The following is a 55,102-nucleotide window of genomic DNA, read 5'->3' as shown; positions in this document are numbered from 1 at the left end:
TTGCACGCGCCCCTCTCTACAGTCCTCCCCCCTCCCCCCCTTCCCCTCGCCCCGCGCCGCGGCACGTCCGGAAAGCGGGCCGGCCGTCGGCCGACCCACGACCGGCACCTCACACCAGGCCGCCTCACCGCAGGCCGACAGGGGGAGAAACCCATGACGAGCTCCACACTGGAGCGGGACCACAAAGAGGGGAACGAGGCGGCGGACGTCCTCGCCCGGGCCCGCAACCTGGTCGACCCGGTCCTGCGGGCCGCCGTCGACTCACTGCCGGGCGCGATGCGCAAGGTCGCCGGCTACCACTTCGGCTGGTGGGAGGCGGACGGCTCGCCCGCCGACGCCCCCTCCGGCAAGGCGATCCGGCCCGCCATGGTCCTCGCCGCCACCCAGGCACTCGGCGGCACGACCGCCGAGGCCACCGCCGCAGCCGCCGCCGTCGAGCTGGTGCACAACTTCACGCTGCTCCACGACGACGTCATCGACCGGGACGAGACGCGCCGCCACCGGCCCACCGCCTGGCGGGTGTTCGGCACCACCGAGGCCATCCTGGCCGGGGACGCCATGCACTCGCTGGCGCTGCGCCTGCTCGCCGAGGACGCCCACCCGGCCGCCCGGAGCTCGGTCCGCCGGCTCACCGACTGCGTGGTCGAGCTGTGCGAGGGCCAGCAGATCGACTGCGCCTTCGAGCAGCGCAGCGACGTCTCGCTCGCCGAGTGCCTGGCGATGGCGGAGGCCAAGACCGGCGCCCTGCTCGGCGCCGCCTGCGCGATGGGCGCCCTGTACGGCGGCGGGTCGGAGGAGGCCGCGCAGGCGATGGACGGCTTCGGCCGGGAGATCGGCCTGGCGTTCCAGCTGATCGACGACCTGATCGGCATCTGGGGCGATCCGGCGGTGACCGGCAAGCCGGTGGGCGCGGACCTGGTCGCCCGGAAGAAGTCGCTGCCGGTGGTCGCGGCGCTGGGCTCCGGCACCCCCGAGGGGGCCCGGCTCGCCGGGCTGTACGCCCTCGAACGCCAGCTCAGCCCTGAGGAGTTGGCGCAGTGCGCGGCGTCCGTCGAAGGCGCCGGCGGCCGCGGCTGGGCGCAGGGCGAGTCCTGCGAGCGGATGGCGGCGGCGATGGCGCAGCTGGCCACGGCCGTCCCGGAGCCGTCGGCGGCCGACGAACTGCTGGTGCTGGCCGAACTGGTCACCCGCCGCAGCCACTGACCGGGCTCGTCCGACCGGGCTGGTCCGACCGGACTCGGCTGACCGGACTCGTCGGGAGTGGGAAGTCGGCCGGTCCGACTTCCCACTCCGGGCCCGGCGCCCGCACCCACACCCGTACCCGTGTCAGCGCCGGTAGCTGGTAGCTGGTAGCTGGTAGCCGGTGGCCGACGGGAGCCCGGGAAGCATCGGGCCACCCGACATGCTGACCCGCCCCACCCCGCATAGCATCCCCTATGTACTCGTATGTCCCGAATTCCGGTGCGCGCCTGCGCCGCCGGCCTTCCGTGCACTGGGGAGAGCGACGAGCATGGCCAACCCGGCACTCGTGGACCCGGCCACGATCCGCGCGACCGCCGCCGAGGCCTGGATCCGTGCGTACCCGATCCTGCAGAACTACCGCACCCTGTACGCGCAGGCACTGGACGACGCGGATCCGGGGTACGTCGGCGGCTTCGGCGTCTTCCGCCACCGCTCGCAGCCGTTCACCCCGGCCGACACCGACGTCGCCTCCCCCGACAACGACACCCCGCACTCCTGGGCCTGGCTCGACCTGCGCGCCGAACCGTGGGTGGTGTCCGTCCCGGCCGCGGACCGCTACTACGTCCTCCCGCTGCACGAACTCGACACCGTGTACGCCGGGTTCGTCGGCGCCCGGAGCACCGGCCAGGAGGCCGGCGACTACCTGGTGGCCGGCCCCGACTGGCAGGGCGAGCCCCCGCCCGGCATCCGGGGCGTGCTCCGCACCGCCACCCGCCTGGTCGGCATCCTCGGGCGCACCCACCTCACCGGCGACACCCCCGCGGACATCGCCGAACTGAAGACCGTCCAGCAGCAGTACCGGCTGCGCCCGCTGCACGAGTATGCCGGCACCCCGGCGCCCGCCCCCGCGCCGGAGCCGGTCTGGCCGGTCTGGCGCGAGGAGGTGCTGGACACCGTCGAGTTCCTCAGCTTCCTCGACTTCCTGCTCGGCTTCTTCCCGCTCCGCGGGCCCGTCGAGCTGCCGCCCGCCGAGCTCGACCTGCGCGGCCGCCTCACCGACCTCGGCGTCGACGGGCGCGGCGAGTTCGAGCCCGCCACGCTGCCGATCGAGGTCCGGGCCGAGATCGAGCGCGGTATCGCGGACGGCCGCGCACGGCTGGAGCGCGCCGCCGCCGAATCCGAACCCACCACGCCGGCCGCACTCTTCGGCACCCGTGAGCGGATCGGCGGGGACTTCCTCCGCCAGGCCCTCGGCGCCAGGCTCGGCCGCTACGGGCTGCCCACCGAGGAAGCCTGGTACGGCGGTTGGGCAGCGGACAGCGCGGGCAACCGGCCGCCGAACGCCAGCGACCGCGACTACGCCGTCCGCTTCGGCCCGGACGACCTGCCGCCGGCCCGGTACTTCTGGTCCGCCACCATGTACGCGCTCCCGGACCGCCTGCTGGTCGACAACACCCTGGACCGCTACGCGATCGGCGACCGCACCCCCGGCCTGGTCCGCGACCCGGACGGCGGGCTCACCCTCCACCTCCGGCACAAGCGGCCCGCCGACGCCCAGCACTCCGCCAACTGGCTGCCCGCCCCGGACGGCCCGTTCACGGTCGTCGTCCGGCTCCACGGCCCGGACCGGTCCGTCCTCGACGGCCGCTGGCACCTCCCGCCGCTCGACCCGAGCTGACCCGAGCTGACCCGCACCGCAGAGATCCGCACCGCAGAGACCGCGCCGACCGGACGAAGGACACCCCGATGAACCACCCCGAGCTGGAGGCCCTGGCCGCCGACGCCTACGTCTACGGCTACCCGCTCGTCGCCGACCTCACCATGGTCGAGCGCTTCTCCCGGGGCGGCCTGGGCACCCTGCCGGCGGCGTCGTTCAACCACTTCAGCCACGCCACCCGGCTGGCCGGGCCCAAGGACCACTTCGTCTCGGTCAACAACGACACCCTCTACTCGATCGCCCAGCTCGACCTCTCCGAGGGCCCGCAGGTGCTGCGCGTCCCGGACACCGCGGGCGCCTACTACGTGCTGCAGGTCGTCGGCGCGTGGACGGACAACGTCGCCTACGTCGGCAGCCGTGCCACCGGCACCGGCGAGCAGACCTGGCTGATCGTCCCGCCCGGCTGGCACGGCACCCCGTCCGACCCGGCCCGGGTGATCGAGGCGCCGACCACGGTGGCGACCATCGTCGGCCGCTTCGCCTGCACCGGGCCGGACGACCTCCGCCGGGTCAAGGCCCTCCAGAAGGCCCTCACCCTGGAGCCGCTGGAGCCCGGCGGGCTGGTCGCCGGACTGCCCGAGCCCGATCCGGAGGTGCCCGAGCGGCTGGCCTTCTTCGAACGGCTTAGGGTCTGGATGCAGGCCTTCCCGCCGGCCGGTCCGGACGTCGAGTACCAGCAGCGCTTCGCCCCGCTCGGCCTGCTCGACGAGGGCACCTCGCCGTACCGTGCGGCCGCCGCGGACTGGACCCTCGCGCTGGCCAAGGGCCTGGCCGCCGGCCGCGAACGGGTCGAGGACGCCACCCGTCCGCCCGAGGACCACCCGCCCGGCGAGTGGCGCTCGGCGCTCCACCTGTTCGATTACAACATCGACCACCTGGGCCCCGGCACCCTCGACGACCCCGAGTGGCGCATCCCCGACCGCCGCGCCGGCTACCTCAGCCGGGCCGCCGCCGCCCGGGCCGGTCTCTGGGGCAACCACGCCTACGAGGCCTCGTTCGCGATGACCTACGACGACTCCGGCGGCCGCCCGCTCAGCGGTGCGCACCGCTACACGCTGCGGTTCGACCAGCCGCCGCCCGCCGAGGCGTTCTGGTCCGTCACGATGTACGCGCTGCCGGACTACTACCTGGTGGACAACCCGATCGAGCGCTACACGATCGGCGACCGCACCCCGGGCCTGGTGTACGGCGCGGACAGCTCGCTCACCCTGACGCTCCAGCACGAGCAGCCCGAGGACGAGGTGGAGGCGGCCAACTGGCTGCCCGCCCCGGTCGGCGAGTTCCGGCCGATCATCCGGCTCTACCAGCCGAAGCCGGCCGTGCTGGACGGCAGTTACCGGGTGCCGCCGATCGACCGGAGCTGACCGCCGTCGCCACCGGGCGCGGACGTCGAGGGGGACACCGGACGCTCAGTGCGGAGCCGGGGTCGCGGTGCCCGTCGGGGTGCCCGAGGGCGGTGGCGAGGACGGGTGCGCGGACGCCGATGCCGATGCCGATGCCGACGACGAAGGCGAAGGCGAGGACGACGCCGAGGAGGACGGCGACGGCGAGGGAGCGGAGGACGACGGCGACCCCGACGGGGACGGAGCCGCCGTGGCCGTCACCGACGGCTGCGGGGAACTGCTCGGCTGCGGGTCCGTCGTGGCCGACGCCGACGCTGGCGCCGACGCCGACGCCGACGTCCCCGGAGCGGCGGGGGAGGAGGCCGAGCCGCCCCGGTTGTGCGGTCCGCCCTCCAGGGTGACCACCGCCTGCGAGGGCGGCAGTGCGATCCGGGCGGTCCAGTGCGCTGTGGGCGCGAGGTCCTCGTCCACGGTGACGGTCACGGTGATCCGCTGGCCCGGTGCGAGGGTGCCGGAGTCGCGGCTGAGCCGCAGCCAGCCGGCGTCCGTCACGGCGTGCCAATGGATCTCGGTGGTGCCGGAGTCGGTGAGGGTGAGGACGGTCCGGCTGCCGTACTCGGCGGCCTCGACGGTGAGCAGCCCGGCCGGGGCCGGTTCGGCGCCGCCCGGGCCGCCGCCGGGCGCGGGTGCCTGGCCGACGGCGGGGGCGGGGGCGGCGACCAGGGTCGGACTGCCGATCGGGGTCGCCCCGTGGGCCGGTACCGGGACCGCCGGGCCCTGGAGGGTCAGCCGTGGAAAGCCGAGGGGCAACGTTTCTGCACCCCCCGCCCCCGCACCCGCCAACTCCATCCCCGGCACCCCCGGCAGCCCCGTGCCCGCCGTCGTGCCCGCCGCCGGCCACGGCTTCGACGGCTGCTGCCCGCCCGTCCGCCCGGCCTCCTCCACCCGCACCGTGGACACCGCGGCCGCCGTCCCCTCCCCGCTGCTCCGGTGCCCAGCCCACAGGGCGACCACCGGCGCCGCCAGGACGGCCGCGAGCACCCCGGTGGTCACCACCCGCCGACGCACCGCCAGTGCCCGGCCCGCGTCCGGCGCCCGGTGCCGGGGGAAGCCGCCCTGGTCGAACCGCAGCCCCGACTCGGCCGCCGGCACCGCCCCCGCCCGCCGCACCGCACCGGCCGCCGACGGCAGGTACGCCGCTCCCTCGCCTCCCTCGCCCGAGGGCGTCGGGGCTGGCGCCGGGGCCGGGGCGGGCGCCGCCAGCAACGGCAGCCCGGACAGCTCCGCCGCGCCCTCCGGCACCTCGCCGGCCACCCGCTCCGCCGTCCCCCGGCAGGTCGGGCAGTCCACCACGTGCTGCACCAGCTCCCGGCGCAGCGCCGGGCCGAGCACCCAGTCCCGCCAGGACTCCGCCCCGGCCCCGCCGAGCCGGTCCAGCTCCGGGCAGCTGCCCACCCCGAGCACCAGCAGCGCCGCCCTGGTCCGGGCCACCTCCGCCTCGGCGGAGGCGAGCAGCGCGCGGGTCCGCTCGAACGGCAGGCCCAGCACCGCCGCCACCTCGTGCGGGGTCAGCCGGTGCCGGACGGACAGCTCCAGCGCCTCGCGCTGCTCCGGGTCGGTGCCGGCCGCCTCCGGCCAGGCGAGCGAGGCCAGTTCGCGCCGCCGCCGGGCCGCCTCGGCCTCGGTCGGCTCCGCCGTGGCGTCCCGCCCGGCGCCGTCCGCGAGCCGCCGCAGGCAGCAGTACCGGGCCAGTGAGAACAGCCAGGCCCGGACCAGCCCGGGCTCGGTCAGCCGGGCGCCGTGCCGCCGTGCCAGCTCGCGGGCCTCGCGCAGGGCGCCGGTGGCCGCGTCGTGCTCGCACAGCACCGAGAGACAGTAGGTGAACAGGCCGTCCACCTGCCGGTCGTACGCTGCCAGCACGGCGGCCGGCGGCCCTTCAGTACGCGTTGTCACCCGTCCGACGGTAGAGACGGCGGGCGGCGTACCTCGGCCATTCGCCGTGTATGTACTTCTTTCGGGTAACAACATCGCCCATCTGTGTGGGTTTGGGCCCGGTTCCGGCGGAGTTCGGGCCCGGTTCCGGCGGAGCAGGGCGTTGTCGGACCCAGGCGCTACGGTGGGTCGCATGGCTGCCCGTACCAAGACCACCGCCAAGCCGCGCCCGGCGTACCGCTGCACCGAGTGCGGCAACCAGCTGCCCAAGTGGGTCGGCCGCTGCCCGGAGTGCAACGCCTGGGGCACGGTCGAGGAGTACGGCGCGGTGCCGATCCGGACGACCGCCGCGGGCCCGGTCAGCTCGCCGGCCCGTCCGATCGGCCAGGTGGACGGCCAGGTCGCGACGGCCCGCTCGACGGGCGTGCCGGAGCTGGACAGGGTGCTCGGGGGCGGGCTGGTCCCCGGCGCGGTCGTCCTGCTGGCCGGCGAGCCCGGCGTCGGCAAGTCCACCCTGCTGCTGGACGTCGCGGCCAAGGCCGCCACCGACCGGCACCGCACGCTCTACGTCACCGGCGAGGAGTCGGCCGGTCAGGTCCGGCTGCGCGCCGACCGGATCAACGCGCTCTCCGAGCACCTCTACCTCGCCGCCGAGTCCGACCTCGGCGCGGTGCTCGGGCACATCGACGCGGTCAACCCCGGTCTGCTGATCCTGGACTCGGTGCAGACCATCGCCTCCGCCGAGCTGGACGGCGCCCCCGGCGGTCCGGCCCAGGTCCGCGAGGTGGCGGGCGCGCTGATCCGGGTGTCCAAGGAGCGCGGCATGGCGACGCTGCTGGTCGGCCACGTCACCAAGGACGGCCAGATCGCCGGCCCGCGCCTGCTGGAGCATCTGGTGGACGTGGTGCTCAGTTTCGAGGGGGACCGGCACGCCCGGCTGCGGCTCATCCGCGGGATCAAGAACCGCTACGGCGCCACCGACGAGGTGGGCTGCTTCGAGCTGCACGACGAGGGCATCGTCGGCCTGGCCGATCCGTCCGGCCTCTTCCTGACCAGGCGTGACAAGCCCGTCCCGGGCACCTGCCTCACCGTCACCCTGGAGGGCAAGCGCCCGCTGGTGGCGGAGGTGCAGGCGCTGATGGTGGATTCGCAGATCCCGTCCCCGCGGCGCACCACCTCGGGCCTGGAGTCGCCCCGGATCGCGATGATCCTGGCCGTGGTGGAGCGGCACGGCGGGGTGAAGCTCGGCAAGCAGGACATCTACACCGCGACGGTGGGCGGGGTGAAGCTGAGCGAGCCGTCCGCCGACCTCGCGATCGCGCTCGCGGTGGCGAGCTCCTCCTCGGACACCCCGTTGCCCAGCAACCTGGTGGCGATCGGCGAGGTCGGCCTGGCGGGCGAGGTACGGCGGGTGACGGGGGTGCAGCGGCGGCTCGCCGAGGCGCACCGGCTGGGCTTCACGCACGCCCTCGTCCCGCCGGATCCGGGCAAGGTGCCGCCGGGCATGAAGGTGGTCGAGGTGGCCGACATCGGCGAGGCGCTGCGGGCCATCCCGGGCCGCCGCCGGGCCGCCGCCAAGCCGCGCGCCGAGGCGCGTGCTGAGGCGCCGTCGGCGCCGCCGGCCCCGCGCACGGCCCGGGTCGTCGCGCACCCGGAGGAGCTGATGGAGGGCTGGGAGCCGGTCGACTCCGACGAACTGCGCTGACCCAAGCCCTGTCGATGCCGCACGCAGTTAGACTTTCCCCAGTCTCATTGGCCAGAAGGCAGTACCGAGCGGTACTGAGCGACAGAGCAACAGACCGCGGACCGGCGCACGGCGCGAGGCGCGCGGCACGGGGTCGACCGGAGGAGTCACGTGGCAGCCAGCGACCGGGGGGCGGACAAGGCCTCCCGTGAGGAGGCCCTGCTGCGGGCCTCCCTCAGTGCCATCGCACCCGGCACGGGGCTGCGCGACGGCCTGGAGCGGGTGCTCCGGGCCAACACCGGCGGCCTGATCGTGCTCGGTTTCGACAAGACGGTCGAGTCGATCTGCACCGGCGGCTTCGTCCTGGACGTCGAGTTCACCGCGACCCGGCTGCGCGAGCTGTGCAAGCTGGACGGCGCGGTGGTGCTGGACAAGGACATCACCAAGATCGTCCGGGCCGGCGTGCACCTGATGCCGGATTCCACGATCCCCACCGACGAGACCGGCACCCGCCACCGCACCGCGGAGCGGGTCAACCGGCAGACCGGCTTCCCGGTGGTGGCGGTCTCGCACTCGATGCGGCTGATCGCGATGTACGTCAACGGCACCCGCCGGGTGCTGGAGGACTCCACCACCGTCCTGTCCCGCGCCAACCAGGCGCTGGCCACCCTGGAGCGCTACAAGCTGCGCCTGGACGAGGTGGCCGGCACGCTGTCGGCGCTGGAGATCGAGGACCTGGTGACGGTCCGGGACGTCACCGCCGTCGCCCAGCGGCTGGAGATGGTCCGCCTGATCGCCACCGAGATCGCCGGCTACGTGCTGGAACTCGGTATCGACGGCCGGCTGCTCTCGCTCCAGCTGGACGAGCTGATCGCGGGCGTGGAGCCGGAGCGCGAACTGGTCGCCCGGGACTACTTCCCGGAGCGGGCCGCCAAGAAGGGCCGGACGGTCAACGAGGTGCTGGCCGACCTGGAGGCGCTCACCCACGCCGAGCTGCTGGACCTTCAGACGGTCGCCAAGGCGCTCGGCTACTCGGGCTCCCCGGAGTCGCTGGACTCCGCGGTCTCACCGCGCGGCTACCGGCTGCTGGCGAAGATCCCGCGCCTGCCCAACACGGTGATAGAGCGCCTGGTCGAGCACTTCGGCGGCTTGCAGAAGCTGCTCGCCGCCAGCATCGACGACCTGCAGACGGTCGAGGGCGTCGGTGAGACCCGGGCCCGCTCGGTCCGCGAGGGCCTGTCCCGGCTGGCCGAATCGTCCATCCTGGAGCGCTACGTCTGACCAGGCGCCACGTCCGACCTGACGCACCGCCGCGCACGGCCCCCGGGGAACGCCCCGGGGGCCGTCGCGCACCCCGCCGAGGCCCCCCGTCGAGTCCCCCCTCGCCGAGCCACCCCGACCGGCACCCCCCGACCGGCCCGTGAGGCGCCGAAGCCCCCGGCCGCGGCCGGGGGCTTCGAGTCGAGTTGAGGGGGGTTCAGCTGTCCAGGCGGATCGAGGAGCGCGCCGAGACCTGGCCGCCGGAGAGCCCGGTGAGGTCGGCGACCACCAGGTAGGTGCCCGCCGCGGGGGGCGCCGGGTCGGCGGTGGCGCACTGCGGCTTGCTGCGGCTGCGGTCCCAGGTGAACGTCTCGGTCAGGCCGTTGTTGGCCGGGATCTGCACCCAGCTGCTGCCGCGGTCGGACGGGCAGTCGCCGGAGGACCAGACCCGGTCGCCGTTGCTGGCGGTCACGGTGATCGCGGAGGCCGCCCGGCCCAGGTCCACCCGGCAGTTGGCGCCGGAGGCGTTCTTCACGGTGAGCGAGAGCCGCGGCTTGTCCTTGGGCTGGTACGAGTTCTGCGCGCTGGCCAGCTCCAGGGTGACCTGCGAGGAGGCGCAGACCGGAAGCGCCATAACCTCGGGCGTGTTCACCACCGGGGCGCCCCCGCCCGTGCCGCCCGTGCCGCCGGAACCGCCGGCTGCACCGCCGCCCGCCGCCGCACCGCCACCCGTGCTCCCGCCGGTGGCAGGAGCCGGGTTGGCACCGCCGCCGGTACCGCCGGTGCTGAGGCTGACCTCGCCGCCGCCGGAGCCGGCCACCGGGCCGCCGCTCGCGTTGCCGCCGCTGCCGCCGCCGGGGCGCGCCGCAGGGCCGCTCGGGGACGCGCCGGGCGTGATGGACTGGGCGGGGGTCTGGCTCTGGGACGGAACGGCCTGTGCGGCCTTGCTCGATGAGCCGCCGTCACCGCCCCCGTCCTGATCGATCATCAGCCAGGCGATCAGGGCGGCGACCGCCGCGACGGCGACGAGCACGACGACGCGCCGACGCCAGTAGATCGAGGCCGGCAGCGGTCCCACGGGTTGACGCAGAGAGGGCACGCCCAAACTCTACGAGACTGTGTGTGCCGCTTGACGCACCAACACCGCACAGTCGCCCCTTCCTTCACATGATCCGCCATTTGCGCCGTTCGAGGGAGCTCGGAAGCGGTAAGTTTCCGGGAGATCCACGGGGGTATCCGGAGCGCTTTTCTCCGCTTCGGTCGCGCCCGTCGACATGGGAGGATCGAAGGGCCATGGCTGCCATCACCGTCACCCCCGCCCCCGTCCCCCCGGCAGGCGCCGCGCCGGACGCCGTCCGGCCGCCGATGCCGCTGCCGCTGCTGCACGCGACCGTCCTCGACTGGTACGAGGCCGACAAGCGCGACCTCCCCTGGCGGACGCCCGAGGCGACGCCCTGGGCGATCATGGTGAGCGAGTTCATGCTCCAGCAGACTCCGGTGAAGCGGGTGCTGCCCGCCTGGGAGGCGTGGCTGACCCGCTGGCCCACCCCGGCGGACCTCGCGGCCGATGCGCCCGGCGAGGCGGTCCGGATGTGGGGCCGGCTCGGCTACCCGCGCCGCGCGCTGCGGCTGCACGGGGCCGCGGTGGCGATCACCGAGGAGCACGGCGGCGAGGTGCCGGACGACCACGCCACCCTGCTCTCACTGCCCGGGGTCGGGGAGTACACGGCCGCCGCGGTCGCCTCCTTCGCCTTCCGTCAGCGGCACGTGGTGCTGGACACCAACGTCCGCCGGGTGTTCGCCCGTGCGGTGTCCGGCGTCGAGTACCCGGCCCAGGCCACCACGGCCGCCGAGCGCCGCACGGCGACGGCGCTGCTGCCCGACGACGCCGAGACCGCGGCCACCTGGGCGGTCGGCGTGATGGAGCTGGGCGCGCTGGTCTGCACCGCGCGCGGCCCGGAGTGCGGGGGCTGCCCGCTGTTCGCCCACTGTGCCTGGCAGCGGGCCGGCCGCCCGCCGTACGAGGGCCCGGCCCGGCGCGGCCAGACCTACGAGGGGACGGACCGGCAGGTGCGCGGCAAGCTGCTCGCGGTGCTGCGGGAGTCGCACGGCTCGGTGCCGCAGGCCCGGCTGGACGCGGTCTGGCCGGACGCGGTGCAGCGGGCCCGGGCGCTGGACGGACTGGTCGCGGACGGCCTGGTGGAGCCCGTCGAGCAGGGCGTCTACCGGCTTCCCCAGTAGTCGGCCACGAACGCGGGACGGCGCCCCCGGAGGATTCCTCCGGGGGCGCCGTCGTGTCGGCGGGAGGGCGGTCAGACGGCCGCCGCCTCCAGCGAGGCCTCGGCGGACTTGTCCGCCTTGCCCGTGCCGGTACCGCGCAGCGGCACCTCGCGCATGAACACCGCGGCGGCGATCGCGACCACGGCCAACCCGGCGCCCCACAGGAAGACGGTGTGAGTGCCGTTGGACACCGCGTGGTGGAAGGCGTCCTGGACGTGCTCCGGCAGCTTGCGCAGTTCGGCCGGGCTCATCTCGCCCGGGTCCTTGGCCCCGCCGCCGGCCGAGGCCTGCTCGCCCAGCCGCGCGGTCATGGTGTCCTTCACCCGGTTGTTGAACAGCGCGCCGAACAGCGCGACACCGAAGGAGCCGCCGATGGTGCGGAACAGGGTGGCGGTGGAGCTGGCCACGCCCATGTCCTTGAGCTCGACGCTGTTCTGGGCGACCAGCATGGTGATCTGCATCAGGAAGCCCATGCCGGCGCCGAGCACGACCATCCAGCAGGCCGAGGTGAAGCTGCTGGTCCCGACGCCCATGGTGGAGAGCAGGATCATGCCACCGGTCATCACGATGGTGCCGATGATCGGGTAGATCCGGTACTTCCCGGTCCTGGTGACGGCCTGGCCGACCACCAGCGAGACCACCAGCATGCCGAACATCAACGGCATCAGCAGCAGACCGGAGTTGGTCGCCGAGGCACCCTGGACGATCTGCTGGTAGAACGGCAGGAAGAAGGTCGAGCCGAACATCACGAAGCCGACGATGAAGCCGATGATCGAGACCAGGGTGAAGTTCAGGTTCTTGAACAGGGCCAGCGGCAGCATCGGCTCCTCGACACGCTGCTCCACGTAGCAGAAGCCGATCAGCGAGGCGACGGAGAGCGCGATCAGGCCGAGGATCTCATTGGAGCCCCAGGCGTACTGCTGGCCGCCCCAGGTGGTCATCAGCACCAGCGAGGTGATGCCGGTGGTGAGCAATATCGCGCCCAGGTAGTCGATCCGGGCCGTGTTGCGGACCTTCGGCAGCTTCAGGGTGACGATGACCACGGCGAGCGCGACCACGCCGAGCGGCAGGTTGATGTAGAAGGTCCAGTGCCAGCTCAGGTGGTCGGTGATGAAGCCGCCGACCAGCGGGCCGCCGACGGTGGCGAGGGCCATCACCGCGGCGAACATGCCCTGGTACTTGCCGCGGTCGCGCGGCGGGACGAGTGCGCCCATGATCGACATGACGCCGACCATCAGACCGCCGGCACCCAGGCCCTGTACGGCGCGGAAGCCGATCAGCTCGGTCATGTTCTGCGACAGACCGGACAGTGCCGAGCCCACCAGGAAGATCACGATCGAGGTGAGGAAGCTGCCCTTGCGGCCGTACATGTCGCCGAGCTTGCCCCAGATCGGGGTGGAGGCGGCGGTGGTCAGGGTGTAGGCGGTGACCACCCAGGACCGGTGCTCGGCGCCGCCGAGGTCGCCGACGATGGTCGGCATCGCGGTGCCGACGATCAGGTTGTCGAGCATGGCCAGCAGCATGGTGACGACCAGGCCGACCATGACGAGGCGGATCTCGCGGGGTGACCGCGGCTGCTCCTCCTCGGCTGACTTCTCCTCCGGTACCGGGCCGGTGGTCTTGGACTGTGACATGAGGTGGTGTCTCCCGGAGGGGTGTTTCGGACGGGCGGAGGCCGCGCAGTGATTCACTTACTTGACGCCCGGCTAGTTTGTGGACCGTCGGCACGGTAAGTTGTTTACTAGCCGGTCGTCAAGCCAGTTTCCCGCCCGGCTGCCTGGGCAGGGAGAATAGGCCCGGGGCGGACGCCACCGGGGTCCGCAGCAGTCACCGACGCACTCATGAGGCAGGCCATGGGCACTCCGCACAGCCCCCGCAGCGACACGCGGTCCCGCATCATCGAGGTGTCCCTGGAGCTCTTCTCCGAGCAGGGCTACGAGCAGACCTCGCTGCGCGAGATCGCCGACCGCCTCGGCGTCACCAAGGCCGCGCTCTACTACCACTTCAAGACCAAGGACGACATCGTCCTGGGCATCGTGGAGCGGATGGCCGCGCCGATCGACGAGACCATCGCGTGGGGCCGGCAGCAGTCCTGGAGCCCGGAGATGCGCGACGAGCTGATCCGCCGCTTCGCGGACGGGATGGCCGAGCGGGCGCCGCTGCTGCGCTTCTTCCACGAGAACCAGCCCGCGCTGCGCGAGTCCGCGGCCGGGCTGGCGTTCAAGGACCGCATGATCACGATGATCCAGCTGGTGCACGGGCCGGACGCCGACTTCCGGGAGCGGCTGCGCGCCACGATGTCGCTGTTCACCGTCCACTCGGCGATGTTCCTGCTCAAGCAGGACACCGCGGACTGCGACCACGGCGACAACGTGTGGGGCGAGCCCTGGCCGCCGGCGGCCACCCTGGAGGACGCGATCGGGGCGGCCCGGGAGGTCGCGCTGGAGATCGGCGGCCGGATCGGCCACCCGGCCCCCGCCCACTCCTGAGCGGACGGGCAGGCAGTCGGGCAGTCGGGCAGTCGGGCAGGCGGGCGGACCGGTAGCCGGGGCCGGACTCAGAAGTCGGTGACGCCGTGCCCCGCGAGGAACGCGATCGGGTTCACCACCGCGCCGTAGCGGTTGCTGGTGCGGATCTCGAAGTGCAGATGGGGCCCGGTCGAGTTGCCGGTGCTCCCGGACCGCCCGATCTGCTCGCCGGCCGACACCTGGTCCCCGGCCGCGACCCCGAGCGAGGACAGGTGCGCGTACTGCGCGTAGTGCCCGTCCGCCAGCCGCAGCACGACCTCCTTGCCGTACGAGCCGTCCCAGCCGGCCGACACCACGGTCGCGTTCCCGACCGCCAGCAGCGGAGTGCCCGGGTCGACCGCGAAGTCCACCCCGGTGTGGTATCCGGCGGCGTACTCGGAGTTGGCCGCCCCGTACGGATTGCTGGTCGGCGCGTCCGGCACCGGGGCCGACCACTCCGGAGCCGGAGCCGGAGCCGGCTCCGGTGCGGGCGCGGCCTCGGGCCCCGGCGCGGGGGCCTCGGCCGGCGCGCCGGCGACGGGCGGCTCCACCGGCAGCAGGTTGGCGGCCACCGCCACGAACTCCTGCGCCGAGTCGCCGTCGTTCGGCAGCCGGTACGGGCTCGGCCCGGCCACCTGGACCAGCCCCGGGCTGGGCACGGCGGCCTGCGGCGCGGTGAAGGCCGAGCTGCCGGGCGTGGTGGGCCGGACGGTCTGCGCCGAGGCGCTGCCGGGCGCGGCCACCAGCAGCGCGCCGGCGAGCAGTACCGCGGCCGCCCCGGCGGCGACCACCGCGCGCTCCCGTTCGGCCTGCGGGTGCCCGCCGGGCAGCGGGTGCCGGGGCGCGGCGAGCGCGCGCAGCGGCGCGGCATGGGTGCGGGCGGCATGGCCGAGCCGGGGCTGCCAGGCCGCCGCCTGGGCCGCCGTACGGGCGGCGAGCCGGCGCAGGACCGGCCCCACGGGCGGGACAGAGGACATCGGTAGCCGTACCTCACGGTGGACGAGGGCAGCACGAAGTGCCCGTTCGGGCGCGTGCTGAGCGGGGGACCACTCAGGTGTAACGGTCACCGAGCGGAGTCCCAAACGGCGTGACGTACTACGGCGTGTAGTCGGCGTTGCGCCGGAGATTCAAGCTGACGGAGTAATGATCATGAGATTCGATCGTCTGTCACCGGTCCGCGGCAGGCCGCCCGCGCCCGCGGCCGGGCTACTACCGCCGGTCGTACCGCGCCCGGCGGGAGCCCGGCCGGTGTGACCAGCGCCACGCCCATCCAGGGTTTGGGTCGGCCGCACACCCCTTTCCGCCGTCCGCTCCGCTGACCTGGCGGGCCCGCTGGGGGACCATCGACGCATGTATGGCAACAGGAGCGAAGACCTCGACGGCAATGACCGCCCGAGCCTGCCGGACCGCCGCTTCGCCGCCCTGCGCGGCTGCGAGCGGATCCTGTCCGGCGACCGGCCGCAGAGCATGCGCGAACGCCTCGCAGCCCTCGCGGGGGAGGGCGGCGGCCACGACCTGGACCACCGCCCGGACCAGTACGGCGACGGCGTGGTCCGCACCCTGGAACGCACGGTCGCCGACCTGCTCGGCACCGAGGACGCGGCCTTCTTCCCCACCGGCACCATGGCCCAGCAGGTCGCCCTGCGGATCCACGCCGAGGCGGCCGGGCTGCGCACCGTCGCGACCCACCCGCTGGCCCACACCGACCAGCACGAGCGGCACGCGCTCGGCGTGCTGACCGGCCTGCGCAGCGTCTGGCCGACCATGGCCCCGCGCCAGCCCACCGTCGCGGAGCTGCGCTCCTTCGACGAGCCGTACGCCGCGCTCAGCCTGGAGCTGCCGCTGCGCGAGGCCGGCTTCGTGCTGCCCGACTGGGCGGAGCTGGCGGCGCTGGCCGGGGTCGTCCGGGAGGAGTGCGGCGCGGCCCTGCACCTGGACGGTGCCCGGATCTGGGAGTCGGTGTTCCACCTCGGGCACCCGCTGCCGGAGATCGTCGCGCTGGCCGACTCGGTCTACGTGTCCTTCTACAAGACGCTCGGCGGCATCAGCGGCGCCGCGCTGGCCGGTTCGCGGGGCTTCGTCCGCACCGCCAAGGCCTGGCGGCACCGGTACGGCGGCCAGCTCTACCAGCAGTGGCCGGCGGCGCTCGCCGCGCTGGCCGGGCTGGATGCCCGACTCCCGCTGCTGGAGCGGTACGTGACGCACGCCAAGGTGGTCGCCGAGGCGCTGGACGCGGCCTTCGCGGCGGTCCCCGGCGCCCGGGTGCACCCGGCCCCGCCGCACACCCACCAGTTCCAGCTCTGGCTGCCGTACGCCGCCGGGGAGTTGGACGAGGCCGGGCTGGGGCTGGCCGAGGAGACCGGGGTCGCCCTGTTCGGCGGCTGGCGCGAGCGGGACCTGCCGGGCCTGGCGATGACGGAGGTCACGGTGTCGGCGTCCGCGCTCGACTGGACGCCGGCGGACGTCGCCGAGGCGGCCGCCGCCTTCCTGGACCGGCTGCCGGCCCGGGGCGCCGGGGCCGGCGGGAGCCGCGGCGGGGCCTGACCGGAAAGCGTCCGGCCCGCCCCCGCGCGATGCGGGGACGGGCCGGACGTGGTGGGTCAGAACCGCCTGGTCACAGGCTGATCGCTACTGCTCGACCGATCAGTTGTCGACCGGGCGGACCCGGATCCAGGTCTCCAGGTAGTTCGAGGACTCGTTCTCGACCTCGATGCTGGTACCGGTCTTCGGGACGTCCACGCCGCTGTACGGGTTGTCCTTGGACCACCACGACTTCAGGTCCGAGAACTCGTCGACACCCTTGGCCTTCGGGACGACCGTCTCGACGCCGTTCTTGTGCAGGGTCAGCTGGCTGGTCTTGCGCGAGCCGAAGGTCGAGTCGTAACCCTGCATGCGCGGACGCAGCAGGGCGCCGTCGCTCCACTTGAGCGGGGTCGGGTGCGAGTCGATCGGCAGGATCAGACCGTGGCCCGGGTGGGCGCTGACGTTGTTGTTGGGCTGCGACTCGTCCCAGAACCAGATCAGCAGACCGGGCTGGTACGGGTAGTACTCGACCCACTTCGGCCGGCTGTTGCCCCAACCGAAGTTGTACGGGCCGGTCTTCAGGGTCTGGTCGAAGGAGACGTACTGGCGGTTCTCCGCGATGTAGTACTGCCCGTAGTCCTTGGTGTAGCTGCCGGCGAAGCGGGTGAAGCCCTTGGCCACCCAGCCGTTGTCACCGTTCTCGACGTCGTCGCTGAAGATCGTCGAACCGTCGGCGGTCACCGAGATGTCGTCGACGGCGAAGCCGCGGTAGTGCAGGCCACCGTCGGTGGTGTTGTGGAAGCGGACCTTGACGGCCTTGCCGGCGTAGGCGTCCAGCGAGAAGGACACGTCGCCCCAGGCGGCGGTGAGGCCGGTCAGGGCCGCGCGGCCGCCGGCGTCCTTCGTGATCGGCTTGCCGTTCCAGGTGCCGTCCAGGGCGGTCCAGTTGGTGCCGCCGTCGGTGGAGACCTCGGCGAAGGCGTAGTCGAAGTTCGCCTCCAGCTCGTACCAGGCCTTGGCGTTCAGGCTGGCCTTGGTCTTGCCGGTCAGGTCGATGTCACGGGTGAGCGTGACGTTCAAGTTGTCGGCGCTGCCGCTCCACCACTCGCTCTTGCCCGAAGCGGGCTTGTTGATGTCGGTGGGGATGGTCTTCTTCGGCAGCTCGACGACCAGGGCCTGCGGGAGGCTGCTGTTGTACTCGACCGGGCCGATGTGGTGGGTCGACTCGGTGCCGGCCTTGGCCTTGTCGAACTTCAGCCAGCCGAGCTTGAGCTTGCTCCAGGCGTCGAGGTCGTTCGGCATGTCGCCGATGGCGCCCTTGCCCTCGCCGAGCCAGGAACCGGAGGACATCAGCGACCAGAAGCCGACCGAGTTGTCGATGCCGGTGCCGGCGGTGTCGTAGAGGTCCGGCAGACCGAGGTCGTGGCCGTACTCGTGGGCGAAGACGCCGAGGCCGCCGTTCTCCGGCTGCATCGTGTAGTCGCCGATCCAGAAGCCGGAGTCGCCGACCTGGACGCCGCCGAGCTTGTTGTCGGCCGGGCCCGCCTGGCCGTTCAGGTTGCCGTAGGCGTAGGCGCGGTGGGCCCACAGGGCCTTGCTGCCCTGCTTGCCGCCGCCGGCCGACTTGTCCTCACCGGCGTGCACGATCTGGAAGTGGTCGATGTACCCGTCGGGCTGGTTGAAGTTCCCGTCGTTGTGGGAACCGTAGCGGTCCCACTGGTCGTACGACGCCAGGGTGGCCTTGAGCTGCTCCTTGGTCTGCCCCTTGGCCAGCTGGTCCTTGTACCAGATGTCCACGGCGTCGCGGATCAGGTCCTGGGCGCTGTCGCAGACGTTGGAGCCGCAGTAGTCCGAGCCGTACCGGGCCTCGTTCCACGGCACCCGCACCCAGTCCGAGACCACGCCGTCGACCGAGTAGCGGCCCGAGGACTGCTTCTCGTAGAAGGTCTTCAGCGAGGGCTTGTCCTTGGAGAAGTACAGCTCCTGGAAGTGCTGCTGGTTGTAGTCGGCCTGCCAGGCGGTCGAGTTGTCGTTGGCGCGGTCCGGCTTCTCGATCTCGTTGTGCTTCGGGCCGGCCTCACCGCCGTACATGACCTTGCCGTCTGCGGTCTTGGTGGTGTTGTCCACCTGGTCGCCGAAGTCGACGAGGATGGTGAAGATCTTGTCCGTGCGCTCGCGACCGAGCTCCACGTACTTGTCCTTGCCCAGCTTGATGCTGCTGCTGCCGTTGTGCTGCTCGACCTGGGCGGTGCCCGCGATCAGCTGCTCGGTGGCGGCCTTCTGCTCGGCCTCGACCTTCTCGGTCAGCGGGCCCGGCAGGTTGTGCTCGATGTTGGCGGACTGGACGGCGTCGGCCGGGTCCCTGGGTGCGGGAGCCGAGCCCGCGGCGACGGCGGTGGCCGGGAACAGGCCCGCGCCGAGCGCGACTATGACCGCTGCGGCCGTGGCAGCCGCAGCGGATCTCCTGATGTTCTTCAAAGTTGTGACGTCCTCCCCGACCGGGGCCAGCTCTTGGCCAAAGCCCGGCAAACCAAAATGAAAGACAGGTGGACGTCATTTGATACAAGCGTGGACAAAAAAGATAGCCCTTGACCATGACATGGCCACGGCGCTATCCTGCGCAACTTCCCATCAGCTGACCATATGTCAACCGTATGTCCGTTAAAGCTTACTGAGAAATCGGACGCACCCGCACCAGCCCGCCGCGAGGCCATCCGCCCTCGCCCACGGGCACCCCCGGTCCGGCCGACCGGAACGCACCGAGCCCCCGGCGCGGACGCCGGGGGCTCGGTAGCTGTGAAGTTGTCTGTTAAATGTTGCTACTTCGTCAGGTCCGGACCGGACGAGGCGACCTCGGCCGGGGTGTCCGCGACGGCCGACTTCTCCTCACCGCGGAAGGTGAACTTGGCCTCCTTGCCCTCACCCTCGACACCGACGACCACGATGTGGCCGGCCCGCAGCTCGCCGAAGAGGATCTTCTCGGAGAGGTGGTCCTCGATCTCGCGCTGGATGGTGCGACGCAGCGGCCGGGCACCCAGGATCGGGTCGTAGCCGCGCTTGGCCAGCAGCTTCTTGGCCTCGACGCTGAGCTCCAGGCCCATGTCCTTGTCCTTGAGGCGGCCGTCCACCTTGTCGATCATCAGGTCGACGATCTGGATGATGTCTTCCTCGGACAGCTGGTGGAACACCACGATGTCGTCGACGCGGTTCAGGAACTCGGGGCGGAAGTGCTGCTTGAGCTCCTCGCCGACCTTCGCCTTCATCCGCTCGTACCCGGTCGTGGAGTCACCCGTGGCCGCGAAGCCCAGGTTGAAGCCCTTGGAGATGTCCCGGGTGCCGAGGTTGGTCGTCATGATGATGACGGTGTTCTTGAAGTCGACCACGCGGCCCTGGGAGTCGGTCAGGCGACCGTCCTCCAGGATCTGCAGCAGCGAGTTGAAGATGTCCGGGTGGGCCTTCTCGACCTCGTCGAAGAGGACGACGGAGAACGGCTTGCGGCGGACCTTCTCGGTCAGCTGGCCGCCCTCCTCGTAGCCCACGTATCCGGGGGGCGAACCGAAGAGCCGGGAGACGGTGTGCTTCTCGGAGAACTCGGACATGTCGAGCGCGATCAGCGCGTCCTCGTCGCCGAAGAGGAACTCGGCGAGCGTCTTGGACAGCTCGGTCTTACCGACGCCGGACGGGCCGGCGAAGATGAACGAGCCGCCGGGGCGCTTCGGGTCCTTGAGGCCCGCACGGGTGCGCCGGATGGCCTGGGAGAGCGCCTTGATGGCGTCCTTCTGGCCGATGACGCGCTTGTGCAGCTCGTCCTCCATGCGCAGCAGCCGCGAGGTCTCCTCCTCGGTCAGCTTGAAGACCGGGATGCCGGTGGCGGTGGCCAGGACCTCGGCGATGAGCTCCTCGTTGACCTCCGCGACGACGTCCATGTCGCCGGCCTTCCACTCCTTCTCGCGCTTGGCCTTGGCCTGGAGGAGCTGCTTCTCGTCGTCGCGCAGGGACGCGGCCTTCTCGAAGTCCTGCGCGTCGATCGCGCTCTCCTTCTCGCGGCGCACGTCGGCGATCTTCTCGTCGAACTCGCGCAGGTCCGGCGGCGCGGTCATCCGGCGGATGCGCATTCGGGAGCCGGCCTCGTCGATCAGGTCGATCGCCTTGTCCGGCAGGAAGCGGTCCGAGATGTAGCGGTCGGCCAGGGTGGCGGCGGCGACCAGCGCGGAGTCCGTGATGGAGACCCGGTGGTGGGCCTCGTAGCGGTCGCGCAGACCCTTGAGGATCTCGATGGTGTGCGGCAGCGACGGCTCGGCGACCTGGATCGGCTGGAAGCGGCGCTCCAGCGCGGCGTCCTTCTCCAGGTGCTTGCGGTACTCGTCCAGGGTGGTGGCACCGATGGTCTGCAGCTCGCCGCGGGCCAGCATCGGCTTGAGGATGCTGGCGGCGTCGATGGCGCCCTCGGCGGCGCCCGCGCCGACCAGGGTGTGCAGCTCGTCGATGAACAGGATGATGTCGCCGCGGGTGCGGATCTCCTTGAGCACCTTCTTCAGGCGCTCCTCGAAGTCACCGCGGTAGCGCGAGCCGGCCACCAGGGCGCCCAGGTCCAGCGTGTAGAGCTGCTTGTCCTTGAGCGTCTCCGGGACCTCGCCCTTGACGATCGCCTGCGCCAGGCCCTCGACCACGGCGGTCTTGCCCACGCCGGGCTCGCCGATCAGGACCGGGTTGTTCTTGGTGCGGCGGGACAGCACCTGCATGACCCGCTCGATCTCCTTCTCGCGCCCGATGACCGGGTCGAGCTTGGCCTCGCGGGCGGCCTGGGTGAGGTTGCGGCCGAACTGGTCCAGGACCAGCGAGGTCGACGGGGTGCCCTCGGCGGGCCCGCCGGCCGTGGCCGACTCCTTGCCGCCGCCGGTCTGGTAGCCGGAGAGCAGCTGGATGACCTGCTGGCGCACCCGGTTGAGGTCGGCGCCCAGCTTGACCAGGACCTGGGCGGCGACGCCCTCGCCCTCGCGGATCAGACCGAGCAGGATGTGCTCGGTGCCGATGTAGTTGTGGCCGAGCTGCAGCGCCTCCCGGAGCGACAGCTCCAGGACCTTCTTCGCCCGCGGGGTGAAGGGGATGTGGCCGGACGGGGCCTGCTGCCCCTGGCCGATGATCTCCTCGACCTGCTGGCGCACGGCCTCAAGGGAAATCCCGAGGCTCTCCAGGGCCTTGGCGGCGACGCCCTCGCCCTCGTGGATCAGACCCAGGAGGATGTGCTCGGTGCCGATGTAGTTGTGGTTGAGCATCCGGGCTTCTTCCTGAGCCAGGACGACAACCCGCCGCGCGCGGTCGGTGAACCTCTCGAACATCGTTTATCGCTCCTCAGAGCGGTCGGGCAGTTCGGGGTCGGTCCCCGCCCTGTCCTTCCGCATGCTAGTCCCGCTCAGCGGCGCGGCCCACGGATTCACTCCCCGGTACGGGAGCGAGATGCTGCGCGACCATCCGACACCAATCCCAACCTGATGCTGGGAAACGGTGTTCCCACAGGTGGCCCGGATGCACCGGATACCGCTACGCCATCGGCGAACAAGAACCGCCGGGGCGGAGCCGGGCCGTCTCCGGCCGGTCACGCATGCTGCCCCTGGACGGGTCCGAGAACCCGTCCACCTGCATTCATACCCGGTATCGGGGCGCTTCTCGCGCAGTTTCCGCGGTGGCGGTGTTCGCCTGGCGAGAAGTCGCGTCGCGGCGACGGCGGTTCGGCACGGCCGGTGCGGCAGGTACGCCGCCCGGTGGTGCCGGCGTTACCGCTTCGCCCTTACAGCGTTGCACAGCTCGTGATTGTTCCGCCGCCCGAGCCCGCGCCCCGGACGCCCCCCGGTACCGGTGCTGCTGCGGCCCCCGGGGTGCGCGCCGCGGGGCGCGGAGGAGAGTCCTCCGCGCCCCGCGCGTGTGTCGTCGGCGCCGTGTGCGGCCGCCGGGGCCCCGCATCCGCTCCGGCGTTCCGGCGGCGCCGGGGTCAGGACGCGTTGGCCTTGTCGTAGGCCTCGCGGACGGTGCTCGGCACCCGGCCGCGGTCGTTGACCTCCATGCCCTGCTCCTTGGCCCACGCGCGGATCTTCGCGGTGTCCGGCGCGCTGCCGGAGGGGCGCGGCGCGGTGCCGCGACCCGGGCGCCGCGGGCCGGCGAGCCGGCCGCTCTGCTTGCGGCCCTTCTCCACGTACGGCGCCAGCAGACCGCGCAGCTTGTCCGCGTTGGCGCTCTTCAGGTCGATCTCGTAGGCAACGCCGTCGAGCGCGAACGTCACCGTCTCGTCCGCCGAACCACCGTCGAGATCGTCTTCAAGAATGACCTGCACCCTCTGTGCCACGGGCTTCCCTTTCCGCTAAACGACCCATTGCCTAAGGAAAGGAAAGCGCCTTTCTCCGGAAAACACAAACCCTTGACCGGCGCGGAGCCGCTCAGAGGTGCAGCAGCATGCGCGAGTTGCCCAGTGTGTTGGGCTTCACCCGCTCCAGGTCAAGGAACTCCGCGACACCTTCATCGTACGAGCGGAGAAGTTCTTCATAGACATCCGTAGCGATCGCCGCCGGGTCTGTCGTACCATCATCGGTTTCCTGAAGCTCACCGATCTCGACGAAACCGTGTTTCGCGAAGAACGGAACCTCGAACGTCAAGCAGAAAATCCGACGGACGCCGAGCCAGCGTGCGGTCTGCAGCAGCTTCTCCAGCAGCAGATGTCCGACCCCGAAGCCCCGGCAGGACGGATCGACGGCGAGCGTGCGGACTTCGGCCAGGTCCTCCCACATCACGTGCAGGGCGCCGCAGGCCACCACCGCACCGGTGTCGTCGCGTTCGGCGACCCAGAACTCCTGGACGGATTCGAACAGTGTGACTGTGGGCTTGTCGAGCAGAATGCCGTCGCGTGAGTAGGCGTCGATGAGCCCGCGTACGGTCCGCACGTCCGTGGTCCGCGCACGGCGGATGGTGACCTCCATGGCCGGGACGTTATCGTGTCGCGCCCGGCGGGGTCTCCCCGGTATCCGGTCCCGGCTCCGCGGATTCGGCGGGGGCCGGATCCGACGGGAACAGAGCGGCGACCCGCAAGGCGTCCCGCAGTGCCTCGCGCTGGCCGGGCGACATCAGGCCGAAGAAGTGCACCAGGGCCGCGGCCGGATTGTCACTGGTGGCCCACGCGTCGTTCATCAGCGCCGCGGTGTACGCCTCGCGGGACGAGACCGGTTCATATCGATAGGCCCGGCCGACCCGCTCGCGGCGCAGCCAGCCCTTTCTGTGGAGCTTGTCCAGGACGGTCATCACCGTGGTGTACGCGATTTCGCGTTCCGACTGCAGATCCAGGAGAACCTCGCGAACCGTCACCGGTCGGTTCCACCGCCACACCCGGGTCATGATGGCGTTCTCAAGTTCACCGAGTTGCCGGACCATAGTGCGGCCAGGATAGGGAGTGAATGGGGCAAATCTTGTGAAGTGCGCCAAACCGGCGCGCCGCCACCCCCGGAATCGGGAATGGCGGCGCGTCGGTGGTTCGGCGGCTGACGGTGTCAGTCGCGGGTTCGCTCGCGGGTCAGTCGAGGTCTTCCTTGGCCTTCTGGGCTCCGCCCTGGCTGCGGATGATGGCCCGCACCAGGAATCCGAAGCCGATCGCCATGACCAGCGGCGGCACGATCGCGCTGACGTAGTCCATCAGTCACTCCTCCTCGGTCTTCTCCGCCGTCGCGGCGGAAGCCTTCGCCTCCGGCTTCACCAGCGGGAAGAGCACGGTCTCCCGGATGTTCTTGCCGGTCAGCAGCATGATCAGGCGGTCCACCCCGAGGCCGAGGCCGCCGGTCGGCGGCATCGCGTACTCCAGGGCCCGCAGGAAGTCCTCGTCGATCTGCATCGCCTCGACGTCGCCGCCGGCCGCCAGCAGGGACTGCGCGGTCAGGCGGGCGCGCTGCTCGACCGGGTCGACCAGCTCGGAGTAGGCGGTGCCGATCTCGGTACCGAAGATCACCAGGTCCCACTTCTCGGCCACGCCCGGCACCGAGCGGTGCTGGCGGGTCAGCGGGGAGACCTCGGTCGGGTAGTCCTTGATGAAGGTCGGCCGGACGGCGTTCTCCTCCAGCAGGCGCTCGACCATCTCCAGCACGATCTGACCGTGGCCCCAGTCCTTGTCGAACGGGATGCCGTGGTCGAAGGCCAGCTTGCGCAGCTCCTCGACGCCGGTCTCCGGGGTGACCTCGACGCCCAGGCGGGCGGAGATGCCCGGGTAGACGGAGACCTCCTCCCACGGCTCGGCCAGGTCGATCTCGTGCTCCACGCCGTGCGCGTCCAGGCCCTTGATCACCGTGGTGCCCAGCGCGTCCCGGGCCGCGTTGACGATCGTCTCGCGGATCAGCTCGGCCTGGGTGTCGTAGTCGCCGTACGCCTCGTACGACTCCAGCGAGGTGAACTCCGGGTTGTGGGTGGAGTCCGCGCCCTCGTTGCGGAAGTTGCGGTTGATCTCGAAGACCTTCTCGGCGCCGCCGACCACCAGCCGCTTGAGGTACAGCTCGGGGGCGATGCGCATGTAGAGGTCGATGTCGTACGCGTTGATGTGCGTCTTGAACGGGCGGGCGTTGGCGCCGCCGTGCACCGGCTGCAGCATCGGGGTCTCGACCTCGATGTAGCCGCGGTCCTCGTAGGTGCGGCGGATCGAGCGGACCACCTTGCTGCGCAGGTGCAGGATCTCGCGGGCCTCGGGGTTGACGATCAGGTCGACGTACCGCTGGCGGACCCGGGCCTCCGGGTCGGTCAGGCCCTTGTGCTTGTCCGGCAGCGGGCGCAGGCACTTGGCGGTGAGCTCCCAGCGGTCCACCATCACGGACAGCTCGCCGCGCTTGGAGGTGATCACCTCGCCCTCGACGCCGACCTGGTCGCCCAGGTCGATGTCCGTCTTCCAGGCCGCCAGCCGCTCCGCTCCCAGCTTGTCCAGGGAGAACATCACCTGGAGGTCGCCGGTGCCGTCGCGCAGCGTGGCGAAGCAGAGCTTGCCGCCGGTGCGGGAGAGGATCACCCGGCCGGTGACGCCGGCCCGCTCACCGGTCGCGGTGTCGGGCTCCAGGTCGGGGTGCTTGGCGCGCAGGTCCGCGATGGTGCTGGTGCGGGGGAAGCCGACCGGGTAGGGGTCGACACCGGCCGCCCGGAGCCGGTCCAGCTTCTCGCGCCGGACGCGCATCTGCTCGGGAAGGTCGTCGGTCGCGGGGATGGGGCTCTGATCGCTCACCCCACAAGGGTAGCCAGCCACACACCGTGCTCCGCCACGGGATAACGACAAGAGGGGGACCGCGTCGGCGGTCCCCCTCCTCGGGCGCGGGCGGCTCAGCCGGTGCCGGTGGCGAGTTCGATCTCGTCGGGATCCGGGGCGGCCGGGGGCGCGGGGTGGGCGGGGGGCTTGGGGCGGCGCCCGAAGAGTTCGGCCGGGGTGGGCATCCGGTGCGGGCGGGGCGGGTTCTGGGGGGCGGTGGGCCGCTCGGCGGGGGAGTCGGTGCTGCTCATCGTGATCCGTCCTCCAACAGGGGTGGGGAGACTGCTCGGGGGTGCGGCGGGGCTCGGTACGACGACGAGGTGGCGGTGCTGCCCGGTGGTGAGGGCGAGCCGTTCGCGGACGGCGGCCTCGGCCAGCGCGTGGCAGCGGCCGGCCAGCCGGGAGCGGCGGGCGCGTTCGCCGTGGCCGCACGGCTGGCGGGTCAGCCCGCGCAGCGCGGTGAGGTCCTCCGGGCCGGGCAGGTAGCCGTCGGTCACGGCCTCCTCCAGGCGTTCCAGGTAGCCGGGGGCACTGCCGGGCAGGGCTGCCCGGTAGCGCCCGAGGTCGGCGAGCAGGAAGGCGCGCAGCCGGCCGCCCTCCTGGACGGCCTCGTCGATCGCCTCGGTCAGACGCAGCGCGTCCTGGACGTCCTCCGCCCACAGCTCGGCGCCCGGCCCGGCGAACACCGGACGGTCGGGGAGCTGGAGGTGGACGGGGACGGCGGGGTGCAGGGCTTGGGCGAGGGCGCGGCGCAGCACGCGGACTTCGTCGGCGCTGAAGGCCATGCCGCCGCGCGATCCGTGTGGCGTAGGCATGGGCTGACACTACGTGAGGAATATCCGATTTGTCGGTAGCGTCGCGCCGACGCCCCACGTTCGGCCCGGCGGAATCGGCCGCGGGGGTGGGGGAGGACGCGCGTCGGCGCCCCCCGGACGGACCGGGGGGCGCCGACGGTGGGTCCTGGGGGCCGGTCAGGCCGGGCGGTTGCGCTCGAAGACCAGGCGCAGGCCGATCAGGGTGAGCCAGGGCTCGTGCACGTCGATGGTGGAGGCCTCGCCGAGGACGAGGGGGGCCAGTCCGCCGGTGGCGATCACCTGGACGTCGTCCGGGTCCTTGGACAGCTCCTTGGCCATCCGGTCGACCAGGCCGTCGACCTGGCCCGCGAAGCCGTACAGGATGCCGGACTGCATGCCCTCGACGGTGTTCTTGCCGATCACGTTGCGGGGCTTGGCCAGCTCGATCTTGCGCAGTTGGGCGCCGCGGAGGCCGAGCGCCTCGACCGAGATCTCGATGCCGGGGGCGATCGCGCCGCCCACGTAGTCGCCGCGGGCGTTGACGGCGTCGAAGGTGGTGGCGGTGCCGAAGTCGACCACGATGCACGGGCCGCCGTACAGGTGGTTGGCGGCCAGGGCGTTGACGATCCGGTCGGCGCCGACCTCCTTGGGGTTGTCCATCAGGACGTGCACCCCGGTCTTCACGCCGGGCTCCACGATCACCGCGGGGACGTCGCCGTAGTAGCGGCGGGTCACCTCGCGCAGCTCGTGGAGCACGGCGGGAACGGACGAGCAGATCGCCAGGCCCTCCACCGCGGCCTCCCGGACCGCGGTGTGGTTGCCCATCAACCCCTGTAGCAGCACTGCCAGTTCATCGGCCGTGCGGCGCGAATCAGTCGAGATCCGCCAATGTTCCACCACGTCCTCGCCGTCGAACAGGCCGAGCGTGGTCTGGGTGTTGCCGACGTCGATGGTGAGGAGCATGGGGCGCTTTCTGCGAGTCGGGACGAGGGTCAGGCGCGCAGGTCGAGGCCGATGTCCAGGATCGGCGAGGAGTGGGTGAGCGCGCCCACCGCCAGGTAGTCGACACCAGTCTGGGCGACCTCGCGCGCGGTGGCCAGGGTCAGGCCGCCGGAGGCCTCCAGCTTCGCCCGGCCGGCCACCAGCTCGACGGCCTCCTTCAGCTGCGGGACGGTGAAGTTGTCCAGCAGGATCAGGTCGGCCCCGGCCGCCAGCACCGGCGGGATCTGCTCCAGGGTGTCGACCTCGATCTCGACCGGCAGGTCGGGGTAGGCGGCCTTGACGGCCCGGAAGGCCTCGGCGACGCCGCCGGCCGCGACCACGTGGTTGTCCTTGACCAGGGCGGCGTCGGACAGGGCCATCCGGTGGTTGGCGCCGCCGCCGCAGCGCACCGCGAACTTCTCCAGCGCGCGCAGGCCCGGGGTCGTCTTGCGGGTGTCCCGGACGACGGCGCCGGTGCCCTCCAGGGCGTCGGCCCAGGCGCGGGTCGCGGTGGCGATGCCGGACAGGTGGCAGAGCAGGTTGAGCGCGCTGCGCTCGGCGGTGAGCAGGTCGCGGGTGCGGGAGCGGACCGACAGCAGCACCTGGCCGGCCTCGACCCGGTCGCCGTCCTGGACGTGCCGCTCGACCTCGAACTCCTCCTCGCAGATCAGCGAGACGACCGCCTCGGCGATCCGCAGGCCGGCCACCACGCCGGCCTGGCGGGCGGTGAAGTCGGCGGTGGCGACGGCCTCGGCGGGCACGGTGGCCACCGAGGTGACGTCCTCGCCGCCGGCCAGGTCCTCGGCCAGCGCCAGGGTGGCGATGTCCTCGACCTCGATCGGGTCCAGTCCGGCCTGCTCCAGCAGCTCGGCCAACTGCGGGTCCAGGCCGGTCTCGTAGCCCTCGCCGTCCCCGCAGGCGCAGCCGTCGCCGCAGCCGCCCTGGGCGTCGGCCAGGGGGAGTTCCTCGTGGGAGTGGGTCATGGTTCTACTGCTCCTCAGGGGTGCTGACGGGGTCGCCGGAGGCGGTGAGGGTGGTGATCAGGTGGCGCCGCCAGTGGGCGTCGTCGCGCTCGGGGAAGTCCTCGCGCCAGTGGCAGCCGCGGGTCTCCTCGCGCTGCGCGGCGGCCGCGACCAGCGCGGTGGAGACCAGCAGCAGGTTGGCGGCCTCCCAGGTCTCCACCCGCGGGTCGGCGGGCTTCTCCTCGGCGACGTGCGCGTGGGCCTGCTCGGCGAGCAGGGCCAGCCCGGCGGCGGCGCCGGCCATCGAGGCGGCCGAGCGCAGCACGCCGGCGCCGCGCGACATCAGCCGCTGGATCTCGGCGCGCGACTCGGGGGCGGGCAGCGGCACCGGCCGTGCGGCGCGGGCGGCGGCGACGTCCACGGCGCGCTCGGGCAGCGCGCCGTGGCGGTGCCGGTCGGCGAGGTCGGCGGCGATCCGCTCGGCGAAGACCAGGCCCTCCAGCAGCGAGTTGGAGGCCAGCCGGTTGGCGCCGTGCACCCCGGTGCAGGCGACCTCGCCGCAGGCGTACAGGCCGGGGACGCTGGTGCGGCCGTGCCGGTCGGTGCGGATGCCGCCGGAGGCGTAGTGCGCGGCCGGGGCGACCGGGATCGGCTCGGTGACCGGGTCGATGCCGTGCGCGCGGCAGGAGGCGAGGATGGTCGGGAAGCGCTGCTCCCACATCTCGGCGCCGAAGTGCCGCCCGTCCAGGTACATGTGTTCGGCGCCCTGCTCCTGCATGCGCCGGGTGATCGCCTTGGCGACGATGTCGCGCGGGGCCAGTTCGGCCAGCTCGTGCTGCCCGAGCATGAAGCGGGTGCCCTGCGCGTCCACCAGGTGGGCGCCCTCGCCGCGGACCGCCTCGGAGACCAGCGGCTGCTGGCCCTCGGCCTCCGGGCCGAGCCAGAGCACGGTCGGGTGGAACTGGACGAACTCCAGGTCGGTGACGGCGGCGCCGGCCCGCAGGGCGAGCGCCACGCCGTCGCCGGTGGAGACCGCCGGGTTGGTGGTGGCGGAGAAGACCTGGCCCATGCCGCCGGTGGCGAGCACCACCGCGCGGGCCCGGACGGCGCCGACGCCGTCGCGCTGGCCCTCGCCCATCACGTGCAGGGTGAGGCCGGCGGCGTGCCCGTCGGCGTCGGTGAGCAGGTCGAGGACGAGGGCGTGCTCGATCAGCTCGACGCCGGGGTCGCTGCGGACGGCTTCCACCAGGGCTCGCGATATCTCGGCGCCGGTGGCGTCCCCGCCGGCGTGCGCGATCCGGCGGCGGTGGTGGCCGCCCTCGCGGGTGAGCAGGATCTCGCCGTCGGTGCCGCGGTCGAAGGCGGCGCCGACGGCGATCAGCCGGCGGACGGCGTCCGGGCCCTCGGTGACCAGGGTGCGCACGGCCTCCTCGTCACAGATCCCGGCGCCGGCCACCAGGGTGTCGTCCAGGTGCTGCGCGGGGGTGTCGCCCTCGCCCAGGGCGGCCGCGATGCCGCCCTGGGCCCAGCGGGTGGAGCCGTCGTCCAGCATCGCCTTGGTGACCACCATGGTCCGCAGACCGGCCTTGCGGGCGTTGAGGGCGACGGTGAGGCCGGCCACCCCGGAGCCGACCACGACCACGTCGGTGGTGGCGGTCCAGCCGGGGGCCGGGGCGGTGAGGCGGTGCGTGGCGGACATGGCGTCAGTGGCTCCTTCAGCGCGCGGCGGTCGGGGCCGCGCCGTTGCCGTCACCGTACGCCTCGTCGCCGCGGAGCAGTCCGGTGCCCTCCGGGGCCTCGGCGGGGTCGCCGCCCAGGCCGGTGATCCGGTTCCGCTCGTCCACGAAGACGATGCTCGGTGCGTAGCCCTTGGCCTCGGCCGTGTCCATCTGCCCGTAGGCGATGAGTATGACCAGGTCGCCGGGGTGGACCAGGCGGGCGGCGGCGCCGTTGATGCCGATCACGCCGGAGCCGCGCGGGCCGGCGATGGTGTAGGTCTCCAGCCGGGCGCCGTTGTTGATGTCGACGATGTGGACCAGCTCGCCGGGGAGCAGGTCGGCGGCGTCGAGCAGGTCCTCGTCCACCGTGACGGAGCCGACGTAGTGCAGGTCGGCCTGGGTCACGGTGGCCCGGTGGATCTTGGACTTGAGCATGGTGCGGAGCATTGCGGGTCACGCCTCCTGTGAGTGCATGCCTAAAGGGGAGCTCTTACCGAACGGTTCCGTGCTGGGTGGCCGGCTGCCCAGGTCCTGTCCGGCCGGACAGGACCTAGCGGCAGATGACGTGGACGTTGTCGATCAGGCGGGTGGAACCCACCGTCGCGGCGACGGCCAGCACCGCCGCGCCCTGGAAGTCGTCCGCCGCTTCGCTGAAGTCGTGCGGGTCGACCAGGGCGAGGTAGTCGAGGGTGATGCCTTCGGCCGCGTCCAGGACCGCCGAGGCGGCCTCGCGGACGGCCTTCGGGCCCTGGGCGGCGGCGTCCCGGCCGGCGAACAGCGCCTTGGAGAGGGCGAGGGCCTGCTCGCGCTCGTCGGCGGAGAGGTAGCGGTTGCGCGAGGAGCGCGCCAGCCCGTCCTCCTCGCGGGCGGTCGGCACCCCGACCACCTCGACGTCGAAGTCCAGGTCGGCGACCATCCGCTGGATGATCGCGAGCTGCTGCGCGTCCTTCTCGCCGAAGAACGCGAAGTCCGGGTCGGTGATGTGCAGCAGCTTGGCGACGACGGTCAGCACGCCGTCGAAGTGGCCGGGGCGGGTGGCGCCCTCGAAGCGCTCGCCCATCGGGCCGGCCGACAGGCGCACCTGCGGGCGGCCGTTCGGGTACACCTCGTCGACGGAGGGCGCGAACACCACGTCGGCGCCGTTCTCCTCGGCCAGCTTCACGTCCTCGTCCAGGCTGCGCGGGTAGCGCTCCAGGTCCTCGGCCGGGCCGAACTGCAGCGGGTTGACGAAGACCGTCACCGCGACCCGGCCCTCCTGGCCGACCTGCTTGCGGGCGGCCCGGATCAGCGCGGCGTGGCCCTCGTGCAGCGCGCCCATGGTCATCACGACGGCGTTGTCGACCGGGCGCTCGTCCGGCCAGAACGCGGCCTCGAAGTCGTCCACGGTGCGGGTGACGACGGCCCGGTGGACCTTCGGCGCCCGCTGGGGCTTGTTTCGCTGGGCTTTGCCCGCCATTCCTGCACTCCTTCGCTCATTCGGCTGCGCGAGGTTCCGCCGCCTTGTTACGCTCCGTCCCGTGCAGTAACGCACCGGGCAGGGCTTGTCCGTCATGAGGTCGCTCTGGCGACCGAGTGAGAAGCCCCGGCTCAGGCCGGGGAGGAGTCACTAGCGATTCTCCTCGTTGAGAGCATCCAGCACAGCGGCCGCAGAGTCGGTCGCGAGGGTTCCGTTCGCCACCGCCCGCTGCGCGGTGGCGCGGGCCATCGCGCGGTAGGCCGCCGGGATGTCCGGGGACACCGTACTGAGCTGCGCCAGGTGGCGCCGCACGGTGCCCGCGTCGCCCCGGGCGACCGGGCCGGTGAGGGCCGCGTCGCCGGAGCGCAGGCTGTTGTCCAGGGCGGCGCCGAGCAGCGGGCCGAGCAGCCGGCCGGGCTCGGCGACGCCGGCCGTGCGCAGCAGGTCCATCGCCTGCGCGACCAGGGTGACCAGGTGGTTCGCGCCGTGCGCGAGGGCCGTGTGGTAGAGCGGGCGGACCTGCTCCGGCACCCACTCCGGCTCGCCGCCCATCTCCACCACCAGCGCCTCGGCGACCGGCCGCAGCTCCTCGGGGGCGGTCACCCCGAACGGGCAGCCGGCCAGCCGGTCCAGGTCGACGGAGGTGCCGGTGAAGGTCATCGCCGGGTGCAGCGCCAGCGGCAGCGCCCCGGCCCGGGTGGCGGGCTCCAGGATGCCGACGCCGTGCGCGCCGGAGGTGTGCACCAGCAGTTGCCCGGGGCGGACGGCGCCGGTCGCGGTGAGGCCGGCCACCAGGTCGGCCAGCGTGTCGTCCGGCACGGTGAGCAGCACCAGGTCGGCGGCGGCCAGCACCTGCGGCGGGGTGACGATCCGCACCCCCGGCAGCAGTGCCTCGGCGCGGCGGCGGGAGGTGGCGGACACCCCGGAGGCGGCGACCACGGTGTGCCCGGCGAGCTGCAGGGCGGCGCCCAGTGCCGGGCCGACCCGGCCGGTGCCGACCACGCCGACGGCCAGCCGGGCCGGGCGGTTGCCGGGGTCGGCCGGGTCGTCGGGGTAGCTCGGGTGGCGCGGGTCGTTCAGGTGGCTCGGATCGCCGAAGCCGTCGGCGAGCGGGGCGAACCCGCCGTCGGCGGCGTGGTCGGCACTGTCGGACGTGTTCACGGCCCGGCCCTCGTCCTTAGCTCCTCGTTCCGGTCCTCTTCGGGTACCGGACGTACCGGCCCATTCTACGGGCGCTCAGCCGGTCCTCCACGGGGTGCTCCACGGGACGCCCGGGGGGTGCCCGGGGCCGCTCAGTCCGTCGCCCCGGCCCGGATCAGCCCGGCCTCGTAGGCGAGCACCACGGCCTGGACCCGGTCGCGCAGGCCGAGCTTGGCCAGGATCCGGCCGACGTGGGTCTTCACGGTGGCCTCGGAGAGCACCAGCCGGGCCGCGATCTCGCCGTTCGACAGCCCCTGGGCGACCAGCAGGAACACCTCCCGCTCCCGCTCGGTCAGCGGCCCGAGGGCGTCCGAGCCGGGCGCGCTCTGCGGGGTCGGCAGCACCTCGGCGAAGCGGTCGATCATGCGGCGGGTGGTGGTCGGCGCGACCACCGCGTCCCCGCCGTGCACCGCGCGGATCGCGGCCACCAGCTCGGTCGGCGGGACGTCCTTGAGCAGGAAGCCGCTGGCGCCGGCCTTGAGCGCGGCGAAGGCGTACTCGTCCAGGTCGAAGGTGGTCAGGATGAGCACGTGCGGGGCGTTGGGCACGGGGCTGCCGTCCTCGGCCAGGCAGATCCGGCGGGTGGTCTGCACCCCGTCCAGGCGCGGCATCCGCACGTCCATCAGGATCACGTCCACCTGGGTGTGCCGCAGCTCCTCCAGGGCCCGGGCGCCGTCGCCGGCCTCGGCGACGATCTCGATGTCGCCCTGCGACTGCAGGATCATCCGGAAGCCGGTGCGCAGCAGTTCCTGGTCGTCGACGAGCATCACGCGGATGGTCAAGGTGGCTCCTTCAGGGGGCGTCGGGGGGACCGGGGGGTTAGTGGGCCGCCTTGAGCGGCAGGATGGCGCGGATCCGGAAGCCGCCGCCGGGGCGGGGGCCCACGTCGAGGCTGCCGCTGACCATGCCGACCCGCTCGCGCATGCCGATCAGGCCGTGGCCGAGGCCGTCCGTGCCGCCGACGGCCAGTTGCTCGTCGGTGCTGCCTCGGCCGTCGTCCTCGACCAGGACGGCCAGCTCGCGCTCGCCGAAGTCGACCGCGACCCGGGCGTGCACGTCGGGGCCGCCGTGCTTGCGGACGTTGGTCAGCGCCTCCTGGACGATCCGGTAGACCGTCAGCTCGACGCCGCGCGGCAGCTCGCGCGGATGCCCGGAGGTCGCGTAGTCCACCTGCAGCCCGGCCGTGCGGACCTGCTCCAGCAGCTCCGGCAGCTCCTCGACGCCGGGCTGCGGCACGTACTCCTCGGCGGTGTCGGCGGTGCGCAGCACGCCCAGCAGGCGGCGCATCTCGACCAGCGCCTGCCGGCCGGTGGACGCGATCGTGCCGAGCGCCTCCTTCGCCTGCTGCGGCGAGTTGTCGAGCACGTACGCGGCGCCGTCGGCCTGGACGATCATCACCGAGACGTTGTGTGCGACCACGTCGTGCAGCTCGCGGGCGATCCGGGCGCGCTCGGCGGCCACCGCCACCTTGGACTGGGCGTCCCGCTCGCGCTCCAGCCGGGCGGCGCGGTCCTCCAGCTCGGTCAGGTAGGCGCGGCGCACCCTGGTCAGCCGGCCCCATGCCCAGCACAGGATGAACGGGGTGCTCATCAGCAGCGTGATCAGCGCCGCCTCGCCGAAGGAGTACGGGCGGGTGTGGTAGTCCCCGGCGCCGTTGGCGACCGTCTTCAGCGGGTGGAGCTGCCAGAACACCAGGGGCCCGGCGGCCAGCCCGGCGACCAGTGCCAGCCGGGACGTCCACTTCTGGCCGAAGGCGGCGCCGGTGTACGCGAACACCAGGTAGGCGAGGGAGGAGGCGGCCGGGAGGACGTCGGCGGCCACCTGGCCGAGGCCGAGGCCGGTGGCGGCTGCCACGGTGACGTCGGGGAAGCGTCGGCGGAAGACCATCAGCGCGGGCAGCAGCACCGCGATCAGGATCTGTGCGTCGAAGCGCCAGCCGTCGCTGAAACTGTCGTTCGGCAGCAGGCCGACGAAGAGCACCATCGCAGCCCAGGCGGCGTCGACCACCACGGGGTGACGGCGGAGCCAGGCGTTGAGTCGATGCACGTCTCCAGCCTAGGCAGTCACCTGGCGTGTTCAGGTCCGCCGGTAGGGCGATCCGTCCTACTCCGTAGGTCGGAGACGCACCGTACCGGTGGGGAGGGCGCGCCCGGCTGCGGGTAGCGTCCCGCGCTATGACTTGGATGCGGTGGGCGCCCGCCATGGAGCAGGCCCTGTACGACCCGGACGGCGGCTTCTACCGCAGGTCGGAGGGCCCGGCCGGGCACTTCCGCACCTCGGTGCACGCCTCGCCGCGGTTCGCCCGCGCGGTGGCCCGGCTGCTGCTGGAGGTTGACGCCGCCCTAGGCCGTCCGGAGGAGCTGGCCCTCGTCGACGTCGGGGCCGGGCGCGGTGAACTGCTCACCGGGGTGCTGGCCGAACTGCCCGGCGAGGTGCTGGCGCGGCTGCGCCCGTACGGCGTGGAGATCGCGCGGCGCCCGGCGGACCTGCCGTCCACAGCCCTGTGGACGGACGAGGTGCCGCGCGGCGTCACCGGGCTGCTGTTCGCCAACGAATGGCTGGACAACGTGCCGCTGGACGTCGGCGAGGTCGACGACGGCGGGGTGCTGCGCTACCGGGAGGTGGACACCGCGACCGGCGGGGAGCGGCTCGGCGGGCCCGCCTCGGCGGCCGACGCGGCCTGGGCCGAGCGCTGGTGGCCGGTCGGGCACCCCGGGGACTCCGTGGAGTTCGGCGGTACCCGGGACGCCGCCTGGGCGCGGGCCGTCGCCGGGCTGGAGCGCGGCCTGGCCGTCGCCGTCGACTACGGGCACACCGCCGACCGGCGCCCGCTGTTCGGCACCCTGACCGGCTTCCGGGGCGGCCGCGAGGTTTCGCCGGTGCCGGACGGCTCCTGCGACGTCACCGCGCACGTTGCTCTGGACTCCGTCGCCGCACCTGGTCTCCACAGCCTGTGGACAACCCAGCGGGACGCCCTGCGCGCCCTCGGCGTGAGCGGTGCCCGGCCGCCGCTCGCGCTCGCCTCCAGCGACCCGGCCGGCTACCTGCGGGCGCTCGGCGGGGCCGGCGAGGGCGCCGAACTGACCGACCCGGCCGGGCTCGGCGCGTTCGGCTGGCTCGCCCAGGCCGTCCGCATGCCGGTACCGGAGGCCCTGGCCGCCCTGCCGGGGTGGCAGACTCTGACCCCATGAGGGAGACCACGGTCGGCATCGGGGCGGGAGCCGAGAACTTCACCGGCGAGGCGGGCACCACCGACATGGTGCTCAACATCGGCCCGCAGCACCCCGCCACGCACGGCGTGCTGCGGCTGCGGCTGGTGCTCGACGGCGAGCGGATCATCACCGCCGAGCCGGTGATCGGCTACATGCACCGGGGCGCGGAGAAACTGTTCGAGGCCCGCGACTACCGGCAGATCATCATGCTGGCCAACCGGCACGACTGGCTCTCCGCCTTCGGCAACGAGCTCGGCGTCGTCCTCGGCGTCGAGCGGATGCTCGGCATGGAGGTCCCCGAGCGGGCGGTGTGGATCCGCACCCTGCTCGCCGAACTCAACCGGGTGCTCAACCACCTGATGTTCCTCGGCTCCTACCCGCTGGAACTCGGCGGCATCACCCCGATCTTCCACGCCTTCACCGGCCGCGAGGACCTCCAGCACGTCCTGGAGGAGGCCTCCGGCGGGCGCATGCACTACATGTTCAACCGGGTCGGCGGCCTCAAGGAGGACCTCCCGGCCGGCTGGCTCGGCCGCGTCCGCACCGCCGTCGCCACCGTCCGCTCCCAGCTGCCGGTCTTCGAGGACCTCGTCCTCGGCAACGAGATCTTCCGCGCCCGCACCGCCGGCGTCGGCATCCTCACCCGGGCCCAGGCCCAGGCGTACGGCGTCAGCGGCCCGATCGCCCGCGCCAGCGGCCTCGACCTCGACCTGCGCCGCGACGAGCCCTACCTCGCGTACGACTCCGACGAGCTGCGGCAGGTGCTCACCGTGGTCACCCGCGAGGAGGGCGACTGCCTGGCCCGGTTCGAGTGCCTGCTGGAGCAGACCCTCAACTCGCTGGACCTCGCCGTCGCCTGCCTCGACAAGATCGCCACCCTGCCGCCCGGCCCGATCAACCAGCGGCTGCCCAAGGTGCTCAAGGCCCCCGAGGGCAGCACCTACTCCTGGACCGAGAACCCGCTCGGCATCAACGGCTACTACCTGGTCTCGCGCGGCGACAAGACGCCGTGGCGGCTCAAGCTGCGCTCGGCGTCCTTCAACAACGTCCAGGCGCTGACCGAGCTGCTGCCCGGGACGCTGGTCGCGGACATGGTGGCGATCCTCGGGTCGATGTTCTTCGTCGTCGGGGACATCGACAAGTAGGGCCCGGCCCTTCGCGGGCCGGGCCTGCGCAGGTCCCGTGCTTTTCGGGCCCGGTGCTTCCCGGGCTCAGCCCTTCTTCGGCCGCTTGGCCGGGTCGGCCGGGTGCGGGGCCACCTTGCGGTCGCCCTTGGTGGCGATCCGCTCCGCGCACAGGCCGGCCAGCACGTCGTACGCCGCCTTGCCCATCAACTCGGTCAGCTCGGGGCGGTAGCTGACGTACACCGGGTCCGGCCCCTGGTGCGCCGCCGGGCTGCCGGTGCACCACCAGTGCAGGTCGTGGCCGCCCGGGCCCCAGCCGCGGCGGTCGTACTCGCCGATCGAGACCTGGAGGTAGCGGGTGTCGTCCGGCCGGTCGATCCAGTCGTAGGTGCGGCGGACCGGCAGCTGCCAGCAGACGTCCGGCTTCGTCTCCAGCGGCTCCCGGCCCTCCTTGAGCGCCAGCGCGTGCAGCGCGCAGCCGGCGCCGCCCGCGAAGCCGGGGCTGTTCACGAAGATGCACGCCCCGCCGACCCGGCGGGTCTGGCGGTCGCCGTCCTCGTCGAGCATGGTGATGCCGCCGTCGGACGTGATCCGGCCCGCGGCGTCGGTGCCGTGCGCGAAGTTCTCCCACAGCTCGGGCGTCAGCCGCGCCGCGTGGCCGAGGACGCGCTTCTCGTCGTCCTCGTCCGAGTAGTGCGCGCCCAGCGTGCAGCAGCCGTCCGACTCGCCGCGGCCCTCGCGGATGCCGTGGCAGCCCTGGCCGAAGACGCAACCCCAGCGGGAGGTCAGCCAGGTGAGGTCACAGCGGAACACCTGCTCCTCGTCGTCGGGGTCGGCGAACTCGACCCAGGCGCGCGGGAAGTCGAGCGGGACCTCGTCACGGGGGATCCCGCCGAGCGGGCTCTCGCCGCGCAGGGTCGGCATCGCCAGGTCGACGGGGGCGGGGGAGGCCTTGGACTTCTTCTTGGACGTTTCTGCTGGTGCCACCCGGCAAGGGTAGAGCCTTCGGGCCGGCCGGCCGGGACCCGTCCGGGTGATCCGGGGTGCGTCGTGGCGTCGGCGAGGGCCGGCCGACCGCAGGCTGGAGGGAACCGGGCGCCACTGTCGGGTTGTCAGATCAGTTTGATGATCTCGCGTCGACCCGTATTGGATGCCCTGGAACACCCCGGATCACCACTGGAGCACCGAGCCGTGACCGCCTCGCCCCGCGCCGCCCACACGGCCGTCCTCGCCGCCCTCGCGGTCCTGGCCGCCGGGTGCGCCTCCGCGCCCGCGCTGCGGGCCCGGACGGCCGCCGCCGCTCCGCCGTGCGACGCCCCGGTGGTGATCGGTCACCGGGGTGCCCCGCGCAACGCCCCCGAGAACACCATGGCCTCCTTCGAAACCGCCCTCGACCAGGGCGCCGACTGGCTGGAGACCGACGTCCAGACCACCAGGGACGGCGTCCCGGTGCTGATGCACGACCCCACGGTGGACCGCACCACCAACGGCAAGGGCGCCGTCGCCGACCTCACCGCCGCCCAGATCGCCGCCCTGGGAGTGACCGTCGGCCCCGGCCCCACTGAGCCCGTCCCCACCCTCCAGGAACTGCTCAAGCGCCTCTCCGACAGCAACGCCACCCTGCTGATGGAGATCAAGTGGCAGCGCGCCGAGGACGTCACCCGGATCGCCCGGATCGCCGCCGCCAGCGGTGCCAGGGTCGTCCTCTACTCGTTCTCGGCGGAGCACCTGCGCCAGGCCCACGCCGCCGCGCCCGCCCTGCCGGTCGTGCTGATCCAGGGCTCCGCGATCGCCGAGGACCCGGGCGACCTGCCGCTGCGCGGCATCGCCCTGGACGCGGCGCTGGCCAGCGCCTCCCGGATCGCCGCCGAGCGCAAGGCGGGCCGCGAGGTGTACGTCTGGACGCTCGACGACGAGGAGTCCTGGCAGCTGATGTCGGCCCGGGACGCGGACGGCCTGATCACGGACACCCCGGGCCGGGCCCGCCGCTGGGTGGACACCAACTGCCGCCCCGAGCGCCGGGCCGGACCGCGCGGCCACTGAGGGCGTCCGGTCGCCGGAGGCGGGGTACGGGCGGGACCAGTGTGAAGACGGTCGAGACCGGTTTCGTCCGGGGCCGGATCGCGTAGCGTGGAGAGTTATGCGACTCGGTGTACTCGACGTAGGTTCCAACACCGTCCACTTCCTCGTGGTGGACGCCCATCCGGGTGCCGCCCCGCTGCCCGCGTACTCGCACAAGGCCGAGCTGCGGCTGGCCGAACTGCTCGACGACGACGGCGCGATAAGCGAGGCAGGCGTCGAGCGGCTGGTCGGCCACATCGCCTCGTCGCTGCGGGTCGCGGAGGACAAGGGCGTCGTCGACATCCTGCCGTTCGCCACCTCCGCCGTCCGGGAGGCCGCCAACGGCGAGGAGGTGCTGCGCCGGGTCGCCACGGAGACCGGGGTGGAGCTGCGGGTGCTGTCCGGGCAGGACGAGGCCCGGCTCACCTTCCTGGCCGTCCGGCGCTGGTTCGGCTGGTCCTCGGGCCGACTGCTCAACCTGGACATCGGCGGCGGCTCGCTGGAGATCGCCTGCGGTCAGGACGAGCAGCCCGACGTCGCCTGCTCGCTGCCGCTGGGCGCCGGCCGGCTCACCGCCCGCTGGCTGCCCGGCGACATCGCCGACCCGGACGGGCTGCGCGGGCTGAGACGCCACATCCGGGCCGAGATGGCCACCGTCGTGGGCGAGGTCGCCCGGCTCGGCGCGCCGCAGCACGCCGTCGCCACCTCCAAGACCTTCAAGCAGCTGGCCCGGATGACCGGCGCCGCCCCCGCCGACGCCGGCCCGTACGCCGACCGCCGGCTCACCCGCAGCGGGCTGTCCGCCTGGCTGCCGCGACTGTCCTCGATGACCGTCGAGGAACGGGCGCGGATCCCCGGCGTCTCCGAGGGCCGCGCCAAGCAGCTGCTGGCCGGGGCACTGGTCGCGGACGCCGCGATGGACCTGTTCGGCCTCGACGAGCTGGACGTCTGCCCGTGGGCGCTGCGCGAGGGCATCATCCTGCGCCGCCTGGACGCCATGGACGGCGCCGCCGACCGCCGCCGCCCGGCCCTCACCCCGTAGGGCCCGCGCGCCGCAGGGCTCCACACCGTGGGCCCCATGGCCCGTCCGGCGGCTCCCGCCGGGGCCGGCCGGGGATCCGGTCCCGTTCGGAGCGCGGTCCGCTTACGCTGTCTCCCGTGGCGCAACCAGCGGGTGAGGACGGGACGCGGGAGGGCCGCGCTCCCGGGGACGGGCAGCCGCGGCCGGACGGCCCGCGCCGCAAACTCGGCAAGGCCGTCAAGGGTGCCACCGGGGCGCAGGCCGCGAAGGCCGTCGAGGCGGCCCGGCGCACCGGGCGCAAGAGCGCGGCGCGCAAGGCCGCCGAGCAGCCGCCCGCGCCCGAGGCGAAGAGGCCCGCGGGGGACACGTCCGAGGCGAAGCAGCCTGCCGGGGCGAAGCCCGACGCGCGGAAGTCCGGGACGCGGAAGGCCGCCGCGACGGCCGCCCCCCGGGAGACCCGCACCGCCCGGGCCGCCGGCGCTGCCAAGGCCGCCGTCCAGTCGGTGCGCTCGGTCAAGGCCGCCCGGCGCGACGCCGCCCGCCCGCCGCTGCTGCGCACCACCGACCGGCTGGTGCTGCCCTCGCACCCGGCCCTGCACATCCCCGACACCAAGGTGGTCCTGTCCACCGCGTCGGTGTACCCGGCGGGCACCGCCGTCGCCTTCGAGCTGGCCGCCAAGCTCGGCTACGACGGGGTCGAGGTGATGGTCTGGAACGACCCGGTCAGCCAGGACATCGACGCCCTGCGCCGGCTCTCCGACGCCCACCAGCTGCCGATCCTGGCCGTGCACGCGCCCTGCCTGCTGATCACCCAGCGGGTGTGGACCACCGACCCGTGGACCAAGCTGGTCCGGGCCCGGTCGGCGGCCGAGAAGCTCGGCGCGAGCGCCGTCGTGGTCCATCCGCCGTTCCGCTGGCAGCGCCAGTACGCCCGGGACTTCGTGACGGGCATCAACCGGATGGCGGGCGAGACCGACGTCCGCTTCGCGGTGGAGAACATGTATCCGTGGCGCTACCGCGACCGCGAGGTGCTGGCCTACGCGCCGGGCTGGGACGTCACCGACGAGGAGTACCGGCACTTCACCATCGACCTCTCGCACGTCGCCACCTCCCGGATCGACGCGTTCGCCATGGTCGAGCGGATGGGCGACCGGCTCGCCCACATCCACCTCGCCGACGGCAGCGGCTCCGGCAAGGACGAACACCTGATCCCGGGCCGCGGCAAGCAGCCCTGTGCCGAACTGCTGGAGCACCTGGCCCGTACCGGTTTCGACGGCCACGTGGTGCTGGAGGTCAACACCCGCCGCTCCGCGTCCCCCGCCGAACGCGAGGCCGACCTGGCCGAGGCGCTCGCCTTCACCCGCTTGCACCTGGCCACCCCCTCGCGCGTACGCTGAGGAGCCGCGCCCGGCTGGGTGCTAACTTCCTTGGGTAGGGGGAGAGATGACGGATCAACAGGGCTTCCGGGAGATCGCCGAGAGCTTCGGCGGGGTTGCCGCCGAGTACGACCGGGGCCGCCCCGGCTACCCGGACGGGCTGTTCGAGGCGCTGGAGCGGTTGTCCGGCCGCAGCCTCAAGGGCGCCCGGGTGCTGGACATCGGCGCCGGCACCGGCATCGCCACCCGGCTGCTGGCCGCGCGCGGCGCCGACGTCGTCGCGGTGGAGCCCAACGCGGGCATGGCCGCCCAGTTCCTGGCCTCCTCGCCGGGCCTGCCGCTGGTCAGGGCCGGCGGTGACGAACTGCCGTTCCACGACGACTCCGCGGACCTGATCAGCTACGCCCAGTCCTTCCACTGGACCCGCACCGAACGGGCCATCCCCGAGGCGATCCGGGTGCTGCGGCCCGGCGGCGCCCTCGCCGTCTGGTGGAACGTGCACGACGAGACCGTGCCCTGGGTCCGGGCCCGGGTGGAGCGGCTGAGCGCCGCGCTGCCCAACTACCACGGCTACGGCCGGGTCGCCGAGTTCACCGCCCTCCTCGCCCCGGCCGGGCTGACGGTCGAACGCGCGGTGCTGCGCTGGGAGCGGCGGGCCACCGTCGACCACGTGCTCGACGACCTGGTCTCCCGCTCGTTCATGGCCGCGCTGTCCCCCGCCGAGCGCGAACCGGTGCTGGCCGTCGAGCGGCAGGCGATGATCGCCGAGTTCCCCGACGGCTGGGTGGTCGAGCCCTACGTCCTGGAGCTGGCGGTGGGCATCACCCCGGTCTGACCTGCACCTTGCCCGACCCACACCCCGCCTGACCCGCACCCCGCCCGGAACACGCCGCGCCCGGACGGCCCGCCCGCGTGCCCGCATCGCGGACGGACCGTCCGCCGCCTGGACGGCGGGCGTAGGCTCGGTAGCCACAGCGGCCCCCGCATCCTCCTACCGGCGGGGCGCCGGCGAGAGCCCCGAAGGAGTGGAGCACAGTGCCCGAGCTGAGGTCCCGTACGGTCACCCACGGTCGCAACATGGCAGGCGCCCGGGCGCTTCTCCGGGCCGCCGGCGTAGCCCGCGAGGACTTCGGCAAGCCGATCATCGCGGTCGCCAACTCCTTCACCGAGTTCGTCCCGGGCCACACCCACCTCCAGCCGGTCGGCCGGATCGTCTCCGAGGCGATCAAGCAGGCGGGCGGCATCCCGCGCGAGTTCAACACCATCGCCGTGGACGACGGCATCGCGATGGGCCACGGCGGCATGCTCTACTCGCTGCCCTCGCGCGACCTGATCGCCGACTCGGTCGAGTACATGGTCAACGCGCACTGCGCCGACGCGCTGATCTGCATCTCCAACTGCGACAAGATCACCCCGGGCATGCTGATGGCCGCGCTGCGCCTGAACATCCCGACCGTCTTCGTCTCCGGCGGCCCGATGGAGGCCGGCAAGGCCACCCTCGTCGACGGCACCGTGCGCAGGCTCGACCTGATCGACGCGATCTCCCAGGCGGCCAACGAGAACGTCTCCGACGAGGACATCGCGATCATCGAGGAGAACGCCTGCCCCACCTGCGGCTCGTGCTCCGGCATGTTCACCGCCAACTCGATGAACTGCCTCACCGAGGCCATCGGCCTCTCGCTGCCCGGCAACGGCTCCGTCCTCGCCACCCACACCGCCCGCAAGGCCCTGTACGAGCGGGCCGGGCGGGCGGTCGTCGAGATCGCCGACCGCCACTACGGCCAGGACGACGCCTCGGTGCTGCCCCGCGCGATCGCCACCCGCGCCGCCTTCGAGAACGCGATGGCCCTGGACATCGCCATGGGCGGCTCGACCAACACCATCCTGCACCTGCTCGCCGCCGCCCAGGAGGCCGAGCTGGACTTCGACCTGCGGGCCATCGACGCCGTCTCCCGCCGGGTGCCCTGCCTGTCCAAGGTCGCGCCCAACGGCTCGTACTACATGGAGGACGTGCACCGGGCCGGCGGCGTCCCCGCCATCCTCGGCGAGCTGTACCGCGGCGGAATGCTCAACGAGGACGTCCACACCGTCCACTCCGACTCGCTCGCCGAGTGGCTCAAGACCTGGGACGTGCGCGGCGGTTCGCCCTCCGCCGAGGCCGTCGAACTGTGGCACGCCGCCCCCGGCTGCGTCCGCTCCGCCGAGGCCTTCTCGCAGTCCGAGCGCTGGGAGTCGCTGGACACCGACGCCGCCAAGGGCTGCATCCGCAGCGTCGAGCACGCCTACTCGGTCGAGGGCGGCCTCGCCGTCCTGCACGGCAACCTCGCCGAGGACGGCTGCATCGTGAAGACCGCCGGCGTCGACGAGTCGATCTGGACCTTCAGCGGCCCGGCCGTGGTCGTCGAGTCCCAGGACGACGCCGTCGAGGCGATCCTCGCCAAGCGGGTCAAGGAGGGCGACGTCGTCGTCATCCGCTACGAGGGCCCCAAGGGCGGCCCGGGCATGCAGGAGATGCTCTACCCGACGTCCTTCCTCAAGGGCCGCGGCCTCGGCAAGGCCTGCGCGCTGGTCACCGACGGCCGCTTCTCCGGCGGCACCTCCGGCCTGTCCATCGGCCACGCCTCCCCGGAGGCCGCCTCCGGCGGCACCATCGCCCTGGTCGAGGACGGCGACACGATCGCCATCGACATCCCCGGCCGGAGCATCTCCCTGGAGGTGCCCGACGAGGTCCTGGCCGAGCGCCGCCGCGCCCTGGAGGCCGCGGGCGGCTACCGCCCGAAGAACCGCGACCGCCAGGTCAGCCAGGCCCTGCGCGCCTACGCCGCGATGGCCACCTCCGCCGACAAGGGCGCCGTCCGCGACGTCACCAAGCTCGGCTGAGCCCCGCGGCACCGCAGCACCGCAGGAGCCGTCCCGCAGGCCGGGGCGGCTCCTCGCGCGTTGGGTGATAATCGACCCCGTGAGCGAGCAGCCCCCCACCCCCGCACCCAAGCCCGCCGGCGCCCCCGAGCCGGAGCCGATCCGCTGGTTCGGCACCAGCTGGGTGAACCGGGACAACGGCTACTGGCTGCGCCGCGTCGCCGTGTCGGCCGGTGCGCTGGTCACGACCGCCGTCGCCGTCCTGCTGCTGCGCTTCGGGGTCGAGGGCGTCGCCCTCTCCGACGGCGGCGGCTTCCTGAACGGGCTGCTGACGGCCGCGATCGCGGTCTGCTCGATGATGTGCGTCATGCGCACCTGGAAGGTCCTCACCGAGGGCAAGGACCAGCTGAGCGGCTGGATGGCCGAGGACAAGTCGCTCGGCGCGGTCTGGCTCATCGGCGGCGCCGGCAGCCTGGCCGCCTACTTCGCCCGCAGCCTGGTCGAGGCCCCCGGCGAGGCGGTCAGGCGCTCCTCGTATGAGCGGGCCGTCGCCCAGTACGAGAAGCGCCAGGCGGGCCGCAGCGGCCGGCCCGGCACCAAGGCGCCGGGCCGGGGCAAGCGCCGGGGCTGAGCCTCAGAGGCGGCTGGCCGCGCCGCACTCGTCGCGGGTCGACAGGTCCTTGCGGCGGTCGTACGGGTCGGTCGTGGGGCCGGTCGGACGGCTGCCCGGGGCGTCCGGCGACTGCGCCGCGAACTGGTCGAACTCCGGGTGGTAGTAGCCGTCGTAGACGTCACAGGACGAGTTGGCGGACTCCGACCCGCCGCCCTCGCCGAACACGAGCTTCTTCGGGTTGACCCGGTAGCGGGCCGGGTCGTAGAAGCGGAAGTTCTCGACCCGGCGCACGATCGTGCGCGTGGTCCAGGTGTCCCCGGCCACGTCGGCCGTCGGCACCAGCAGACCCACCGGCTTGGCCGTGCCGTCCTTCGGCGCGGCCGGCTTCGTCGGCGGCTGCCCGCCCGTCGGCGGCTGGGGTGACGCGGCGCGCTTGGCGGCGTCCGGGCCGGGGCGCATCGCGTACACGTAGCTGAAGTCGGCGTGGACGAGGAGGCCCTTGTCCCCGTCGCCCTCGAAGGTGATCCGGCCCTGCACCTTGACCGTGTCGCCCACCTGGACGGCCTCGCGCTGGTCGAAGCGGCTGAACCAGGTGGTCGGGTCGGTGTCCTTGGCGGGGTTGGCCAGCGCGTTGATCGCGCGGTCCCGGTCCTCCCGGTCCAGCAGCGCCAGGGCGGCTTCCGGCCGGCCGCCCGCGATCACCTGCGGGTCCAGGTTGGCGGCGGTCAGGTAGTCCTTGACCAACTGCAGCTGGGCGCCGACCTGTTCGGCGGAGAACACGCCGGTGGCCCGGGTGTCGGGCAGGACGAAGGCCTCCGCGCCGTTCGGCCAGCCCTCGGCGACGGAACCGGCCCACGGGTGGTCCACGGTCGGCTGCTGCTCGTCGACCTTCGGCGGCGCGGCGGTCGGCTGGGCCGTCTCCGGGGCGACGGTGGGCACGGGGGTGTGGGCGTTCGAGGAGCCCCCGCCGTAGTGGTCGGAGTACCAGCTGCGCAGCCCGTCGAGGTTCAGGGCCGCGAGCAGCACCGCGATGGTCAGCACGACGTACAGCGGCGCGCGCCAGTCCAGCCGGCGGCGGCGCGGGCGCGGGTTGCCCCAGGGGTCGGTCACCGGGGGCTTCGGCGTGCGGCCGAACCGGCGGCCGGCCTTGGCCGGGCCGTCGTTGACCGAGCGGCGGCCGCCCGGGTCGACCGGCGGGGTGTGCTTCCATCGGGCGGCCAGCATCCGGGTGCGCCCGGACTGCTCGGTGACGGCGGCCCCCTTGACGAACTCCTCGTCCAGGACGAGGTCGGCGAACGGGTCCTTCTCACCCGCTCCGGACGGGTCGGACCCGCCCGGCTCACGGCCCTCGGCGGGGCGCGGTTGTGGATCTTCGGCTATCGGCATCGCGCCAGTATGCCGACGGGGTGTGACGATTCGTCGATCGGGGGCACACCTTGTGGTGAACTCGTGCGCGGGCGCGGCGATCCGTCCCGGCCTGTGCCGTTCCGGCCGGGTCCGGGCGAGTCCGGGCCGCCCTGTGGGGGCGTCAGTCCTTGGTGCGGGCCTGCTTCACCGACCCCACGATCCCGGCGACGGCCAGCAGGATGCCGGCCGGCAGCAGCGCCAGGAAGAACGCGCCGAACAGGCCCGCGTCCCCGAGCAGCAGCTGCGCCAGCATGTCCAGCACCAGCAGCCCGCCGGCCGCCGGGAGGGCCGACTGCCACGGGTGGTCGTTCGCCCAGCGGCGCAGCCGCCGTTCGGAGGTGTCGCGGCGCAGCTGCCCGCCGACGGTGCCGACCAGGAAGAAGAAGAACAGGGCCCAGCCGGCCGGCCCGGCCAGCATGCCCAGTGACCAGTGCCCGGAGATCGCGTCGATCCCCAGGGCGGTCGCACCCACCACCGCACCGACCCCCGCGGCCGTCCGCCACGGTCCCACGGTCGCCGAGGCGACGGCGAGTTGCCGGTTCTCACGTCGGGACATTTCGTCGTGTGCCATGACTCCACGGTGCTCCCGCGCGGCGCCGGAGGCCATAGGGGAAACCCCCGAGATTCTCCCTAGGGACGAGGTCGGGCAATTCGTCGCCGACCACGGGCTGGACGGTCCCGGCGGGTGCCCCCGCGCGGTGCGAGGATGGCCGCAGTACCGAGGTAAGGAGCGGCCATGGGCGCCAGCGCAGCACACGGACAGAAGATCGCCTTCCTGGGCACGGGCAAGATCGGCGAGGCCCTGCTCTCCGGCCTGCTGCGGGCCGGCAAGGACCCGGCGGACGTCCTGGTGACCGCCCGCCGCCCCGAGCGCGCCGCCGAACTCGCCGCCCGCTACGGCGTGGTGGCCGCCTCCAACGCCGAGGCCGCCAAGCTCGCCGACACCCTGATCCTCGCCGTCAAGCCGCAGGACATGGGCACCCTGCTGGAGGAGCTGGCCCCGCACGTCGGCGCGGACCGGCTGGTGATCTCGGCCGCGGCCGGCATCCCCACCGCCTGGTTCGAGGAGCGGCTGGCGGCCGGCACCCCGGTGGTCCGGGTGATGCCCAACACGCCGGTCCTGGTGGACGAGGGGATGAGCGTCATCTCCGGCGGCTCGCACGCCACCGAGGAGCACCTGGAGCGGGCCGAGGAGATCTTCAGCTCGGTCGGCAAGGCGCTGCGGCTGCCCGAGGCCCAGCAGGACGCGGCCACCGCGCTCTCCGGCTCCGGCCCGGCCTACTTCTACTTCCTGGTCGAGGCGATGACCGACGCCGGCATCCTGCTCGGCCTGCCCCGGCAGGTGGCGCACGACCTGATCGTGCAGTCCGCGATCGGCGCCTCGGTGATGCTGCGCGACTCCGGCGAGCACCCGGTGAAGCTGCGCGAGGCCGTCACCTCCCCGGCCGGCACCACGATCGCGGCCATCCGCGAGCTGGAGAACCACGGGGTGCGGGCCGCGCTGCTGGGCGCCCTGGAGGCGGCCCGGGACCGCTCCCGGGAGCTCGCCTCCGGGGGCAAGTAGCCGACTGGGTAGGCTCGACGGCATGGCCTACGACCTGGTGATCTTCGACAACGACGGTGTCCTGGTGGACAGCGAGCCGCTCTCCAACCGGGTGCTGGCCGCGTACCTGACCGAACTCGGCTACCCGACCACGGTCGAGGACTCCTACCGGGACTTCATGGGCTGCGCCGCCCACCGCATCCACGACGTGATCGCCGAGCGGCACGACGGCGCGACGCTGCCGGAGGGCTTCGACGAGCTGTTCCACGGCCGGGTCTTCGACGCGTTCGGCACCGAGCTGACGGCCGTCCGGGGTGCGGAGCTGCTGCTGAAGGAACTGCGTCAGCGCTCCGTCCCCTACTGCCTGGCCTCCTCGGCGCACCACGTGTGGATCCGCACCGCGCTGGACGTCACCGGCCTGCGCGGGTACGTCGCCGAGGAGCGGATCTTCAGCGCCCAGGACGTCGGCGTGGGCAAGCCCGCGCCGGACCTCTTCCTGCACGCCGCCCGCACCCTCGGCGTCGACCCGGCCCGCTGCCTGGTCGTCGAGGACAGCCCCAACGGCGTGCTGGCGGCCCGGGCTGCGGGCATGGACGTGTACGGCTACACCGCGCTCACCGACCCGGCGAAGCTGACCGCCGCCGGGGCCACCGGGCTGATCGCCGACCTCTCCGAGGTCACCGCCCTGCTCTGACCCTCCCTGTTCCGACCCGTTCCGCTCTGACCCGTCCTGTCCCGACCCGTTCCGCGCGGCCTTGTGCCCGACGGCGGAAAGTCCCTGCGCGACCCCTCCCGCAATCGCGGTCCACCGCCTACGCTCTCGCCAACATCGTCGTACCGGCCAGTAGCGAGGTCCGTCATGAGTGCCGCGTCACCCGCGATCCCGCCCGGCCTGCGCGCCGGGCGGGCCGCGCTCGCCGTCAGCTTCCTGCTCCAGGGCACCACCTTCGCGCTGCTGGTCACCTGCATTCCGGAGATCCAGCACCGGTACGGGCTGAGCGACGCGCTGCTGCCGCTGTTCCTGGCCGCGGTGCCGATCCTCGCCGGGGTCGGCTCGATCACCTCCGAGCAGCTGGTGAAGCGCACCGGCGCGCGGGCCGTGCTGCGGGTCGTCCAGCCGCTGGTCTGCCTCAGCCTCGCGGGCGCCGGCCTCGGCGACACGCTCTGGCAACTCGCCTTCGCGCTCGGGGCGTTCGGCCTGCTGGTGGGCGCGCTCGACGCGAGCATGAACATGCTGGGGGTGGGCCTGCAGCACCGCTACGGCCGCTCGATCATGATCGGCTTCCACGCCGCGTTCAGCCTCGGCGGCATCCTCGGGGCGGCCCTCGCCGGCCTCGGCTCGCACTACGACCTCGGCCTGCCAGTGCTGTTCGGCACGGCCGCGGCGGTGATCGCCCCGCTGGCCCTGCTGACCGGCACCCGATTCGCCGGACCGGCCGAACTCGGGGACGCCGTACGGGAGGCCGCCGAGGCCGCCGCGCGGTCCATCCCCTGGCGGCCGCTGCTGCCGCTGTGCCTGGCGATGGCCTTCGCGTACATCGCCGACGCCTCGGTCTCCAACTACAGCGTCAAGTACCTCACCGACGGCCTGGGCAGCGCCGCGGACGTCGCCAAGCTGTCCTACCTCGGCTACATGGTCGCGATGCTGCTGGGCCGCGCGCTGGGCGACCGCGCCGTGCAGCGCTGGGGCGCCGTCCCGGTGGTCCGGGCCGGTGCCGGGCTGGCCGCGCTCGGCTTCGCGCTGGCCGCCGCCGCGCCCACCGCCTGGGTGGGGATCGCCGGTTTCACCGTGCTCGGCTTCGGCATCTGCGCGATCATCCCGCAGGTGTTCGCGGCCGGGGGCCGGCTGTTCCCGGCCGACTCGGACGCCGCGGTGGCCCGGCTGAACCTCTTCAACTACGTGGGCTTCCTGATCGGTTCGCCGCTGGTCGGGACGATCGCCGACGCGAGTTCGTACCGCTGGGCGCTGCTCGCCCCGATGCTGCTGGTGCTCGCCGTCCTGCCGCTGGCCGAGCGCTTCGCCCCGGCCCCGGCGCTCGCCCCCGCCAGGGTGTGACGGGGGCGAGCTGGGGCGGGGAGGGAGGTCAGCCGATCACGGTGGCCAGCTCGGGCAGGCCGTTGGCCCACAGCTGGTCCTTGATGCCACCACCCGACTGGTAGTACTCGTAGTAGACGTACGGTGCCCAGTTCAGGGTGTACGGCCCGGTCCAGGTCGGGGCCGAGGTGATCTGGACGGTGACCGCGACGGTGCGGGTCTCGCCCGGGGCGATCGGCGCCCGGAAGTGGAAGTTCGCGTTGTTCCCGCTGACGGCGCAGTCGGTGGAGTCACCGGAGCACCCGGTGACCGTGAACGCGCCGGTCTGCTGGTTGGCCGGCCAGATCGGCTGGATGTACTCGTAGGCGAAGTAGATGTCGGTGGTCTCGGTGTTGGTGAGCGAGAGCGTCAGGGTCAGCTGGTCGCCCGGCGCCGCCGTCTTCTTGTCGACGGCGAACGAGCTGCCGCTGACCGCGGCGGAGGCCGGCTGGGCGGCAAAGAGCAGGCCAAGTCCCAGTAATGCAGCGAGAATTACCCCAAGGCGTTGCGCGCTGAATGGCTTCATGGCGGAGAGGATATGAAGTCGTGAAGGTTTTGTCTGTAGGGCCTCCGCGGGGGCCCTGAGCCCCGCCCCCGGCGCGCCCTGGACAAGGCCCGGCCACCCCCACCCGCTACGGTGGAGGCCATGCCCGACGCCGAGCGTGACACCCCCTGCGGCCTGCACCTCTTCTGGGACGAGGCCGTCACCGCCTACGACTTCGGCCCCGGCCACCCGATGGACCCGACCCGGCTGGCGCTCACCATGCGCCTGGTCGAGGCCCTCGGACTGGACGCCGGGCCCGGGGTGACGGTGCGGGCCGCACCGCCCGCCGGCGAGTCCACCCTGCGGCTGGTGCACACCCGGGAGTACGTCGAGGCGGTCAAATACGCCGCCGCCCACCCCGACGAGTCGGATCCCCGGCACGGGCTCGGCACCGACGACAACTGGGCTTTCCCCGCGATCCATTCGGCCTCCGCGCTGATCGCCGGTCAGTCCGTCGCCGCCGCCGAGGCGGTCTGGCGCGGGGAGACCCCGCACGCGGTGAACTTCGCCGGCGGGCTGCACCACGCGATGCCCGCCAAGGCCTCGGGCTTCTGCGTCTACAACGACCCGGCGCTGGCCGTCGCCCGGCTGCTCGAACTCGGCGCCGAGCGGGTCGCCTACGTCGACGTGGACGTCCACCACGGGGACGGCGTCCAGCAGGCCTTCTGGAACGACCCCAGGGTGCTCACGATCTCGCTCCACGAGCACCCCGCCACGCTCTTCCCGCAGACCGGCTGGCCCACCGAGACCGGCGGCCCGGACGCCCCCGGCTCCGCCGCCAACCTGCCGCTGCCGGCCGGCACCGGCGACGCCGGCTGGCTGCGCGCCTTCCACGCCGTGGTGCCCGAACTGCTCACCGCCTTCCGCCCGCAGGTCCTGGTCACCCAGCACGGTGCTGACACCCACCTGGAGGACCCGCTCGCCCACCTCGCCGTCACGCTGGACGCCCAGCGGATGATCGCCGAGGAACTGCACGACCTCGCCCACCAGCTCACCGGCGGCCGCTGGATCGCCACCGGCGGGGGCGGCTACGCCGTCGTGGACGTCGTCCCGCGCACCTGGACCCACCTGGTCGCCACCGCCGCCGGACGGCCCGTCGACCCGGCCACCGAGACCCCCGACTCCTGGCGCGCCGAGGTCTACCGCCGCACCCGTCGGCCCGCCCCGCTGCGGATGACCGACGGCGCCCGACCGGTCTGGCGCGACTTCGACGCGGGTTACGATCCGGCCGACCGACTCGATCAGGCCATCCTCGCCAGCCGCCGCGCGGTGTTCCCCCACCTCGGACTCCTGGCCTGAGACCGGCCTCCCGGCCCAGGTGCGGGTGGGCCGTGCGTATGCCCGCTCCCGCGTTCCGCCGAGTGACTACGTACTGCAACAGTCCTATCTCTCACCGTACGAGGACCGCACCTCCCCTCTTCCCACTGGTACCACCCATAACTACTCTGGGGATACACGTGTGCCGGTGGAGTCACCGGAGGGGAAGCCGGTGCCTTGCACACGGGTGAAGGGTCGGGTGATGGTCATGAGTTCCGGCGAACGCCCCTTGCAGGAAGTCGTCTTCCTGACCGTGGCGGAGGTTGCCTCGGTCATGCGGGTGTCGAAGATGACGGTGTACCGGTTGGTGCACAGCGGAGAGCTGCCGGCCATCAGGGTCGGGCGGTCCTTCCGGGTGCCCCAGCAGGCGGTGCACGAGTACCTCAAGGAGTCCTACGTGAGGCTTGAGAGCGCGTAGTTCCGGGTGGGCGGGGGTGGGGCCGCAGCTGCGGATCCCACCCCCGTTCGCCGGGGATTCCCCGCGAGTTTCCCGGTCACCGGGAGCACGATTACGGCCCAGGGCCCGTGGACGGTAGGCTAGGCCGTCCGTCAGTCGTATGGACTCCGTCTCTCACGGGCGCGAGTCTCAGTGAGCGAGGGTTGTTCCGTGGGCTCTGTCATCAAGAAGCGTCGCAAGCGTATGGCCAAGAAGAAGCACCGCAAGCTTCTGAAGAGGACCAGGGTCCAGCGTCGCAACAAGAAGTAACGCCTGAGCCTGCGCTTCGGCCCCGCCCAGGCGGGGGTTATTCGCGGACTCGCGTACAACGGCGCAGGAAGAAGTAGTGCGCCCCGCCTTGGCGGGGTTCAGGCGTTCCACCGCCCGCCCAGGCCTCGGCCTTGGCGGGCGGTGTCGTTTCACGGCCCGGCAGGGCGGCGCGGTACGGTGCACGCAGGCCGCTCGGGCCGAGGGAATGGGGTGCACACCGTGGGCGTGGTCGTGCTCGTCACCGGCGTGGCACGCCATCTCGGTGCCCGCTTCGCCGCCGAGGTCCGCCGCCGTCCGGGCGTGGACCTGGTGGTCGGCGTGGACGTGCAGCCGCCCCGGCTGCCGGTCGAGGAGCCGGACGGACCGGCCGCCGAGTACCGCTTCCACCAGCTCGACCTGCGCCGCCCGGCGGTCTCCCGGGTGATCGCCGAGCACCGGGTCGACACCGTGGTCCACCTCAGCGTCAGCGCCACCGGCCTGGGCTCCACCAACCGCTCCGCGGTGAAGGAGTCCAACGTCATCGGCACCATGCAGCTGCTCGGCGCCTGCCAGAAGGCGCCCGGGGTGCGCCGGTTGGTGGTGAAGTCGACCACCGGCGTCTACGGCTCCGCGCCCCGCGACCCGGCGGTGTTCACCGAGCGCATCCAGCCGAAGAACCCGCCCGGCGGCGGCTTCGCCAAGGACGCGGCGGAGGTCGAGGGCTACGTCCGCGGCTTCGCCCGGCGCCGCCCGGACGTCGCGGTGACGGTCCTGCGCTTCGCCAACATCGTCGGCCCCGCCGCGGACACCCCGCTCAGCGAGTACTTCGCGCTGCCCGTGCTGCCGACCGTCCTCGGCTACGACCCCCGGCTGCAGTTCGTGCACGAGGACGACGCCGTCGCGGTGCTCTGCCGGGCCGCCGCCGAGGCCGAACCGGGCACCGTCAACACCGGGACCTTCAACGTGGCCGGGGAGGGCGTCCTGCTGCTCTCCCAGTGCGCCCGCCGGCTCGGCCGGCCGACCGTGCCGCTGCTGCTGCCCGCGGTCAGCTGGATGGCCGGGCTGGCCCGGCAGACCCGGCTGCTGGACGTCTCGCCGGAGCAGCTGCGGCTGCTCACCCACGGCCGGGTGGTGGACACCACGCGACTGCGCGAGACGCTCGGCTACCGCCCGGCGTTCACCACCCCGGAGGCCTTCGCCGACTTCGCCGCCGCGCAGGGGTCCGGCCTGCTGCCGCCCGAGCGGCTGGCCGCCGTCACCGACCGGCTGGCCGCCCTGCTCGGCCCGGTGCGGGCCCCGGCCGCCGGCGTCCCCACCGTCCGTACCGACCGCCCCCGCCGACCCAGGAGCTGAACCCGCGATGAGTGCCGCAGCCGAGAACGCGCCGGGCGAGGCCAGGGTCATCCCGATCGAGTCCGCCCCCAGCTGGACCTCGCCCGACGACCCCGGGCCCGCCGACCGGCCAGCCGACCGGCTCGCCGACGCCGTCGGCGGGGCGCTGTCCGGGCAGCTCGGTTCGGCGGCCACCCGGTTGTTCGGCAAGGGCTGGGAGGGCCGGGCCGCGGACGGGCTGGCCTTCCTGCGCCGCCGGATCACCGGCGACTACGAGGTGGACGAGTTCGGCTTCGACCGGGAGCTCACCGAGGAGGTGCTGCTCGCCCTGCTGCGCCCGTTGTCCGAGAAGTACTTCCGGATCGAGGTCCAGGGCGTCGAGAACATCCCGGCCGAGGGCGGCGCGCTGATCGTCGCCAACCACTCCGGGACGATCCCGCTGGACGCCCTGATGACCCAGGTCGCCATCCACGACCACCACCCGCACCACCGGCACCTGCGGATGCTCGCCGCCGACCTGGTGTTCGTGCTGCCGGGCGTCAACGAGCTGGCCCGCAAGGCCGGCCACACGCTGGCCTGCAACGAGGACGCCCAGGCGCTGCTGGAGCGCGGCGAGGTGGTCGGGGTCTGGCCGGAGGGCTTCAAGGGCATCGGCAAGCCGTTCGCCGAGCGGTACAAGCTCCAGCGCTTCGGGCGCGGCGGCTTCGTCTCCTCGGCGTTGCGCGCGAAGGTGCCGATCGTGCCGTGCTCGATCGTCGGCGCCGAGGAGACCTACCCGATGATCGGCAACGTGAAGACGCTGGCCCGGCTGCTGGGCCTGCCGTACGTGCCGATCACGCCGACCTTCCCGTGGCTGGGGCCGCTGGGCGTGCTGCCGCTGCCGACCAAGTGGACCATCCGGTTCGGGGAGCCGATCGCCACCGACGGGTACCCGGCGGAGGCGGCGGACGACCCGATGCTGGTCTTCGACCTGGCCGACGAGGTGCGCGAGACGATCCAGCACACGCTCTACAAGCTGCTGGTGCAGCGCCGGTCGGTGTTCTTCTAGGGCGTGTCTTCAAACTCCCGTCGTCCGCCCGGAGGGCGGGCGTGGCGGCGTTGGGGTGCGTGCATCGCAAGGCGGAGGAGGGAGTCCATGC

47 protein-coding genes are annotated in these 55,102 nt (G+C 73.0%); 24 read left to right on the top strand and 23 right to left on the bottom strand.

Features of this window, described 5'->3' with window-relative positions; all coding sequences use genetic code 11:
• Nucleotides 1-153 precede the first annotated feature (153 nt).
• From ACFVX9_RS31905 to ACFVX9_RS31895, 3 genes are all read left to right on the top strand, one after another.
• Complete coding sequence (locus ACFVX9_RS31905) at nt 154-1,203, top strand: family 2 encapsulin nanocompartment cargo protein polyprenyl transferase (protein ID WP_063348813.1); 1,050 nt, start codon at nt 154-156, stop codon at nt 1,201-1,203.
• Between the two features lie 307 nt (nt 1,204-1,510).
• Nucleotides 1,511-2,860: a DUF1254 domain-containing protein gene (locus ACFVX9_RS31900; RefSeq protein WP_380375876.1), complete on the top strand. Its 1,350-nt coding sequence runs from the start codon at nt 1,511-1,513 to the stop codon at nt 2,858-2,860.
• 68 nt (nt 2,861-2,928) lie between these two features.
• Nucleotides 2,929-4,263, top strand: a complete 1,335-nt coding sequence (locus ACFVX9_RS31895; protein WP_387984845.1) for a DUF1254 domain-containing protein — start codon at nt 2,929-2,931, stop codon at nt 4,261-4,263.
• 45 nt (nt 4,264-4,308) lie between these two features.
• Here the strand turns inward: ACFVX9_RS31895 and ACFVX9_RS31890 are convergent, their stop codons facing one another.
• Nucleotides 4,309-6,195 carry a hypothetical protein gene (locus ACFVX9_RS31890; protein ID WP_387984842.1) on the bottom strand — a complete coding sequence of 629 codons (1,887 nt, stop codon included), beginning with the start codon at nt 6,193-6,195 and terminating at the stop codon, nt 4,309-4,311.
• Nucleotides 6,196-6,367: 172 nt separating this feature from the next.
• On the opposite strand from ACFVX9_RS31890, the gene radA reads away from it, so the two are divergent.
• Both radA and disA read left to right on the top strand, forming a co-directional pair.
• Nucleotides 6,368-7,879: a DNA repair protein RadA gene (gene radA / locus ACFVX9_RS31885; RefSeq protein ID WP_380486293.1), complete on the top strand. Its 1,512-nt coding sequence runs from the start codon at nt 6,368-6,370 to the stop codon at nt 7,877-7,879.
• A gap of 201 nt (nt 7,880-8,080) precedes the next feature.
• A complete protein-coding gene (gene disA, locus ACFVX9_RS31880) occupies nt 8,081-9,139 on the top strand; it encodes a DNA integrity scanning diadenylate cyclase DisA (protein ID WP_063351299.1) in 1,059 nt (352 codons plus the stop codon).
• Between the two features lie 196 nt (nt 9,140-9,335).
• Here disA and ACFVX9_RS31875 read toward each other — a convergent pair whose 3' ends face one another.
• Nucleotides 9,336-10,217, bottom strand: coding sequence for a hypothetical protein (locus tag ACFVX9_RS31875; protein ID WP_387984838.1), 882 nt, complete (start codon nt 10,215-10,217; stop codon nt 9,336-9,338).
• Nucleotides 10,218-10,483: 266 nt separating this feature from the next.
• Here ACFVX9_RS31875 and ACFVX9_RS31870 point away from each other — a divergent pair, with 266 nt between their 5' ends.
• Entirely contained in the window at nt 10,484-11,359 is an 876-nt protein-coding gene (locus ACFVX9_RS31870) for an A/G-specific adenine glycosylase (RefSeq protein ID WP_380486307.1), read from the top strand.
• A gap of 71 nt (nt 11,360-11,430) precedes the next feature.
• On the opposite strand, the gene ACFVX9_RS31865 is transcribed toward ACFVX9_RS31870, so the two are convergent.
• Nucleotides 11,431-13,032, bottom strand: coding sequence for an MDR family MFS transporter (locus tag ACFVX9_RS31865; protein ID WP_363617784.1), 1,602 nt, complete (start codon nt 13,030-13,032; stop codon nt 11,431-11,433).
• Between the two features lie 219 nt (nt 13,033-13,251).
• Between ACFVX9_RS31865 and ACFVX9_RS31860 the strand changes: the two genes are divergently transcribed.
• Nucleotides 13,252-13,887, top strand: a complete 636-nt coding sequence (locus ACFVX9_RS31860; protein WP_380338056.1) for a TetR/AcrR family transcriptional regulator — start codon at nt 13,252-13,254, stop codon at nt 13,885-13,887.
• Nucleotides 13,888-13,955: 68 nt separating this feature from the next.
• Here the strand turns inward: ACFVX9_RS31860 and ACFVX9_RS31855 are convergent, their stop codons facing one another.
• Nucleotides 13,956-14,882 (bottom strand): M23 family metallopeptidase, encoded by a 927-nt coding sequence (locus tag ACFVX9_RS31855; protein ID WP_380486291.1) that lies wholly within the window; start codon nt 14,880-14,882, stop codon nt 13,956-13,958.
• A gap of 373 nt (nt 14,883-15,255) precedes the next feature.
• Between ACFVX9_RS31855 and ACFVX9_RS31850 the strand changes: the two genes are divergently transcribed.
• Nucleotides 15,256-16,449 carry a threonine aldolase family protein gene (locus ACFVX9_RS31850; protein WP_380375886.1) on the top strand — a complete coding sequence of 398 codons (1,194 nt, stop codon included), beginning with the start codon at nt 15,256-15,258 and terminating at the stop codon, nt 16,447-16,449.
• 99 nt (nt 16,450-16,548) lie between these two features.
• Here the strand turns inward: ACFVX9_RS31850 and ACFVX9_RS31845 are convergent, their stop codons facing one another.
• From ACFVX9_RS31845 to ACFVX9_RS31775, 15 genes are all read right to left on the bottom strand, one after another.
• A complete protein-coding gene (locus tag ACFVX9_RS31845; RefSeq protein ID WP_380428620.1) occupies nt 16,549-18,906 on the bottom strand; it encodes an immune inhibitor A domain-containing protein in 2,358 nt (785 codons plus the stop codon).
• Nucleotides 18,907-19,247: 341 nt separating this feature from the next.
• Nucleotides 19,248-21,767, bottom strand: a complete 2,520-nt coding sequence (locus ACFVX9_RS31840) for an ATP-dependent Clp protease ATP-binding subunit (protein WP_063348824.1) — start codon at nt 21,765-21,767, stop codon at nt 19,248-19,250.
• 650 nt (nt 21,768-22,417) lie between these two features.
• Nucleotides 22,418-22,768 (bottom strand): Lsr2 family protein, encoded by a 351-nt coding sequence (locus ACFVX9_RS31835; RefSeq protein ID WP_063348825.1) that lies wholly within the window; start codon nt 22,766-22,768, stop codon nt 22,418-22,420.
• A gap of 91 nt (nt 22,769-22,859) precedes the next feature.
• Nucleotides 22,860-23,396, bottom strand: coding sequence for an amino-acid N-acetyltransferase (locus tag ACFVX9_RS31830; protein ID WP_350878402.1), 537 nt, complete (start codon nt 23,394-23,396; stop codon nt 22,860-22,862).
• Nucleotides 23,397-23,406: 10 nt separating this feature from the next.
• Nucleotides 23,407-23,844, bottom strand: coding sequence for a BlaI/MecI/CopY family transcriptional regulator (locus ACFVX9_RS31825; protein WP_380375889.1), 438 nt, complete (start codon nt 23,842-23,844; stop codon nt 23,407-23,409).
• Nucleotides 23,845-24,106: 262 nt separating this feature from the next.
• Nucleotides 24,107-25,663, bottom strand: coding sequence for a bifunctional lysylphosphatidylglycerol synthetase/lysine--tRNA ligase LysX (lysX, locus tag ACFVX9_RS31820; protein WP_079135798.1), 1,557 nt, complete (start codon nt 25,661-25,663; stop codon nt 24,107-24,109).
• A gap of 95 nt (nt 25,664-25,758) precedes the next feature.
• A complete protein-coding gene (locus tag ACFVX9_RS31815) occupies nt 25,759-26,499 on the bottom strand; it encodes a hypothetical protein (RefSeq protein WP_079135799.1) in 741 nt (246 codons plus the stop codon).
• Nucleotides 26,500-26,655: 156 nt separating this feature from the next.
• Nucleotides 26,656-27,441 (bottom strand): type III pantothenate kinase, encoded by a 786-nt coding sequence (locus tag ACFVX9_RS31810; RefSeq protein WP_063348829.1) that lies wholly within the window; start codon nt 27,439-27,441, stop codon nt 26,656-26,658.
• A 29-nt stretch (nt 27,442-27,470) separates the two neighbouring features.
• Nucleotides 27,471-28,442, bottom strand: a complete 972-nt coding sequence (gene nadC, locus ACFVX9_RS31805) for a carboxylating nicotinate-nucleotide diphosphorylase (protein WP_063348830.1) — start codon at nt 28,440-28,442, stop codon at nt 27,471-27,473.
• Nucleotides 28,443-28,446: 4 nt separating this feature from the next.
• A complete protein-coding gene (locus tag ACFVX9_RS31800) occupies nt 28,447-30,120 on the bottom strand; it encodes an L-aspartate oxidase (protein ID WP_387984829.1) in 1,674 nt (557 codons plus the stop codon).
• A gap of 16 nt (nt 30,121-30,136) precedes the next feature.
• Nucleotides 30,137-30,586, bottom strand: coding sequence for an aspartate 1-decarboxylase (gene panD, locus ACFVX9_RS31795; RefSeq protein WP_380375893.1), 450 nt, complete (start codon nt 30,584-30,586; stop codon nt 30,137-30,139).
• Between the two features lie 103 nt (nt 30,587-30,689).
• Entirely contained in the window at nt 30,690-31,595 is a 906-nt protein-coding gene (gene panC / locus ACFVX9_RS31790; protein WP_380486283.1) for a pantoate--beta-alanine ligase, read from the bottom strand.
• 150 nt (nt 31,596-31,745) lie between these two features.
• Entirely contained in the window at nt 31,746-32,675 is a 930-nt protein-coding gene (locus ACFVX9_RS31785) for a Rossmann-like and DUF2520 domain-containing protein (protein ID WP_387984849.1), read from the bottom strand.
• A 212-nt stretch (nt 32,676-32,887) separates the two neighbouring features.
• On the bottom strand, nt 32,888-33,577 hold the full coding sequence (locus ACFVX9_RS31780; RefSeq protein ID WP_063348833.1) for a response regulator transcription factor: 690 nt from the start codon (nt 33,575-33,577) through the stop codon (nt 32,888-32,890).
• Nucleotides 33,578-33,614: 37 nt separating this feature from the next.
• Complete coding sequence (locus ACFVX9_RS31775) at nt 33,615-34,841, bottom strand: sensor histidine kinase (RefSeq protein WP_380375895.1); 1,227 nt, start codon at nt 34,839-34,841, stop codon at nt 33,615-33,617.
• Between the two features lie 128 nt (nt 34,842-34,969).
• Between ACFVX9_RS31775 and ACFVX9_RS31770 the strand changes: the two genes are divergently transcribed.
• Both ACFVX9_RS31770 and ACFVX9_RS31765 read left to right on the top strand, forming a co-directional pair.
• Nucleotides 34,970-35,986, top strand: coding sequence for an SAM-dependent methyltransferase (locus ACFVX9_RS31770; protein ID WP_380486281.1), 1,017 nt, complete (start codon nt 34,970-34,972; stop codon nt 35,984-35,986).
• Nucleotides 35,983-37,152: an NADH-quinone oxidoreductase subunit D gene (locus tag ACFVX9_RS31765; RefSeq protein WP_380375899.1), complete on the top strand. Its 1,170-nt coding sequence runs from the start codon at nt 35,983-35,985 to the stop codon at nt 37,150-37,152. Before ACFVX9_RS31770 ends, ACFVX9_RS31765 begins: the two co-directional genes overlap by 4 nt.
• Before the next feature lie 66 nt (nt 37,153-37,218).
• Here the strand turns inward: ACFVX9_RS31765 and ACFVX9_RS31760 are convergent, their stop codons facing one another.
• Complete coding sequence (locus ACFVX9_RS31760) at nt 37,219-38,055, bottom strand: hypothetical protein (protein WP_063348837.1); 837 nt, start codon at nt 38,053-38,055, stop codon at nt 37,219-37,221.
• A gap of 267 nt (nt 38,056-38,322) precedes the next feature.
• Here ACFVX9_RS31760 and ACFVX9_RS31755 point away from each other — a divergent pair, with 267 nt between their 5' ends.
• The 6 genes from ACFVX9_RS31755 to ACFVX9_RS31730 all read left to right on the top strand — a co-directional run bounded on the left by ACFVX9_RS31755 (nt 38,323) and on the right by ACFVX9_RS31730 (nt 45,079).
• Complete coding sequence (locus tag ACFVX9_RS31755; RefSeq protein WP_380375901.1) at nt 38,323-39,174, top strand: glycerophosphodiester phosphodiesterase; 852 nt, start codon at nt 38,323-38,325, stop codon at nt 39,172-39,174.
• A 97-nt stretch (nt 39,175-39,271) separates the two neighbouring features.
• Complete coding sequence (locus ACFVX9_RS31750; RefSeq protein ID WP_380375902.1) at nt 39,272-40,234, top strand: Ppx/GppA family phosphatase; 963 nt, start codon at nt 39,272-39,274, stop codon at nt 40,232-40,234.
• 548 nt (nt 40,235-40,782) lie between these two features.
• Nucleotides 40,783-41,610 carry a sugar phosphate isomerase/epimerase family protein gene (locus tag ACFVX9_RS31745; RefSeq protein ID WP_380486301.1) on the top strand — a complete coding sequence of 276 codons (828 nt, stop codon included), beginning with the start codon at nt 40,783-40,785 and terminating at the stop codon, nt 41,608-41,610.
• Nucleotides 41,611-41,656: 46 nt separating this feature from the next.
• The gene (locus ACFVX9_RS31740; protein ID WP_380486279.1) at nt 41,657-42,424 is read left to right on the top strand and encodes a class I SAM-dependent methyltransferase; all 768 of its coding nucleotides are present in this window, start codon (nt 41,657-41,659) and stop codon (nt 42,422-42,424) included.
• 200 nt (nt 42,425-42,624) lie between these two features.
• Nucleotides 42,625-44,469: a dihydroxy-acid dehydratase gene (ilvD, locus tag ACFVX9_RS31735; RefSeq protein WP_380375906.1), complete on the top strand. Its 1,845-nt coding sequence runs from the start codon at nt 42,625-42,627 to the stop codon at nt 44,467-44,469.
• Nucleotides 44,470-44,548: 79 nt separating this feature from the next.
• Nucleotides 44,549-45,079, top strand: coding sequence for a hypothetical protein (locus ACFVX9_RS31730; RefSeq protein WP_380375907.1), 531 nt, complete (start codon nt 44,549-44,551; stop codon nt 45,077-45,079).
• Between the two features lie 3 nt (nt 45,080-45,082).
• Here the strand turns inward: ACFVX9_RS31730 and ACFVX9_RS31725 are convergent, their stop codons facing one another.
• Both ACFVX9_RS31725 and ACFVX9_RS31720 read right to left on the bottom strand, forming a co-directional pair.
• Nucleotides 45,083-46,447, bottom strand: a complete 1,365-nt coding sequence (locus ACFVX9_RS31725; RefSeq protein ID WP_387984821.1) for a hypothetical protein — start codon at nt 46,445-46,447, stop codon at nt 45,083-45,085.
• Nucleotides 46,448-46,589: 142 nt separating this feature from the next.
• The gene (locus ACFVX9_RS31720) at nt 46,590-47,039 is read right to left on the bottom strand and encodes a hypothetical protein (RefSeq protein WP_159398487.1); all 450 of its coding nucleotides are present in this window, start codon (nt 47,037-47,039) and stop codon (nt 46,590-46,592) included.
• Between the two features lie 165 nt (nt 47,040-47,204).
• Between ACFVX9_RS31720 and proC the strand changes: the two genes are divergently transcribed.
• The 3 genes from proC (at nt 47,205) to ACFVX9_RS31705 (ending at nt 50,067) form a co-directional block, all read left to right on the top strand.
• Entirely contained in the window at nt 47,205-48,032 is an 828-nt protein-coding gene (proC, locus tag ACFVX9_RS31715; protein WP_063348845.1) for a pyrroline-5-carboxylate reductase, read from the top strand.
• A gap of 22 nt (nt 48,033-48,054) precedes the next feature.
• Entirely contained in the window at nt 48,055-48,705 is a 651-nt protein-coding gene (locus ACFVX9_RS31710) for an HAD family hydrolase (protein ID WP_387984818.1), read from the top strand.
• Between the two features lie 165 nt (nt 48,706-48,870).
• On the top strand, nt 48,871-50,067 hold the full coding sequence (locus ACFVX9_RS31705; protein ID WP_380490801.1) for an MFS transporter: 1,197 nt from the start codon (nt 48,871-48,873) through the stop codon (nt 50,065-50,067).
• Between the two features lie 28 nt (nt 50,068-50,095).
• Here the strand turns inward: ACFVX9_RS31705 and ACFVX9_RS31700 are convergent, their stop codons facing one another.
• Nucleotides 50,096-50,611 carry a hypothetical protein gene (locus ACFVX9_RS31700; protein ID WP_380375915.1) on the bottom strand — a complete coding sequence of 172 codons (516 nt, stop codon included), beginning with the start codon at nt 50,609-50,611 and terminating at the stop codon, nt 50,096-50,098.
• 120 nt (nt 50,612-50,731) lie between these two features.
• Between ACFVX9_RS31700 and ACFVX9_RS31695 the strand changes: the two genes are divergently transcribed.
• The 5 genes from ACFVX9_RS31695 to ACFVX9_RS31675 all read left to right on the top strand — a co-directional run bounded on the left by ACFVX9_RS31695 (nt 50,732) and on the right by ACFVX9_RS31675 (nt 55,011).
• Nucleotides 50,732-51,928, top strand: coding sequence for an acetoin utilization protein AcuC (locus ACFVX9_RS31695; RefSeq protein WP_387984815.1), 1,197 nt, complete (start codon nt 50,732-50,734; stop codon nt 51,926-51,928).
• Nucleotides 51,929-52,154: 226 nt separating this feature from the next.
• Nucleotides 52,155-52,364 (top strand): helix-turn-helix domain-containing protein, encoded by a 210-nt coding sequence (locus ACFVX9_RS31690; RefSeq protein ID WP_063351305.1) that lies wholly within the window; start codon nt 52,155-52,157, stop codon nt 52,362-52,364.
• 189 nt (nt 52,365-52,553) lie between these two features.
• Nucleotides 52,554-52,652: a 30S ribosomal protein bS22 gene (locus ACFVX9_RS31685; RefSeq protein ID WP_003948845.1), complete on the top strand. Its 99-nt coding sequence runs from the start codon at nt 52,554-52,556 to the stop codon at nt 52,650-52,652.
• A gap of 219 nt (nt 52,653-52,871) precedes the next feature.
• Nucleotides 52,872-53,984, top strand: coding sequence for an NAD-dependent epimerase/dehydratase family protein (locus tag ACFVX9_RS31680; protein WP_063351306.1), 1,113 nt, complete (start codon nt 52,872-52,874; stop codon nt 53,982-53,984).
• Nucleotides 53,985-53,991: 7 nt separating this feature from the next.
• Nucleotides 53,992-55,011, top strand: coding sequence for a lysophospholipid acyltransferase family protein (locus ACFVX9_RS31675; protein ID WP_063348850.1), 1,020 nt, complete (start codon nt 53,992-53,994; stop codon nt 55,009-55,011).
• The last annotated feature ends 91 nt before the right edge of the window (nt 55,012-55,102 follow it).

Source organism: Kitasatospora sp. NPDC058243, assembly GCF_042882025.1.
Lineage (GTDB): Bacteria > Actinomycetota > Actinomycetes > Streptomycetales > Streptomycetaceae > Kitasatospora.
This window is presented reverse-complemented; position numbering and strand designations above follow the sequence as displayed.

What these genes read in the sequence shown, in the direction of transcription:
- ACFVX9_RS31905 (WP_063348813.1), top strand. Translation starts at nt 154, where the DNA reads ATGACGAGCTCCACACTGGAGCGGGACCACAAAGAGGGGAACGAGGCG.
- ACFVX9_RS31900 (WP_380375876.1), top strand. Translation starts at nt 1,511, where the DNA reads ATGGCCAACCCGGCACTCGTGGACCCGGCCACGATCCGCGCGACCGCC.
- ACFVX9_RS31895 (WP_387984845.1), top strand. Translation starts at nt 2,929, where the DNA reads ATGAACCACCCCGAGCTGGAGGCCCTGGCCGCCGACGCCTACGTCTAC.
- radA (WP_380486293.1), top strand. Translation starts at nt 6,368, where the DNA reads ATGGCTGCCCGTACCAAGACCACCGCCAAGCCGCGCCCGGCGTACCGC.
- ACFVX9_RS31870 (WP_380486307.1), top strand. Translation starts at nt 10,484, where the DNA reads ATGCCGCTGCCGCTGCTGCACGCGACCGTCCTCGACTGGTACGAGGCC.
- ACFVX9_RS31865 (WP_363617784.1), bottom strand. Translation starts at nt 13,032, where the DNA reads ATGTCACAGTCCAAGACCACCGGCCCGGTACCGGAGGAGAAGTCAGCC.
- ACFVX9_RS31860 (WP_380338056.1), top strand. Translation starts at nt 13,252, where the DNA reads ATGGGCACTCCGCACAGCCCCCGCAGCGACACGCGGTCCCGCATCATC.
- ACFVX9_RS31855 (WP_380486291.1), bottom strand. Translation starts at nt 14,882, where the DNA reads ATGTCCTCTGTCCCGCCCGTGGGGCCGGTCCTGCGCCGGCTCGCCGCC.
- ACFVX9_RS31850 (WP_380375886.1), top strand. Translation starts at nt 15,256, where the DNA reads ATGTATGGCAACAGGAGCGAAGACCTCGACGGCAATGACCGCCCGAGC.
- ACFVX9_RS31840 (WP_063348824.1), bottom strand. Translation starts at nt 21,767, where the DNA reads ATGTTCGAGAGGTTCACCGACCGCGCGCGGCGGGTTGTCGTCCTGGCT.
- ACFVX9_RS31830 (WP_350878402.1), bottom strand. Translation starts at nt 23,396, where the DNA reads ATGGAGGTCACCATCCGCCGTGCGCGGACCACGGACGTGCGGACCGTA.
- ACFVX9_RS31825 (WP_380375889.1), bottom strand. Translation starts at nt 23,844, where the DNA reads ATGGTCCGGCAACTCGGTGAACTTGAGAACGCCATCATGACCCGGGTG.
- ACFVX9_RS31815 (WP_079135799.1), bottom strand. Translation starts at nt 26,499, where the DNA reads ATGCCTACGCCACACGGATCGCGCGGCGGCATGGCCTTCAGCGCCGAC.
- ACFVX9_RS31810 (WP_063348829.1), bottom strand. Translation starts at nt 27,441, where the DNA reads ATGCTCCTCACCATCGACGTCGGCAACACCCAGACCACGCTCGGCCTG.
- nadC (WP_063348830.1), bottom strand. Translation starts at nt 28,442, where the DNA reads ATGACCCACTCCCACGAGGAACTCCCCCTGGCCGACGCCCAGGGCGGC.
- ACFVX9_RS31800 (WP_387984829.1), bottom strand. Translation starts at nt 30,120, where the DNA reads ATGTCCGCCACGCACCGCCTCACCGCCCCGGCCCCCGGCTGGACCGCC.
- panD (WP_380375893.1), bottom strand. Translation starts at nt 30,586, where the DNA reads ATGCTCCGCACCATGCTCAAGTCCAAGATCCACCGGGCCACCGTGACC.
- panC (WP_380486283.1), bottom strand. Translation starts at nt 31,595, where the DNA reads ATGGCGGGCAAAGCCCAGCGAAACAAGCCCCAGCGGGCGCCGAAGGTC.
- ACFVX9_RS31770 (WP_380486281.1), top strand. Translation starts at nt 34,970, where the DNA reads ATGACTTGGATGCGGTGGGCGCCCGCCATGGAGCAGGCCCTGTACGAC.
- ACFVX9_RS31765 (WP_380375899.1), top strand. Translation starts at nt 35,983, where the DNA reads ATGAGGGAGACCACGGTCGGCATCGGGGCGGGAGCCGAGAACTTCACC.
- ACFVX9_RS31760 (WP_063348837.1), bottom strand. Translation starts at nt 38,055, where the DNA reads ATGCCGACCCTGCGCGGCGAGAGCCCGCTCGGCGGGATCCCCCGTGAC.
- ACFVX9_RS31750 (WP_380375902.1), top strand. Translation starts at nt 39,272, where the DNA reads ATGCGACTCGGTGTACTCGACGTAGGTTCCAACACCGTCCACTTCCTC.
- ACFVX9_RS31740 (WP_380486279.1), top strand. Translation starts at nt 41,657, where the DNA reads ATGACGGATCAACAGGGCTTCCGGGAGATCGCCGAGAGCTTCGGCGGG.
- ACFVX9_RS31725 (WP_387984821.1), bottom strand. Translation starts at nt 46,447, where the DNA reads ATGCCGATAGCCGAAGATCCACAACCGCGCCCCGCCGAGGGCCGTGAG.
- ACFVX9_RS31720 (WP_159398487.1), bottom strand. Translation starts at nt 47,039, where the DNA reads ATGGCACACGACGAAATGTCCCGACGTGAGAACCGGCAACTCGCCGTC.
- proC (WP_063348845.1), top strand. Translation starts at nt 47,205, where the DNA reads ATGGGCGCCAGCGCAGCACACGGACAGAAGATCGCCTTCCTGGGCACG.
- ACFVX9_RS31710 (WP_387984818.1), top strand. Translation starts at nt 48,055, where the DNA reads ATGGCCTACGACCTGGTGATCTTCGACAACGACGGTGTCCTGGTGGAC.
- ACFVX9_RS31705 (WP_380490801.1), top strand. Translation starts at nt 48,871, where the DNA reads ATGAGTGCCGCGTCACCCGCGATCCCGCCCGGCCTGCGCGCCGGGCGG.
- ACFVX9_RS31700 (WP_380375915.1), bottom strand. Translation starts at nt 50,611, where the DNA reads ATGAAGCCATTCAGCGCGCAACGCCTTGGGGTAATTCTCGCTGCATTA.
- ACFVX9_RS31695 (WP_387984815.1), top strand. Translation starts at nt 50,732, where the DNA reads ATGCCCGACGCCGAGCGTGACACCCCCTGCGGCCTGCACCTCTTCTGG.
- ACFVX9_RS31690 (WP_063351305.1), top strand. Translation starts at nt 52,155, where the DNA reads ATGAGTTCCGGCGAACGCCCCTTGCAGGAAGTCGTCTTCCTGACCGTG.
- ACFVX9_RS31675 (WP_063348850.1), top strand. Translation starts at nt 53,992, where the DNA reads ATGAGTGCCGCAGCCGAGAACGCGCCGGGCGAGGCCAGGGTCATCCCG.